The 57,671-nt window shown below is 36.6% G+C and carries 54 protein-coding genes (2 of these 54 cut by a window edge); 34 read left to right on the forward strand and 20 right to left on the reverse strand.

Translation table 11 applies throughout. The annotated features are described in order from the left end of the window. Together AR685_RS08180 and AR685_RS08185 are read left to right on the forward strand one after the other, a co-directional pair. Positions 1-1,231: the 3' portion of a glutamine synthetase III gene (locus AR685_RS08180; protein WP_059124265.1), read on the forward strand. The gene continues 965 nt to the left of window position 1, outside the view; 1,231 of the gene's 2,196 nt are visible here — the last part of the coding sequence; its start codon lies off the left edge, out of view; the stop codon is at positions 1,229-1,231. Positions 1,232-1,572: 341 nt separating this feature from the next. After that, positions 1,573-2,262 (forward strand): C40 family peptidase, encoded by a 690-nt coding sequence (locus AR685_RS08185; protein WP_047443203.1) that lies wholly within the window; start codon positions 1,573-1,575, stop codon positions 2,260-2,262. Between the two features lie 180 nt (positions 2,263-2,442). On the opposite strand, the gene AR685_RS08190 is transcribed toward AR685_RS08185, so the two are convergent. The 6 genes from AR685_RS08190 to AR685_RS08215 all read right to left on the reverse strand — a co-directional run bounded on the left by AR685_RS08190 (position 2,443) and on the right by AR685_RS08215 (position 8,813). Then, entirely contained in the window at positions 2,443-3,024 is a 582-nt protein-coding gene (locus tag AR685_RS08190) for a pentapeptide repeat-containing protein (RefSeq protein WP_059124266.1), read from the reverse strand. 133 nt (positions 3,025-3,157) lie between these two features. Then, positions 3,158-4,387 carry a rod shape-determining protein RodA gene (gene rodA / locus AR685_RS08195; protein ID WP_047443205.1) on the reverse strand — a complete coding sequence of 410 codons (1,230 nt, stop codon included), beginning with the start codon at positions 4,385-4,387 and terminating at the stop codon, positions 3,158-3,160. Continuing rightward, a complete protein-coding gene (locus AR685_RS08200) occupies positions 4,384-6,411 on the reverse strand; it encodes a penicillin-binding transpeptidase domain-containing protein (protein WP_059124267.1) in 2,028 nt (675 codons plus the stop codon). Before AR685_RS08200 ends, rodA begins: the two co-directional genes overlap by 4 nt. Beyond that, the gene (locus AR685_RS08205) at positions 6,408-6,914 is read right to left on the reverse strand and encodes a hypothetical protein (RefSeq protein ID WP_047443207.1); all 507 of its coding nucleotides are present in this window, start codon (positions 6,912-6,914) and stop codon (positions 6,408-6,410) included. The genes AR685_RS08200 and AR685_RS08205 overlap by 4 nt, the downstream gene beginning before the upstream one ends. After that, positions 6,907-7,761 (reverse strand): rod shape-determining protein MreC, encoded by an 855-nt coding sequence (gene mreC, locus AR685_RS08210; RefSeq protein WP_047443208.1) that lies wholly within the window; start codon positions 7,759-7,761, stop codon positions 6,907-6,909. Before mreC ends, AR685_RS08205 begins: the two co-directional genes overlap by 8 nt. A 26-nt stretch (positions 7,762-7,787) precedes the next feature. Beyond that, positions 7,788-8,813 carry a rod shape-determining protein gene (locus AR685_RS08215; protein WP_047443209.1) on the reverse strand — a complete coding sequence of 342 codons (1,026 nt, stop codon included), beginning with the start codon at positions 8,811-8,813 and terminating at the stop codon, positions 7,788-7,790. 215 nt (positions 8,814-9,028) lie between these two features. On the opposite strand from AR685_RS08215, the gene hemA reads away from it, so the two are divergent. The 6 genes from hemA (at position 9,029) to hemE (ending at position 14,499) form a co-directional block, all read left to right on the forward strand. Continuing rightward, complete coding sequence (gene hemA, locus AR685_RS08220; RefSeq protein ID WP_047443210.1) at positions 9,029-10,303, forward strand: glutamyl-tRNA reductase; 1,275 nt, start codon at positions 9,029-9,031, stop codon at positions 10,301-10,303. Beyond that, positions 10,290-11,198: a hydroxymethylbilane synthase gene (hemC, locus tag AR685_RS08225; protein ID WP_059124268.1), complete on the forward strand. Its 909-nt coding sequence runs from the start codon at positions 10,290-10,292 to the stop codon at positions 11,196-11,198. The genes hemA and hemC overlap by 14 nt, the downstream gene beginning before the upstream one ends. A 225-nt stretch (positions 11,199-11,423) precedes the next feature. After that, positions 11,424-12,005: a DUF1287 domain-containing protein gene (locus tag AR685_RS08230; RefSeq protein ID WP_047443212.1), complete on the forward strand. Its 582-nt coding sequence runs from the start codon at positions 11,424-11,426 to the stop codon at positions 12,003-12,005. Positions 12,006-12,010: 5 nt separating this feature from the next. Continuing rightward, on the forward strand, positions 12,011-12,673 hold the full coding sequence (locus AR685_RS08235; RefSeq protein WP_047443700.1) for an N-acetylmuramoyl-L-alanine amidase: 663 nt from the start codon (positions 12,011-12,013) through the stop codon (positions 12,671-12,673). Positions 12,674-12,741: 68 nt separating this feature from the next. Continuing rightward, positions 12,742-13,422, forward strand: a complete 681-nt coding sequence (locus AR685_RS08240) for a uroporphyrinogen-III synthase (protein ID WP_059124269.1) — start codon at positions 12,742-12,744, stop codon at positions 13,420-13,422. A gap of 45 nt (positions 13,423-13,467) precedes the next feature. After that, positions 13,468-14,499, forward strand: a complete 1,032-nt coding sequence (gene hemE, locus AR685_RS08245) for a uroporphyrinogen decarboxylase (RefSeq protein ID WP_059124546.1) — start codon at positions 13,468-13,470, stop codon at positions 14,497-14,499. A gap of 117 nt (positions 14,500-14,616) precedes the next feature. Here the strand turns inward: hemE and AR685_RS08250 are convergent, their stop codons facing one another. The 5 genes from AR685_RS08250 to AR685_RS08270 all read right to left on the reverse strand — a co-directional run bounded on the left by AR685_RS08250 (position 14,617) and on the right by AR685_RS08270 (position 20,499). Continuing rightward, positions 14,617-15,837, reverse strand: a complete 1,221-nt coding sequence (locus tag AR685_RS08250) for a cysteine desulfurase (protein WP_047443214.1) — start codon at positions 15,835-15,837, stop codon at positions 14,617-14,619. Positions 15,838-16,000: 163 nt separating this feature from the next. Continuing rightward, positions 16,001-16,639 (reverse strand): 50S ribosomal protein L25/general stress protein Ctc, encoded by a 639-nt coding sequence (locus AR685_RS08255; RefSeq protein ID WP_059124270.1) that lies wholly within the window; start codon positions 16,637-16,639, stop codon positions 16,001-16,003. A 55-nt stretch (positions 16,640-16,694) separates the two neighbouring features. Beyond that, the gene (locus AR685_RS08260) at positions 16,695-17,633 is read right to left on the reverse strand and encodes a ribose-phosphate pyrophosphokinase (protein ID WP_047443216.1); all 939 of its coding nucleotides are present in this window, start codon (positions 17,631-17,633) and stop codon (positions 16,695-16,697) included. 85 nt (positions 17,634-17,718) lie between these two features. After that, positions 17,719-19,251 carry a G-D-S-L family lipolytic protein gene (locus AR685_RS08265; RefSeq protein ID WP_047443217.1) on the reverse strand — a complete coding sequence of 511 codons (1,533 nt, stop codon included), beginning with the start codon at positions 19,249-19,251 and terminating at the stop codon, positions 17,719-17,721. Between the two features lie 9 nt (positions 19,252-19,260). After that, positions 19,261-20,499, reverse strand: coding sequence for an OmpP1/FadL family transporter (locus AR685_RS08270; protein WP_047443218.1), 1,239 nt, complete (start codon positions 20,497-20,499; stop codon positions 19,261-19,263). A gap of 279 nt (positions 20,500-20,778) precedes the next feature. On the opposite strand from AR685_RS08270, the gene AR685_RS08275 reads away from it, so the two are divergent. From AR685_RS08275 to AR685_RS08295, 5 genes are all read left to right on the forward strand, one after another. Continuing rightward, on the forward strand, positions 20,779-22,227 hold the full coding sequence (locus AR685_RS08275) for a stage 0 sporulation family protein (protein ID WP_059124271.1): 1,449 nt from the start codon (positions 20,779-20,781) through the stop codon (positions 22,225-22,227). After that, complete coding sequence (locus tag AR685_RS08280) at positions 22,220-22,681, forward strand: gliding motility lipoprotein GldH (protein WP_047443220.1); 462 nt, start codon at positions 22,220-22,222, stop codon at positions 22,679-22,681. Before AR685_RS08275 ends, AR685_RS08280 begins: the two co-directional genes overlap by 8 nt. A 6-nt stretch (positions 22,682-22,687) precedes the next feature. After that, entirely contained in the window at positions 22,688-25,069 is a 2,382-nt protein-coding gene (locus AR685_RS08285; RefSeq protein ID WP_047443221.1) for a penicillin-binding protein 1A, read from the forward strand. 75 nt (positions 25,070-25,144) lie between these two features. After that, entirely contained in the window at positions 25,145-26,686 is a 1,542-nt protein-coding gene (locus AR685_RS08290) for a protein adenylyltransferase SelO (RefSeq protein WP_059124272.1), read from the forward strand. An 84-nt stretch (positions 26,687-26,770) separates the two neighbouring features. Further along, a complete protein-coding gene (locus tag AR685_RS08295) occupies positions 26,771-28,045 on the forward strand; it encodes a DUF6080 domain-containing protein (protein WP_117584632.1) in 1,275 nt (424 codons plus the stop codon). Between the two features lie 52 nt (positions 28,046-28,097). Here the strand turns inward: AR685_RS08295 and AR685_RS08300 are convergent, their stop codons facing one another. Then, positions 28,098-28,628: a hypothetical protein gene (locus AR685_RS08300; protein ID WP_059124273.1), complete on the reverse strand. Its 531-nt coding sequence runs from the start codon at positions 28,626-28,628 to the stop codon at positions 28,098-28,100. A gap of 183 nt (positions 28,629-28,811) precedes the next feature. Here AR685_RS08300 and AR685_RS08305 point away from each other — a divergent pair, with 183 nt between their 5' ends. The 11 genes from AR685_RS08305 to ribH all read left to right on the forward strand — a co-directional run bounded on the left by AR685_RS08305 (position 28,812) and on the right by ribH (position 41,629). Further along, on the forward strand, positions 28,812-30,167 hold the full coding sequence (locus tag AR685_RS08305; RefSeq protein WP_047443224.1) for a c-type cytochrome: 1,356 nt from the start codon (positions 28,812-28,814) through the stop codon (positions 30,165-30,167). A 23-nt stretch (positions 30,168-30,190) separates the two neighbouring features. After that, positions 30,191-33,235, forward strand: coding sequence for a TAT-variant-translocated molybdopterin oxidoreductase (locus AR685_RS08310; RefSeq protein ID WP_047443225.1), 3,045 nt, complete (start codon positions 30,191-30,193; stop codon positions 33,233-33,235). Positions 33,236-33,260: 25 nt separating this feature from the next. Continuing rightward, positions 33,261-34,658: an NrfD/PsrC family molybdoenzyme membrane anchor subunit gene (gene nrfD, locus AR685_RS08315; RefSeq protein ID WP_047443226.1), complete on the forward strand. Its 1,398-nt coding sequence runs from the start codon at positions 33,261-33,263 to the stop codon at positions 34,656-34,658. Beyond that, entirely contained in the window at positions 34,645-35,166 is a 522-nt protein-coding gene (locus tag AR685_RS08320) for a DUF3341 domain-containing protein (protein ID WP_047443227.1), read from the forward strand. Before nrfD ends, AR685_RS08320 begins: the two co-directional genes overlap by 14 nt. Further along, positions 35,159-35,848, forward strand: a complete 690-nt coding sequence (locus AR685_RS08325) for a c-type cytochrome (protein ID WP_047443228.1) — start codon at positions 35,159-35,161, stop codon at positions 35,846-35,848. The genes AR685_RS08320 and AR685_RS08325 overlap by 8 nt, the downstream gene beginning before the upstream one ends. A gap of 8 nt (positions 35,849-35,856) precedes the next feature. Then, a complete protein-coding gene (locus AR685_RS08330) occupies positions 35,857-37,188 on the forward strand; it encodes a hypothetical protein (protein ID WP_059124274.1) in 1,332 nt (443 codons plus the stop codon). Positions 37,189-37,311: 123 nt separating this feature from the next. Next, entirely contained in the window at positions 37,312-38,328 is a 1,017-nt protein-coding gene (locus tag AR685_RS08335) for a hypothetical protein (RefSeq protein WP_047443230.1), read from the forward strand. A 50-nt stretch (positions 38,329-38,378) separates the two neighbouring features. Next, positions 38,379-39,557 carry an NTF2-like N-terminal transpeptidase gene (locus tag AR685_RS08340; RefSeq protein WP_047443231.1) on the forward strand — a complete coding sequence of 393 codons (1,179 nt, stop codon included), beginning with the start codon at positions 38,379-38,381 and terminating at the stop codon, positions 39,555-39,557. 1 nt (position 39,558) lies between these two features. Further along, positions 39,559-40,095: an adenine phosphoribosyltransferase gene (locus tag AR685_RS08345; RefSeq protein WP_059124275.1), complete on the forward strand. Its 537-nt coding sequence runs from the start codon at positions 39,559-39,561 to the stop codon at positions 40,093-40,095. A gap of 302 nt (positions 40,096-40,397) precedes the next feature. Beyond that, positions 40,398-41,105 carry a hypothetical protein gene (locus tag AR685_RS08350; protein ID WP_059124276.1) on the forward strand — a complete coding sequence of 236 codons (708 nt, stop codon included), beginning with the start codon at positions 40,398-40,400 and terminating at the stop codon, positions 41,103-41,105. Positions 41,106-41,107: 2 nt separating this feature from the next. Next, on the forward strand, positions 41,108-41,629 hold the full coding sequence (ribH, locus tag AR685_RS08355; RefSeq protein ID WP_059124277.1) for a 6,7-dimethyl-8-ribityllumazine synthase: 522 nt from the start codon (positions 41,108-41,110) through the stop codon (positions 41,627-41,629). Positions 41,630-41,657: 28 nt separating this feature from the next. On the opposite strand, the gene AR685_RS08360 is transcribed toward ribH, so the two are convergent. The 3 genes from AR685_RS08360 to AR685_RS08370 are packed head-to-tail and all read right to left on the reverse strand — an operon-like array spanning position 41,658 to position 43,479. After that, positions 41,658-42,818, reverse strand: a complete 1,161-nt coding sequence (locus tag AR685_RS08360) for a glutathionylspermidine synthase family protein (RefSeq protein ID WP_117584633.1) — start codon at positions 42,816-42,818, stop codon at positions 41,658-41,660. A gap of 2 nt (positions 42,819-42,820) precedes the next feature. Continuing rightward, complete coding sequence (locus AR685_RS08365) at positions 42,821-43,153, reverse strand: hypothetical protein (RefSeq protein ID WP_047443236.1); 333 nt, start codon at positions 43,151-43,153, stop codon at positions 42,821-42,823. Further along, positions 43,153-43,479 carry a hypothetical protein gene (locus tag AR685_RS08370; RefSeq protein WP_047443237.1) on the reverse strand — a complete coding sequence of 109 codons (327 nt, stop codon included), beginning with the start codon at positions 43,477-43,479 and terminating at the stop codon, positions 43,153-43,155. Before AR685_RS08370 ends, AR685_RS08365 begins: the two co-directional genes overlap by 1 nt. A gap of 67 nt (positions 43,480-43,546) precedes the next feature. On the opposite strand from AR685_RS08370, the gene AR685_RS08375 reads away from it, so the two are divergent. Next, complete coding sequence (locus AR685_RS08375; protein WP_047443238.1) at positions 43,547-44,401, forward strand: neutral zinc metallopeptidase; 855 nt, start codon at positions 43,547-43,549, stop codon at positions 44,399-44,401. 37 nt (positions 44,402-44,438) lie between these two features. Here AR685_RS08375 and AR685_RS08380 read toward each other — a convergent pair whose 3' ends face one another. Continuing rightward, a complete protein-coding gene (locus AR685_RS08380) occupies positions 44,439-45,269 on the reverse strand; it encodes a GLPGLI family protein (RefSeq protein WP_047443239.1) in 831 nt (276 codons plus the stop codon). A 145-nt stretch (positions 45,270-45,414) separates the two neighbouring features. On the opposite strand from AR685_RS08380, the gene AR685_RS08385 reads away from it, so the two are divergent. The 4 genes from AR685_RS08385 to sufD all read left to right on the forward strand — a co-directional run bounded on the left by AR685_RS08385 (position 45,415) and on the right by sufD (position 49,491). Further along, positions 45,415-45,744 (forward strand): HesB/IscA family protein, encoded by a 330-nt coding sequence (locus AR685_RS08385; protein ID WP_047443240.1) that lies wholly within the window; start codon positions 45,415-45,417, stop codon positions 45,742-45,744. 66 nt (positions 45,745-45,810) lie between these two features. Beyond that, complete coding sequence (gene sufB / locus AR685_RS08390) at positions 45,811-47,259, forward strand: Fe-S cluster assembly protein SufB (protein ID WP_047443241.1); 1,449 nt, start codon at positions 45,811-45,813, stop codon at positions 47,257-47,259. Between the two features lie 66 nt (positions 47,260-47,325). Further along, positions 47,326-48,069: a Fe-S cluster assembly ATPase SufC gene (gene sufC / locus AR685_RS08395; RefSeq protein ID WP_047443242.1), complete on the forward strand. Its 744-nt coding sequence runs from the start codon at positions 47,326-47,328 to the stop codon at positions 48,067-48,069. A 114-nt stretch (positions 48,070-48,183) separates the two neighbouring features. After that, entirely contained in the window at positions 48,184-49,491 is a 1,308-nt protein-coding gene (gene sufD, locus AR685_RS08400; protein WP_047443243.1) for a Fe-S cluster assembly protein SufD, read from the forward strand. A gap of 72 nt (positions 49,492-49,563) precedes the next feature. Here the strand turns inward: sufD and AR685_RS08405 are convergent, their stop codons facing one another. Next, a complete protein-coding gene (locus AR685_RS08405; protein ID WP_047443244.1) occupies positions 49,564-50,496 on the reverse strand; it encodes a DUF3078 domain-containing protein in 933 nt (310 codons plus the stop codon). Positions 50,497-50,712: 216 nt separating this feature from the next. Here AR685_RS08405 and AR685_RS08410 point away from each other — a divergent pair, with 216 nt between their 5' ends. The 4 genes from AR685_RS08410 (at position 50,713) to AR685_RS08425 (ending at position 54,745) form a co-directional block, all read left to right on the forward strand. Continuing rightward, entirely contained in the window at positions 50,713-51,480 is a 768-nt protein-coding gene (locus tag AR685_RS08410) for a rhomboid family intramembrane serine protease (protein ID WP_047443245.1), read from the forward strand. Positions 51,481-51,516: 36 nt separating this feature from the next. Continuing rightward, positions 51,517-52,626: a DNA-processing protein DprA gene (gene dprA / locus AR685_RS08415; protein WP_047443246.1), complete on the forward strand. Its 1,110-nt coding sequence runs from the start codon at positions 51,517-51,519 to the stop codon at positions 52,624-52,626. Between the two features lie 191 nt (positions 52,627-52,817). Further along, a complete protein-coding gene (gene gdhA, locus AR685_RS08420; protein ID WP_047443247.1) occupies positions 52,818-54,176 on the forward strand; it encodes an NADP-specific glutamate dehydrogenase in 1,359 nt (452 codons plus the stop codon). A 200-nt stretch (positions 54,177-54,376) separates the two neighbouring features. Further along, a complete protein-coding gene (locus AR685_RS08425; protein ID WP_047443248.1) occupies positions 54,377-54,745 on the forward strand; it encodes an iron chaperone in 369 nt (122 codons plus the stop codon). Between the two features lie 163 nt (positions 54,746-54,908). On the opposite strand, the gene AR685_RS08430 is transcribed toward AR685_RS08425, so the two are convergent. Together AR685_RS08430 and AR685_RS08435 are read right to left on the reverse strand one after the other, a co-directional pair. Beyond that, positions 54,909-55,400: a YkgJ family cysteine cluster protein gene (locus AR685_RS08430; protein ID WP_410492913.1), complete on the reverse strand. Its 492-nt coding sequence runs from the start codon at positions 55,398-55,400 to the stop codon at positions 54,909-54,911. Next, the gene (locus tag AR685_RS08435) at positions 55,397-56,368 is read right to left on the reverse strand and encodes an ion channel (RefSeq protein ID WP_047443249.1); all 972 of its coding nucleotides are present in this window, start codon (positions 56,366-56,368) and stop codon (positions 55,397-55,399) included. The genes AR685_RS08430 and AR685_RS08435 overlap by 4 nt, the downstream gene beginning before the upstream one ends. A 134-nt stretch (positions 56,369-56,502) precedes the next feature. Here AR685_RS08435 and AR685_RS08440 point away from each other — a divergent pair, with 134 nt between their 5' ends. Then, positions 56,503-56,883 (forward strand): group III truncated hemoglobin, encoded by a 381-nt coding sequence (locus tag AR685_RS08440; RefSeq protein ID WP_047443250.1) that lies wholly within the window; start codon positions 56,503-56,505, stop codon positions 56,881-56,883. Between the two features lie 44 nt (positions 56,884-56,927). On the opposite strand, the gene AR685_RS08445 is transcribed toward AR685_RS08440, so the two are convergent. Further along, positions 56,928-57,671, reverse strand: partial view of a calcium:proton antiporter gene (locus AR685_RS08445; RefSeq protein WP_047443251.1) — the 3' portion only. It continues 327 nt past the right edge of the window; only the last 744 of its 1,071 coding nucleotides appear in the window; the start codon falls outside the window, past its right edge — the gene reads right to left on this strand; the stop codon is at positions 56,928-56,930.

The raw sequence follows: 57,671 nt of genomic DNA on the forward strand, positions 1-57,671 counted from the left end.
CAGACACCATTTCCACATTTTATTCCATGAAAAACCATTCGCAGGAGTAAACGGAAGCGGAAAGCACAACAACTGGTCTTTAGCAACCGATACAGGTGAAAACCTTTTGAGTCCGGGAAAAAACCCTAAGAAAAACTTACAGTTCTTAACATTCTTCGTAAATACCATCAAAGCTGTTCATGAATATGCTGATCTTTTAAGAGCAAGTATTGCTTCTGCAAGCAACGACCACAGATTGGGTGCAAACGAAGCTCCACCGGCAATTATCTCTGTATTTATCGGAAGTCAGTTGTTCAGAGTTTTGGAAGAGCTTGAAAAAGTAACGGAAGGAAAGCTTTCACCAGACGAGAAAACAGATTTAAAACTGAATGTTGTTGGAAAAATTCCTGAAATCTTGCTGGATAACACGGATAGAAACAGAACTTCTCCATTTGCATTTACAGGAAATAAATTTGAGATCAGGGCGGTAGGTTCTTCTGCAAACTGCGCAGAATCTATGACGGTAATGAATACGATTGCTGCAAAACAGTTGGGTGATTTCAAAAAAGAAGTAGACGCTTTAATTGAAACAGGTCTTAAAAAAGACGAAGCGATCTTCAATGTATTGAGAGAATACATCAAGCAGTGTAAAAACATCATGTTTGAAGGAGACGGATATTCTGATGACTGGGCTGTAGAAGCAGAAAAAAGAGGTCTAAACAACTGGAAAACTACTCCTGAAGCATTGAAGCAGGAAATGAACCAGAAGTTCCTTGATCTATATGAAGAAATCGGAATCTTCAACCACAGAGAAGTTGAAGCAAGAAACGAAATCAAATTAGAAAAATATTCAACTGTAATTGATATTGAGGCTAGAGTACTGAGTGACATCGCAAGAAACCACATCATTCCTTCCGCTTTAAATTACCAGAACCGACTCATTGAAAACGTAAGAGGTCTTAAGGATATATTTGAAGATAAAGAATTCAAAACTTTGGCAAAAGAGCAAATGAGCTTAATCACTCAGATTTCCGGAAACATTTCTAAAATTAAATTAGGTGTTGAAGATCTTATGAAAGCGAGAGAAGCAGCAAAAGCTACTTCTGAAAGCCAAAAGCAAGCAGAAATGTACTGCACAAGCGTAATCCCTTTATTTGAATCTATTAGAGAAGCTTCTGATGATCTCGAAATGATGGTAGACGACGAGCTATGGCCAATGACAAAATATAGAGAAATGTTATTTACAAGATAACATCTGTAAAGTTCCATATTAGTGAAGGTTCCCTGTGTTTCAGGGAACTTTTTTTATACATTTTTAACATCGTTATCCAGAAAGTTGGATTTTAAACAATCTCGATCATCAAAGGAAATCCAATATCTTATGTTAAAAAATCTTAATAAAAAAAAACGCTACATCACCAAAATAGGGACGTAGCGGTTTGTTTTCCTTTAACATTCTTATGCAGTATGTTAAAATGTGTTAAAACGAAGACATGACAATAATCATATCGAGGCTGTCTTGGCTGGAATATCTACTTTTGTAATGCTTTAGAGAAATAAATATTCCTTTTTAACACGGATAATAAAAAATATATGAAGAAAAGAGTTTTGTTTTATTTGGTTGCTTTCGTTTCTACAATATCACTACAATCATGCGTTACTAATTACGTAGTTTCAAAACCGGCAACTTACACTAAAGAATACAAAACAGATGCCAAACTTGCTGCAATAGATACTAGGATAGAGAATGATAAAAAGTTGTTAATCAACTCTTTTATCTCTGAGAAAGCAGTAGCCATCAACAACACTAAAAATTCTTTAAAAAATTCTGAAATCGCAAAAGCGATTAAACATAATAAGACAATTGATAACATCTTAACAGAAGCTTCAACATACTTAGGAACTCCATACAGATACGGAGGAACTACAAGAAACGGAATCGACTGTTCAGCATTTGTATTATCAGTATTCGGTGCAGCAGCCGGTCTTACTTTACCAAGAGTTGCAGCGTCTCAATCTCAGGAAGGAGAAGCAATTGATAAAGAAAACCTTCAGAAAGGAGATTTGATTTTCTTTTCTCACGGCAGAAGAATTTCTCACGTAGGAATTGTAGAAGATGTAACTGAAGAAGGAGAAGTAAAATTCATTCATGCAGCCACTTCAAAAGGAGTAATGATTTCTTCACTGAATGACTCTTACTGGGGACCAAAATTCAGGTTTGCCAAAAGAGTAATCAATGAAAACGGAGAAAGTTACCAAAACTTAGCATCTACTAATTTTTAGTCTTAAATAATTGATTTATATAAATGAAGCCATCAAATTTTGATGGCTTTAATTTTTTCTAAGACTAGATATATCACTAATAACTTTTCACTGCCAAGTCGGCAAAGTTGAGTTACAGGTCTCCATACTTTTCGTCCGCAATACCGATGATTATTTAGCAAATGCCATCAATACGTAAAATCAGCTGTTTTTATCTATTTCTATATCGAAACGACGTAAGAGTCCATGAATTTCTGAAAGTGAAAATTTAGTCTTCTTAAGCCTGTTTGATTCAGGATTGATCGTGTAATTGAAAGAAGTTCTGAGGTCAGCTTTTTCTAAATTGGTTCTTTCGAATATTGCTCCATTAAAATCACAGTTTGAAAAGACAGAATTAGTTAAATCACATTCAGCAAAATCAACCTCAATCAGTTTACAATTTTTAAATAAAGTTCTCTTAACGGTTGTTTTATAGAAAACAGAATTATTTAGAGCACATCCTTCAAATCCGAAAGACATCCCAAACTCATTGCAGTCATCGAAATGCATTCCAATCATTTTGCAGTCCTTGAAAATGACGTCACGAAAACCAGTCCCTGTCAATTTGGTCATGCTTAAATTACAGTCTGTGAATTCACAATCGGTAAATTTAAACTGAGAAAGATTGGCATATTCAAAATTGCAGTTGTTAAAAGTGCAATTTTCGTATTCACCCATTTGTAGCGGTGTGTCAGCAAAGTTTAACTGAGCATAACTATGATCCAACACGTAAGACTCATTCATCAACTGTTAAGATTTTATGTAAAAGGAAAATTAATTAAAATTTTATCTTGCTGATTGAACAGATTTCATAGGTTTAAATTTGAAAAATATTCAGAATGAAAGTCAACTTCCATCATCCTTCCGACTCCCAGCCCTAAACCAAACTGTTTTTATCTGCGTAATTGAGTTTAAAGAAAATAAAAGTCATCATCGAGAAAGCTAGCAACGAGCTTCCACCATAACTAAAGTATGGCAACGGAATACCAACCGTCGGAAATAAGCCCATAACCATTCCTAAATTGATCGAAAAGTGCATCAAAAGGATCGAAGCAAATGAGTATCCGAAAACTCTGTTAAACGTTGATTTTTGTTTTTCCGCTAGATAATAAATTCGCCCGATATAAACCATGTATGAAAGAATCAAAATAGTGCTTCCAAAAAAGCCCCATTCTTCTCCCACCGTACAGAAAATATAATCGGTTTCCTGCTCTGGGACAAATTTCCCCTGAGTAACTGAACCTTCACGATAACCTTTGCCCCACATTCCACCGGAACCGATAGCTGTTTTTGAATAGAGTAAGTTATAACCCGACGTATCTCTGAACGCTTTCTCACCTTTATACAAAACCTCAATTCTTTCTCTCTGGTGTTTTGGCATTTTTTCTAAAACGTATGGAGTTGCAAATGCCAATCCGCATAAAAGAATTATAGAACCTGCGATACTGGAGATCGTAATAATATCCCAGCTCATTTTATAGTAATTCAGAAATATAAGAACTGAAGCAATCAACACAATGCCAATTACTACATAAATAGGATTCACAGCCAACGAAATTAAAAATACTGATGCAAAAATAAATCCTATTCCAAAAAGCCATCCACTTAAACCTTCCCTATATAAAGCAATGAAAAATGCTGTAAAAACCAATAAAGATCCTACATCAGGAATTGAAAGTACAACAGCCGCAGGAATTCCGACAATTGCTAAAGTCGTTAAAAGAGATTTTCTGTTTTTTAAGTTATATTCCGGTCCCGAGACGTAATTGGCGAGCATCAGCGCTACTCCAATTTTTCCAAATTCCACAGGCTGCATGGTAAAACTTCCGAATTTGTACCAGTTTTTCTGTCCTAGAATTTCAGTACCGAACACATGAAGACCAAGGAGAAGTAAAACTCCGCCAATGTAAATGATACCGGACATATTTTCGAAAAATTTGCTCCGGCTGAAAAATATAATTATTCCGACAAACAAAGAAATTCCAAAAAAAATCAATTGCTTCTTACCCAAACCTTCATCTACACTGTAAATATTAGCAATTGCAAAAATACAGAGCAAAAGATACAATCCAAGACCCAATTTGTCTATTCCTTCTGTCCACTTCATGGTTTCACGGTTTTTTTGGATTCAACTTTCTTTTTGGCTTGTAATCTTTCTTTTGCTTTTTTTATAAGGTTTAAGCTATCTTGTGTTTTTTTAAGCTTTACTGAATCCGTTTCCGGTTCTTTGTACAATCCTTTTCTTTTCAGATCGGCAATCCATTGTCTTTTATATTCGGGCATAAAGCTGGATGTAATCATTTTTTTGTAAAGATGTTCCCTTTTAAGATCTCCGGTGATATACTTCTCAGCAATTACTGTACAAGCGGGGCCCGCCCACGTTGCACCAAATCCGGCATGTTCCATTACAGCGACGACCACGATTTTTGGTTTATCGGCAGGAGCAATCAAAACAAATATAGAATTATCTTTTCCTTGGGGAACCTGTGCTGTACCTGTTTTTGCCAACTGGGTAAAGTCGCTTGACTTTAAACCTCTCGCAGTACCGTTTAAAACCACGGCTCCCATTCCTTTTAACACAGGACCAAAATGTTTAGGATCAACTAATGTTTTATGCTTTACTTTAAATCTCGGATCAGGGTTGGGCTTTCCATCAATTGATTTTACAACATGTGGCGTATAATACCAACCTCTGTTGGCAATCGCAGAGACATAATTGGCTAACTGAAGTGGTGTAACCATAACATCACCCTGCCCCATTCCGTTATAAATGGCACCGGTTGACATTTCATCCCAGTTTTTATAATTCTGTTTAGTTGAACCATTGGCTTTAATGATTGCTTTAAATCTTCTTTCGTAAAAATCTCCGGAAGGAATTCTACCTTTTGCACCTACAGCAAAATCATTATTTAAAAACTCTCCAACACCAAAGCTGCTCATTATTTTTTTCCACTCGTCGACACCTTTGGAAGGGTTTCCGGGATATTTTTTAATAATGGCAATAAAGGCATACGTGAAAAAACAGTTACTGGAAACCTGAATAGCAGGGATTAAAGGATCTGCTCCACCGTGACCTTTAATTCTTTTTCCTTTGTAATAAAAACCACCACCACAAGGAAAAATTGTGTTTTCATCCATCACACCCATCTGCATCGCCGCCAAAGCAGTCAACAATTTAAATGTGGAACCAGGAGGATATCCTGCCTGTAAAGACCTGTCAAATGTAGGTTTGTTTTCGTAAATTGTATCTTTTGAAAGTGCGTATAAATTCTTAGATTTATTCGGTCCTGTAAATAGGTTGGGATCAATATCCGGCCCTGTTGCCGCAACTAAAACTTCACCGTTATTAGGATCAATAGCAACGATCGCTCCATGCTTGTTGACCATCATTTCCTCCGCCATTCTCTGCAGGTCATAATCAATCGTTAAAGTAATATCTTTTCCTGTAATCACAGCACGGTCTAACGTACCGTTTTTATAAGGGCCAACATTTCGGAGTTTAATATCTTTCTGAATGTATTTGATTCCTTTAACCCCGCGAAGTTCTTTCTCGTAAGACTTTTCAATTCCCGCTTTTCCGATAAGGTCACCTGGAAGATAATACGTCGAATCTTTTTTGATTTCCCTGTCGTTCACTTCGCTTGTATATCCTAAAAGATTCCCGGAAGTAGAAACTTCGTACTGTCTTTGCGGACGCTGAACAATACTGAAAGCTGGATATTTAAATATAATCTCCTGAACTCTGGCAATTTCTTCCCTGCTCAAATCCTTAATAAAAGTCATTGGAGTCAGTTTCGAGTAATATTTTTCGCTCTTAATAAGTTTTATTCTCTTAATAAAATCACTCTTTTCAATTTTCATTAGATTACAGAATGCCAATGTATCAAAATCAGGTTTCATCAGAGCCTGAGTGAAAGAAACTTCATAAGCTGGCTGATTTCCCACCATGATTTTTCCATTCCTGTCAAAAATTACACCTCGCTGAGGTATGATGTATTCTGTTTTAATTGAAGTATTGGCAGCATTTAAGGCATATCGGTCTGTAAACAACTGTAAATAAGAAAGCCTTGCCACAAAAATGATGGCAAGTATGATAAGAACAGATAAGATTTTTATATGGCGTGTGTTCAAACTTTCTGTTTGATTTTAAATATTAAGGCGTAAACTATGATAAAGATAAAAGAAATCGCACTAGTTACCAACACATTAACCAATATTTCAAAGATTCTGCTGAATTTGAAAAACTCGACATACTGCACCAAAAGCTGGTGTAAAAATATGCTTGAAGAGAGAAACAGTAGAAATTGACTCCACTGCAGTGACTGAAATGAGAAGAAATCTGTAGAAGTATCTGTAGAAGTTCTGAAAATCAAAGTTCTGAAATATGCAATGACCGTGGTTGCCAAAGCATTGATTCCCCAAGAGTAAAGGAAGGCATCAATCGACAAACCAATTAAAAAACTTAGCGCTAAAAACTGAAATTTATTCCTAAAAAAAGGATAGAACATCACAAAAACCGGATATAGTACCGGTGTATATTTTCCGAAAAGCGTAATTCTGTTCAATACAAAAATCTGTAATGCAACCAGAAAAATCATGATCAAAAGATCAGTAAATAAGGTCCTGCTAATCATTTTCTTTTTTTATTACAGCCTGCATGGTATCGCTTATTTTCTGAACCTCAGCTTTCTTAAGGTTTTTCACAACAAAAACTTTATTCAGCGCGCCCATCTTTTCACTTAATTCAACAGAAATATCCCAGAAACCCGTTTGGTTATCCACTGAATATCCGGCAACCGTTCCAATCATAACACCTTTAGGGAAAATAGCTGATTTTCCGTCTGTTATAATTGTATCTCCAATTTTCAGTGAAACATATTTAGGTACATCAGACAGATGCATGACGCGTGAGTTGTCTCCTCTCCAGGTTAAAGTACCAAAATAACCAGATTTCTTCAATGCAGCGTTGATTCTTATTTTGTTCACACTCAGTACAGATTGTACCAGTGCATAGCTGTCGGTAGAATTGATTACGATTCCGGCAATTCCCTTTGGAGCCATGACACCCATTTGAGGAAGTACACCATCTCGCTTACCGCGGTTGATTGTAAAATAATTATTTCTTCGGTTGATGCTATTGAAAACAATTTCGCCATCTACGAATGTATAAATTTGCCCACCACCTAAAGTATCATGTACTTTTCGGAATATTGGGTTTTTAGCGCCCTGTTTTCCGTACAACTCAACCATTAACGCTTTGTTTTGGGCTACAAGACCTTCATTGGTCTGTTTTAGTTTAAGGTAAGAAACTCCCTCGTCAATATATCCTGAAACCCAAGAGTTGAAAGCAGCAGTCTGCCCGGAAAGCCAGGATCTCTGCATTGCGTTTTTAGAGAATATCAGAACGAGAGCAATAATTTGCAGGAAAATGAAGAATACAAATAGAGCATTCTTAGAAAATAATCTCAGCAAAAATCCCATTCAGATAAAGTCGTAAAAAGTTAAAATTATTTGATTAAGAAATTGAATTTATCCATATTCTTAAGTGCGATACCTGTTCCCCTTACAACAGCTCTCAAAGGATCTTCTGCAACAAATACAGGAAGACCAGTCTTTTTATGCAATCTGTCTGCAAGACCTCTTAGCAAAGCTCCACCACCTGCAAGATAAATACCTGTTTTATAAATATCAGCTGCCAATTCCGGAGGAGTAAGAGAAAGTGTCTCCATTACAGAATCTTCAATTCTGATGATTGATTTATCTAAAGCACGAGCAATCTCCTTGTACCCAACCATAATTTCTTTTGGCTTACCTGTGATCAAGTCTCTACCTTGTACTGGGATATCTTCGATATCTACATCAAGATCTTCAACAGCTGAACCTACCTCGATTTTCACTCTTTCAGCAGTTCTTTCTCCGATATATAAATTGTGATGCGTTCTCAAGAAATAAGCGATATCATTGGTAAATACGTCACCTGCAATTTTCACAGATTTATCACAAACAATACCACCTAAAGCAACAACAGCAATCTCTGTGGTTCCACCACCTATATCGATAATCATGTTTCCTTCAGGTTTCTGAACGTCGATACCAACTCCTATTGCAGCAGCCATTGGCTCATAAATCAAACGCACTTCTTTTGCGTTCACTTTCTGAGCAGAATCTCTTACCGCTCTTTTTTCAACCTCAGTAATTCCTGATGGAATACAGATAACAATTCTTAAAGCCGGCTGAATAAATCTTCCTTTGATCCCTGGAATTTTTTTGATAAATTCTTTGATCATATGCTCAGAAGCATGGAAATCTGCGATAACTCCGTCTTTTAATGGACGGATCGTTTTTATATCTTCATGGGTTTTACCCTGCATATGTTTTGCCTGTTCACCAACAGCAATCGGCCTCCCTGTAGAACGCTCAATTGCAACAATTGAAGGCTGGTCTATAACAATTTTATTATTATGGATAATAAGCGTGTTGGCGGTTCCAAGGTCTATCGCAATCTCTTGCGTAAACATATCGAATAAACTCATAATTTTCTCCTTGATTAAGGTTACAAAGATATAAATTTAAGACTACTAATGAGTAGCATAGTGAATATAATTTGGTTAAAATTTTATTAAAATTTTAATCTTTCATTTATCTTTTCATCTACTGTCTTTTAAATAATTTATTGCTTTTTACGATAATAATCATATACATTATCAGAAAGGCTTTAATTAAAAATTCCTTAAATTTGCGACTGATTATGATACAGTATTCCAATATACATCAGACGTCAAATTTCGCTGTGCTTTCAGTGAGTTATGAGAAGGCAGATGTAGAAACTAGAGGGAAATTTGCATTTTTTGACGAAAACATTAAAAACTTTGTCTCCCAAATTCACGATGAAGATTTAGGAGACGCTTTTGTGGTTTCCACCTGCAACAGAACTGAAATTTACACCACTTCCAGCAACTATCTTCTGGTGGCGGAAGAGTACTGTAAAACGATCGGCGTCAACCTTTCTGACTTCTTACCGTTTGCCAATATTTTAACAAAAGAAGAAGCACTGAACCATCTGTTCAGAGTGGCAGCCGGTTTGGAAAGTCAAATTATCGGTGATTTTGAAATCATTGGACAGATAAAAAAGGCTTATGCAAGATTCAAGAGAGAAAGACAAAACTCAAATCCTTACCTCGAACGTTCGATTAACTCGGCGATTCAGATTTCAAAAAGGATCAAAAACGAAACGGGAATTTCCAACGGAGCTGCTTCAGTTTCGTATGCGGCAGTTCACTATATTCTAAACAAGCAGAAAAGACTTACCGAGAAAAATATTTTACTTTTGGGAGTCGGTGAAATTGGACAAAACACGGTTGAAAATTTAGTAAAACATGTTTACGAGCCCAAAATAAAGATCGCCAACCGTACTCAGGAAACTGCAGTGAAAATTTCTGAAAAATATAATATCCCGAATATTGATTATGCTGAATTTGATAAAGAGATAGAAAATACAGATATCCTGATTGTTGCAACCGGCGCAAAAAAACCTATTATCAACAAGTCTCATTTCCAAAACGGAAGAGAAACCTTAGTGATTGACCTTTCAATTCCGCATAATGTCGATAAAAATGTTTCCGAACTTGACCATGTCACTTTGGTTGACGTTGATGCACTTTCAAAACAAATTCAGGAAACCATTCAGCAGAGAGAGAAAGAAATTCCAAAAGCCGAAAAAATCATCAAAGAAATGACCAGAGACTTTCTTGAATGGGAAAAAAAGAGAAAGCTGGCTCCCAATATCCATCATTTCAAAGCGGTGTTAAAAAACATGGAGCGCAACGAGATGCATAATTTCTACAGAAAAAATAAGTACATCAATATCAATGACATGGAGCTTTCTGAGAAAATGATTCAGAAAATCACCAACCGTTTTGCAAAATATATCATTGATAACCCTCTCAAAGCCGAAGAAATTAGTAAATTAATGCACGAAATATTAGTTGAACAACCCAATAACGAATTCAATGAAAAGCATTAGGATAGGAACCAGAAATTCGGCACTTGCCCTTTGGCAGGCCAGAGAAGTTGCCAGGCACTTACAGAACAACAATTACCTTACAGAGATTACTCCGATTGTTTCTTCGGGAGACAAGAATCTTAATCAGCCGCTTTATTCTTTAGGAATTACAGGCGTTTTTACAAGAGATCTTGATGTCGCTCTATTAAATGACGAAATTGATATAGCCGTACACTCTTTGAAAGATGTACCTACCCAACTTCCTCACAATATCGAAATCATTGCCCACCTTGAAAGAGATTTTCCACAGGATGTTTTGATCAGAAGAGAATCTGCGAAGGATAAAGAATTTCATGAATTGAAACTGGCGACCAGCAGTTTAAGAAGAAGAGCATTTTGGTTAAAACACTATCCGGACACTCAGTTTTTTGATATCAGAGGAAATATTCAGACGAGATTACAAAAACTGGAAGAACAGGATTTTGATGCAACCATTTTGTCTTTGGCCGGAATCAAAAGAATGAAAATGGACATCAATTACGAGATGCTACCGGTAATGATTCCTGCAGCTTCACAAGGGGTGATTGCTATTGCAGGACATTCTGACAAGAAAGAAATCAACGAAATTCTACAGTCAATCAATCACAAACAAACCCAAATCTGTGTAGAAATGGAAAGAAATTTCCTGAGCACGCTTGAAGGTGGATGTACCGCTCCAATTGGTGCCTTTGCTGAAAAAATAGGAAATCAAATCCGTTTCAAAGGAGCGCTTTGTTCCCTTGACGGAAAAAACTACATCGGTATCGACGAAAGTTTCGAATACAACGAAGAAGAAAATTTCGGTGAAAAATTCGCCAACATTGTATTAGAGAACGGCGGACGAGAATTGATGGCAGAGATTAAAAGTCAGTTATAAGATTCAAAAGTAAATTTTAAGTTTAAACTGTGCTTTTTCATTCTTTTACGATTAAGTTACCTATGTTGTTGAGACATTAGTACGGAAGTATCTAAAGATTCATTACGAAGTGTGAAGAATTCAGATGAATCTGAATCTTAACATTTCTTTATGTCTAAAGATTCTTAATGTTTAAATTAAATTTTTGAACTTTACAAAACTGTTTTAATCCAAAGTTTTAACTCGATGAAAAAGTACTTTTCGATACTCATTGTTCTGCTTTTTGTTTTTACCGCAAATGCACAAAATCAGTTTGCGCAAAAACTTTCCGATGCAGCCTTGGGTCTAACAAGAGACCAAGTTACTTATGACCCTGCTTATTTTACCATCAAATATCCAAACGGAGATGTTCCGGCAGACAAAGGTGTTTGTACCGATGTTGTGATCAGAGCGTACAGAAAATTGGGGATTGATTTGCAGAAAGAAGTACATGAAGATATGACGAAAAATTTTTCTAAATATCCTAAAAACTGGGGTTTGAAAAGGCCAGACAAGAACATCGACCACAGAAGAGTTCCTAATCTAAGGGTTTTCTTTGCTAAATTTGGGAAATCGAAATCGATTGACAATAATCCTGCACTCTATGCTCCCGGAGACGTTGTCACATGGCTGTTACCCGGAAATCTAACGCACATCGGAATTGTTGTGAATAAAAAATCTGCTGATGGAAAACGATACTTAATCGTTCACAATATTGGTGGTGGACAAGTTATCGAAGACTGTCTGTTCAAATTTACAATTACCGGACATTATCAATATTCTAAATAATGGTCATGAAGCAGCTGGTTTGTACTCTATTTTTATTGATTTTAAATTTTTCTTCTGCACAGAAAAGTGAATTCAAGGTGATTGATAAACCGATTAATTATTCTGCGGAAAGAATTCAACTCAGCTTAGAATATTTAAAAGAACATCACGGACTGACGCAAAAAACGCCAACAATTGTTCCGAAAATGATTGTTCTGCATTATACAGCAGGTGGAACGGTGGAAAGCAATCATCAATACTTCAATAAAACCCATCTTGAAAGCGCAAGAAATACTTTAAAAAAACAAAGTACACTCAACGTTTCTTCCCAATACATTGTCGACCGAGACGGAACAATTTATCAGCTGATGGAACCGAATATGTTTGCCAGGCACACCATTGGATTGAATTACTGCGCCATAGGCATCGAAAATATAGGAAGCAAAAAACAGCCGCTCACAGAAAAACAGGTTGCGGCAAACGCACATCTAATAAGATATTTAACTCAAAAATATAAAATCGAGTATTTAATCGGTCATTCGGAGTACGGAGTTTTCAGAAATTCTAAACTTTGGAAGGAGTCTGACCTGAAATATTTCACCGGAAAAGAAGATCCCGGCAAAGATTTTATGAGCAAAGTGAGAATTCAGGTCGCTGATTTAAAATTAAAAAATCAACCAAGTAATTAATCTGTTTTTTAAAACTGCGTAAACTTCGCATTAAAAATTAATTCTTGTTTAAATGTAAGATTTAAAAAATGAACATTCTATTGACCAAAAATATAGATTCAGATTTGCTTTCCAACGAATTGGGAAATGATATTTCGACTGAATGTGTTGAGGTCATTACAATAGAAAATCTACAGGTAGAAGCATTTGATTTAAAAAATTATTCCCTGATTTTCACAAGTTTAAATGGTGTAAAATCTTTTTTCAATAATGGTTTTAAACCCAATGAAGATTTCACATCAAGAAACTACAACAAAATCTACTGTGTCGGTGAGAAAACCAAAAGAGAACTTCGGAAAAACGGTTTTGGAAGCTTTAAAGTTTTAAAAAACGCCGAAATGCTTTCAAAATTCATCATCGACAATTGTGTTCACGAAAAATTCATTCACTTCTGTGGAAATCTGGCGATTGATGTTTTAGATAAAGAACTTCCGCTTCAAAATATAAGCTACAAAAAAGTTACGGTTTACAACACAGAAGAGCTGAATCCTGTAATACCTGAAAAATATCATGCAATAGTTTTTTTTAGCCCAAGCGGAGTTCGTAGTTTTGCGAAAAATAATTCTTTGGAAAATTCACTTCTCTTTTCAATAGGAGAAACTACTTCAAAAGAGTTAAGAAAACATACAAAAGCTGAGATTTTCACAAGTAAAAAAAATACTTTATCAAACCTGCTGTTGGTAATCAAAGATACCTTAAAGAATAATTAATTCCAATGCTATCAAGTGAAAGCCAACAACGTTCAACTAAAAGATATGATTAAAAACGACCTATATTTAAAAGCGCTTCGTGGCGAAACTGTAGAAAGACCACCGGTTTGGATGATGAGACAAGCTGGAAGATATTTACCGGAATTCATTGCGCTGCGTGACAAATACGACTTTTTCACAAGATGCCAAACTCCGGAACTGGCTTCTGAAATCACCGTTCAGCCCATCAGAAGATATCCTTTGGATGCTGCGATTTTATTTTCAGACATTTTGGTGGTTCCTCAAGCGATGGGAATTGATTTTAAAATGAAAGAAAACGTCGGTCCGTGGCTGGATAATCCTATCAGAACGATGGAAGATGTGCAGAATGTAATCGTTCCGGATGTGAATGACACTTTGGGTTACGTTTTTGATGCAATCGAATTGACTTTAATTAAATTAGACAACGAAATTCCATTAATTGGTTTTGCAGGTTCGCCTTGGACGCTTCTTTGCTACTGCGTGGAAGGAAAAGGAAGTAAGGCTTTTGATATCGCGAAATCTTTCTGTTTCCAGCAGCCGGAAGCTGCGCATTTGTTGCTTCAAAAAATTACCGACACTACAATTGCTTATTTAAAAAGAAAAGTAGAAAAAGGTGTTTCTGCGGTTCAGGTTTTCGATTCTTGGGGTGGAATGCTTTCTCCACAAGATTATCAGGAATTCTCTTGGCAATACATTAGTCAGATTGTTGAAGCTTTGGCTCCGTTGACGCACGTTGTCGTGTTCGGAAAAGGATGCTGGTTTGCATTGGAAGATATGACGATGGCGCCGGTTTCTGCTTTGGGTGTAGACTGGACGATCAAGCCGGAATTGGCAAGAACATTAACGAATCATACCATGACTTTGCAAGGAAATTTTGATCCTGCAAGATTACACTCAACTCCTGAAACCATTAAAAAAATGGTGAACGAAATGATTAACCGTTTCGGGAAAGACCGATATATCGCGAATTTAGGTCACGGGATTCTACCAAATATTCCTTTGGAAAATGCGGAAGCGTTTATCAGGGCAGTGGTAGACTGGAAACCAAATAATTAATGTAATAAATCTCCCGCAGATTTCACAGAGTAACACAGATTTAGCTAAAAGCCATAAAAATAAATCCCTTTCAACAAACAGCTGAAAGGGATTTTTATTTTAATTTAATCTGAAGAATTACGCCAGCATTCTATGTGCTTTTTTTACACCTTCTACCAAGAGATCAATTTCCTCAAAAGTATTATACACTGCAAAACTTGCTCTTACGGTTCCTGCAATATCGAAGAAATCCATAATCGGTTGGGTACAGTGATGGCCGGTTCGTACGGCAACCCCCATTTTATCGAGAATCATTCCGACATCTGAAGAAATTCCCATTCCAATAAGATTAAACGAAACAACTCCGGTTCTATTGGCATTCTCACCATACACTTTCAAGCCTTCAATTTCCAACAGATTTTTTTGTGCATATTCAAGCAATGCATTTTCATGATTCTGAATATTTTCGTGGCCGACCTTATTGATGAAATCTACAGCTGCACCTAAAGCGATATTTCCGCCTACGTTTGGAGTTCCTGCTTCATATTTAAAAGGTAAGCCCGCATACGTAGTCTGATCAAAAGAACAAACTGCAATCATCTCTCCTCCTCCGTGGAATGGTGGTAAATCTTCTAAAACCTCTTGTTTTCCGTACAGAATACCGGTTCCCATTGGAGCGTACATTTTGTGCCCGGAAAAGACAAAGAAATCGCAATCTAAAGCCTGAACATCAATTTTAAAATGCGGCGCAGACTGCGCACCATCAATAACAATATAAGCATTAGAGCTGGCTCTTGTTTTTTTAATGATCTCTTCAATTGGATTAACAATTCCCAAAGCATTGGAAACTTGATTTACAGAAACTACTTTTGTTTTTTCACTTAGAAACTGATCTAAATAATCCAACTGCAGAATTCCGTTTTCATCGATTGGGATCACACGAAGTTTAGCTCCTGTTCTTTCGCAAAGCAGCTGCCACGGAACGATATTCGAGTGATGCTCCAGGTAAGAGATAATAATCTCATCGTCTTTCTTTAATTTTGAAGTTAAAATATAGGAGATCAGATTGATACCTTCTGTTGTTCCTTTTGTAAAGATCACTTCAAAATCATTTTTAGCATTAATGAATTTCTGAATTTTTCTTCTTGAAAGTTCCATTTCCTCAGTTGCTAACTGGCTTAAAGTATGAATTCCTCGATGCACATTCGCATTAAGCTCTGTATAATATTGATTCCAAACCTCAAGAACTGAGTTGGGCTTCTGAGATGTTGCTGCATTATCTAAGTAAACCAATGGTTTACCGTTCACCTGCTGGTTTAATATAGAAAACTGACTTCTTATTTCTTGAATGTCAAACATTTATTATATTTTTTATTATTAAACGTTCTTAATTTAGAACAGGTCAAATTTACGACATTTTATCCAAAAGTCTGCCAGATTAATAGAGTGATAGATTTCATCCTGAAACAAAAAAAACCTGCCAAAAAAATGACAGGTTAATGTATTTAGGATAAGAAAAATCTTACTCTGCTGCTGCTTCTTCAGTTGCAGGAGCTTCTCCTTCAGTTGTAACTTCTTCTTCATCGTCATCATCTGCCATAGCACCTCCTTTAGCTGCATTTCTAGACATTTTAACAGCTACTACCACTGCATTATCTGGATGCACGAAAGAATACCCTTCAGCTTTGATAGTTCCAACATAAAGTTTGTTACCAATTTTAAGAGAAGTAATATCAACTACGATCTCGTCTGGTAAGTTTGCAGGAATAGCTTTTACTCTCAATTTTCTGAAAGACTGACGTAAAACACCACCAGCTACAACACCTTTAGAACGACCTGTTAATCTTACAGGAACTTCCATAATTACCGGCTTATCGTCAGATAATCTGTAGAAATCTGCATGAATAATTTTGTCTGTGATTGGGTGGAACTGAATATCCTGAAGAACTGCAGGAATTACCTGTCCGTCAACTTCAATAGATACCGTGTGTGCTTCAGGAGTATACACTAAACCTTTGAACGCTTTCTCCAATGCAGAGAAGTTCAATGGCTCGCCACCTCCGTAAACAACACAAGGAACTAATTCAGCATCACGTAAAGCTTTTGTCGACTTTTTGCCCACGCTTTCTCTTTTTGTACCTTGAATTGTAATAGATTTCATTTATAAAAATTTAAAAAATTGTTTTGTTTTTAATTCGCAACCGTTTAATTATCAATTAGATAACAAACTTACTGCTAATTGATTGATGCTCGTGCACCATCTTCATAACATCAGCAAATAATGGGGCGCAAGATAGCACTTTTATTTTAGATGACAAATTAGTTTTCACAGGAATTGAGTCAGTTACAATCACTTCCAATAATTGAGAGTTCTCAATATTCTCATAAGCCTTTCCTGAAAGCACTCCGTGAGTCGCCATTGCTCTTACAGATTTTGCTCCTTTTTCCATTAAGATCCCGGCAGCTTTACAAAGTGTTCCGGCGGTATCAATCATATCATCAATAAGGATTACATTTTTACCTTCCACATCCCCGATCAGGAACATTTCTTCGATTACGTTTGCTTTTTTTCTTTCTTTGTAAGCAATTACCACGTCTGCTCCTAAGTGACCTGCGTAGTTTTTCGCTCTCTTAGCTCCACCCATATCCGGAGACGCGATGGTCAAATTATCAAGATTCATGTCTCTGATGTAATCTACAAATATGGTAGATGCATACAGGTGATCAACAGGAATTTCAAAGAATCCTTGAATTTGGTCTGCGTGCAGATCCATCGTCATGATTCTAGTTGCTCCGGCAGCAGTTAAAAGATTTGCGACCAATTTAGCTCCGATAGGTGCTCTTGGCTTGTCTTTTCTGTCTTGTCTTGCCAACCCGAAATATGGAAGTACTACAGTGATGCTCTTTGCAGAAGCTCTCTTTGCTGCATCAATCATTAAAAGAAGTTCTAAAAGATTGTCTGCCGGCGGAAATGTAGAAGCAATTAGGAAAACCCTTCCTCCTCGCACAGATTCGTCTAGCACAGGCTCAAATTCACCATCGCTGAATTCCTGAATGATGATTTTCCCTAATTCTTTCCCATAATGATGGGCAATTTTTTCTGCTAGCTCCTTACTAGTTCTTGTCGAAAATAGATAACTTTGTTGCTCGGCCATTTTTACTTTTTAAAAGATTTTGCAAATTTAAAAAAAAACCACAAGAATTACTCTTGTGGTTTCTATTTTTTATTTTTCTAAATAATTAAGGAAACTTAACTCCCGAATATTTATTGACATCTACCTGTGGTAAAGTTGATTTATATTTTAAATTAATCGCCTTAATAAATTCATTTGCGACAATTGCATATCCTCTTCCGGTAAGATGTACGCCATCTAAGGAGAATGTACCGCCTGTCACAAATTTAGCAGTATATTTTACTCCGTCAAATGAAATTCCTGACTGTCCGTTCAGATCAACCATTTTTTTATTTGCATCCACAAATGCCAAACCGTAAGTATCCGCCAGCGTTCTGATCGAAGCATTATAAGCATCAACCGCAGTTTTTACCGATGTAGCTTCTGTTTTAGTCAATACATGTTGATTTTGCAAAGGATATGAAATTCCATAAACATTGATTGCAGCTGGAGCTCCCGGAGCAGTAGTTCCTATAACACCTCTTGTCGTGAGAAGAATATAATCATCAACTGTCGTCTGTCTTGCCTGACCATAAATCTGTCCAAAAACAGTAGCTGTTGGAAGTCCTAAAGCCGGCGTAAGCGCTAGCGTTAACTGTGCACTAAGATCAGTAAGAGAAGCATCTTTAATTAAAACAGGATTCGGATTAGTAGCAGAAAGCAAATTAATTCTTGTTCCTGCACCTAAAGCTGTTAAAGCTTGCTTAAGCGGTCCGTACAAACTCGTATTTAAAGCTGTTAAATTCGTTCCTAAAGCTGCCGGTGTAAGTGGATTGTAAGGAACTGTTGTGAAATAAGGAATCGATGTAACATAAGGAATGTTTGCAATGACCCCCTTTGTAGCTCCTCCAGCTTTTAATTTATCAAGACCGGCTTTGATTGCCCCTGCAACTACATTCGGATCTGAAATATCATTAGCCCCATACGTAGCAGGATTAATATTCCCAGTTTGGTTTACTCCCATTCCACCACTTGTAGCATAACTTAGAACATCATTATTACCGATCCAGTAAGAAAAGAAAGTCGGTTTTTTTAACACGGCATCATCAACAACACTTGAAGTTGTACTTGTAGAAAATCTTACATAGTAAGGATTTGCCGTTCCTGCAAGAACTCCAGCTATATTACCATAACCCGGCGCAACCAAATGAAATGATTTAGCTCCGGGAACACCGAAGTTATTCAGAGCTCCTGTTACCTTATTAGCAATATTTGTTGTAGGTGCTCCTGCAACATTTGTGATGTTTGGAGAACCGTTTACAAAAGACTGAATGTACAATTTTGTTCCCTGAATAGGAGTTGTACCAAGAAGTAATCCTCCATTATTGTCGGCCATCATAGGTTGTACGAAACTTCCACCACCGGCTAGTCTCATTTGACCTGCGACAATATTTGGATAAGATTCATTTTGTCCGTCAATGTATAATGCATTATCTCTATACCCAGAAGTTAATGAATTCCCAAGAGAAACATAGTTTGAAAAATCTGCCTCACCTTTTGTTATGGCAATATCTTTAACGTCTGTATCAAAATCTGTTTCGCAGCTTGATGTAAAGAAAAGCGCAGAAACAGCAAGTGTAGATATTATTATTTTTTTCATAATTTCAAATTAAAAAGGGTTGTAAGATAAACCTAGACCAAAATAGAACGCTTTTGCCTTCGCCTGACCGTAGAAACCAAGATAATCGTTTTTCACGTCTCTGCTTTGCGGCATTACATATCCACCAGCAACATCAACTCCGAATTGTTTAAATTTAAATCCTAAACCACCGGTCAATACAAAAGAATCGAAAGAAGGCGTCTCAGGAATAAAGTTCTCGTCAGAATAAGGAGATTCATCATAGTATGCACCTAAACGCCCGAAAACCATACTGTTAAACATATATTGTGTTCCCAATCTAAATGTTTTTGAATTCTTAAAGTTTTTAGGAGAAACCAATATTGTTGGATCTGGCTGATTTCCGATAGGAGCATTGGCAAAGTCTAAAGTCAGTCTGCTGTATCTTTCCCAACCGTGATAATTAAAATCTGCTGAAATCAACCATTTTGGAGTGACCTTGTACGTCATACCAATTGTGTATTCTTCAACCAACGGTAAAGTTGCAGTAAAACCATCCTGTCCGGCACTGTTTAATCCCAACAATCCATTAACGGTATTTTGTGCAGGAACCGTGAATGTAGCAGTTCCCTTTTTTGCTTTCATATCAACAGGTGAACGGTAAGCAATACTCATGTCAAACTTTGGATCCGGTCTGAAATAGAAGCCGAAACCAAAACCATGACCGCTTGCTTTTTCATCTTTAATATTAACAGTTCCACCAAACTGAGTCACCGCTTTATCCCAGTTTACCTGTCCTTTAGCATAAATATAGCTTGCTCCGAACGACAACCAGTCTGCCATTTTTACAGAAACCATCGGCTGAAAGTAAAAACTTTTCAATTCAAGCTTCTGAACCATTTCTCTACCTTCCCAATCGTAAGGATATTGAATCGTACTTCCAAAAGGCGTTGTAAAACTAAAACCGATAGATAACTTATCGATTGGCTTGTACGCAATCGCAGCATAAATCGGGGTACCCATAGGATTATCCGTTTCTGTACTTTGCAAAGTATTTAAATTTTGAAAAGTAACTTTATTACTCGCTCCAAAACCTCCTGCAACAATACTTAGTTTAGAAGGAATGAATGACATACCTGCAGGATTAAAGAATGCAACACTCGCATCTTCAGCATGAGCACTGGTGTGCGCCATCGCTAATTGTTTTACCCCTTGCAGTGAAACTCTGAAGCCCCCAGCATAAGATAGAACCCCAGCCAATAAAGCAGTTGATACTAATATTTTTTTCATAGACATTTATTATATATTCCAAATATAAAATTATTTTGACTATGCTTGTTAAATAATCTTAATATTTTAAACAAAGTCGCAAAAGAAAATTATGTTTAAAATAATACTTTAACCAGACAAGCTACTAAGTACCTACATGTAAATGCGTTACAAGATGCATAATAACAGATTTCTTTTCATGTTTAAGATTAAACATTTTACCAAATAAAGATTTAGTATTTTTGGAATCGTGTAAAGATAAAAATCAATAAATTTGCAAGATTAAATAAATTATAATATATGAGTTGTGGATGCAAAACATCCGGCGATTCTGCACATTCTTGCGGAACGAAATCCGCGAATGGCTGTGAAAGTGTAAATACCTGTGGTAATAGTTATAAATTAAGTGTTTTCGATTGGTTATCTAACGTACAAAACCCCGCATCTAACCGATGTGATTTTGTGGAAGTTAGGTTTAAAAATGACAGAAAATCATTTTATAAAAATGTAAACAATATCCCTTTACATATAGGTAGCGTAGTAACAGTAGAATCTAGCCCCGGACACGATGTAGGAGTGGTAAGTCTCTCAGGAGAATTGGTAAAAATTCAGATGAAAAAGAAAAGATTTTCAACTGAAGACCCACTTAAAATATACAGACTGGCTAACCAAAAAGACATCGAAGTCTGGCAGGAAGCAAGAAAAAAAGAAGAAACCGTAAAGGTGGACGCCCGAAAAATATCTCACCGATTAGGTCTCGAAATGAAGATCACCGATGTGGAATACCAAGGCGACGGATCGAAAGTTACTTTCTATTATACGGCAGATAACCGTGTCGATTTTAGAATGCTGATTAAAGAGTTTGCTGGAACTTTCAGAACCAAAATCGACATGAAACAGATTGGTTTCAGACAGGAAGCCGCAAAAATCGGTGGAATTGGTTCTTGTGGTAGAGAACTGTGTTGCTCGACTTGGCTGACAGATTTCAGATCGGTCAACACCAACGTGGCAAGATATCAGCAGTTAAGTATCAATCCTCAAAAATTGGCCGGACAGTGCGGGAAGCTGAAATGTTGTTTAAATTACGAATTAGACAGTTATCTGGATGCTCTAAGCCACTTTCCGTCTTCATCTACGATGTTGGATACTGAAAAAGGAAGAGCTTTCTGCATAAAAATCGACGTTTTCAAAAAGAAAATGTGGTTTGCCTACGTTGACAGTTCAATGGCTTGGTACGATTTCGATATAGATTTGGTTAAAAAACTGATTGCCCAAAACAAAAAAGGCGAAAGAATACTTCCGCTTGACGAGTTAAAAGTACCTGATATTGCCTTACCAAGTGTGGATCTTATTCAGGAAAACAGTGTTGACAGATTTGAGAAGAAAAGCAGAGGTGGTTTCAACAAAAACAGAAATCAGAACCAAAATTCTAATCAGAACAGACCGAATAACAATCAAGGTCCAAGAAAAGACCGCCCTGAAAGGAATGACAGAAGTGACAGACCTCAAAAAGCGGAAAGACCTGCTTCGGAAAGGCCGGCAAATTCTGACAGACCGAGAAATACAAACCCAAACGCAAAACCTAATCAGAACCCAAACCAAAGACCGCCAAAGCCTCAACAGTCGCAGCAGCCAAAGGTTCAGTTAGAAAAAGCAGAGGTTAATGTAAATGCTGAACAGAAACCACAACAGCCTCCAAAAAAGAAATTTAAAAAGAAATTTCCGCCAAAAAAAGATAACAATGCATAAAGTTTTAGGGGTATTATTGCTTGTTTTTTTAGTAGGATGCAGCACTTCAGGCGAAGATGTCATCATGAATCCTATTGATAATAAATGGAGTAAGAAAACCGAACAGAAATTTAAACTCGAAATTACAGATCCGCAAAATCCTAAAAATATTATATTTGTAGTAAGGAATAATAACGAATATCCGTACAGCAACATTAGATTTATTGTTAATTTTAAAAACCCGAAAAGCAAAATCGCTCAGGTTGACACCTTGAATTATATTTTGGCAAAACCAAACGGCGAATGGCTGGGAACAGGATTTGGAGAAACAAAGGAGACTTTATTTCAGTACAGAACAAATTATAAATTTCCGGAAAAAGGAACCTATGATATTGGGATAACTCAAGCGATGAGAAATGACAACCTTCCGGGGATTGAAGACTTAGGTATAAAAGTAGAAACGGCTAAACCGTAATTATACATGGAAGAAAACAAACAAAATACAGGAAATAGAGGGAAAACCTTCCCTCTTCCTCCTAAAAAAAATGGTAAAAGTACTGCTTGGAAAAGGTGGGTCAAATTCATTTGGATTGGCTTTATTGCAGTAGTTTTAGGAATTTCAGGACTTTTCTTTGCAGTATCCCAGGGTTTTCTTGGAGACATGCCGGATGTAAAAGAACTAGAAAATCCGGATATTTATGCCGCATCTGAAATTATCTCTTCGGACGGAGTGGTTTTAGGTAAATTTGAAAAAGAAAAAACCAAACCCATCACATATCAAAACCTTCCTCCTCATCTTATTTATGCTCTTTACGCAAAAGAAGATGAGCGTTTTAAAGAACATTCTGGGGTAGATTTACAATCTGTTGCCAGAGCGGTAGTTTATGGTGGTTCTAGAGGTGGTGGTTCTACGATTACTCAGCAGCTTGCCAAGTTATTATTTACAGGAGGCGCATCTCAAAATAAAATCCAGAGAGCTTTCCAAAAACTTAAAGAGTGGGTCGTAGCGGTAAGTCTTGAAAAAAGATATACTAAGGAAGAAATTATTACGCTTTACTTTAATAAGTTCACATTCGGAAACAATGCCAGTGGAATTGAAATGGCATCCAAGATATATTTCAATAAGAGCACAGCAGAATTAACTTTACCAGAATCTGCAATGTTTGTAGCAATGCTTGAAGCGCCTACAGCAAATAATCCGTTAAGACATCCTGAGAGAGCAAAAGAAAGACGAAATGTTGTACTTGACCAAATGCTTAAAACCCAGTACATCGATCAGGCTACCTATGAAAAAGCTGCTGCATCTGAAATTAGATTAGATTATCATCCTATTAAAGATGTCACAGAAGGATATTCTGCCTATTTTAAATCATATTTGAAAAAAGAAATAGACAAATATCTTGAGGATTATGAAAAAGAAAAAGGGAAGCAACTTAACCTATATAAAGATGGGTTAAAAATTTACGTAACTCTTGATTCAAAAATGCAGCAGTATGCTGAAGAGTCTATCAAGGAACACTTGACAGACCTTCAGAAGAGATTTGATGCAGAGCAGAGAGGAAGAAAAAACAGACCTTTCTATTATCTTAATGACAAACAGGCTAATGCTGTGATGATGCAGGCCGTGAGAAGAACCGGCCGTTATAAGCAACTTACCGCAAATAACGTTCCTGAAGATTCTATTATGATGGAGTTTCATAAACCTATAAAAATGTCTCGCTTTACATGGTCTGGAGAAGAGGAGGTTGAAATGTCTCCTTGGGATTCTATCAGATGGCACAAGCAGATCGCACAGGCTGGATTAATGTCTGTAGCTCCTGGAACTGGCGAAATAAAAGCCTGGGTTGGTGGTATCGACTGGCAGCATTTCCAATATGATCACATCAAGCAGGGGAAAAGACAGGTAGGATCTACTTTTAAACCATTTGTTTACGCTACGGCAATTATGAAATTAGGCTTAACACCTTGTTCTACCATATCCAACGCAAGCTTCAACAAAGGAACTTATCATGTTCCGGGAAGAGGAGGAATGCTTACTTTGAAAGATGCATTGGCGCAATCACAAAACCCTGTGGCATTAAGACTTGCTGAAATGACAGGTACTCAAAGTGTTATTCAGACTGCTCGAGACTTAGGCGTTACACAGGAAATCTCTACGAGCTTACCAATGGCTTTGGGATCATCAGATATTACCATTTACGAAATGGTGGGTGCTTACAGTACATTTGCCAACTACGGAAACTACAATAAGCCGGAAATGATCTGGAGAATTGAAGATGCCAACGGTAGAGTAATAAAAGAAGTAAATGCAGAACCTAAAGAAGTAATGAACCCTAATTATGCATACACCATGATCGAATTGATGAAAGGTGTCGCACAGTTTGGTACAGCTTCCGGTGAATTGGGAAGAAAGGGAATTTCTAAAGATGTGGAGATTGCCGGTAAGACAGGTACAACTCAGAATAACTCAGACGGCTGGTTTATGGGAATCACTCCAAAACTAGCAACCGGAGCATGGGTTGGCTGGGAAGACAGAGCAACTCACTTCTTAGGAACCGGTGAAGGTCAGGGTGCCAGAATGGCTTTACCGATCTGGGCAATTTACATGAAAAAAGTCTGGGCAGATAAGTCGCTTAAGATTTCTACAGACGATAAATTTGTAAAACCAGGTGACTGGAAAGATGGCTGTAGCAATCTTCAAGGACTCGGAGGTGGTTATGGTGATGATGGTGGTTTACAGACCATCGATCAGATCAAAAACCCTAGACCTGCTGATCCTACACCCAAAAATAACGCAGGAAAAAAGGACGAAAACGTCAACGAAAACCTGAATACCGGTGAAGATATAGATTTTAACAAATAAAATTTTAATAATTATCATAAGACCTTTCAATCGCTGAAAGGTCTTTTTTTGTCCCTGTTTTAATATCTTTGGGTCATGAATCTTAAGAATATCAAACAACCTTTTTTGGAGATTTTTCCAGGAGATTTTTCCAAAAATCCAATTCAGAGAAATACCCCTAAAATTTTATTTTCAACCATAGACCCTGTAGGATTTGATGATCCGAAGCTGATTATTTTTAACCAAAAACTTTCAGAAGAAATAGGTCTTGGTAAGTACAATGATAATGATCTTGATTTTCTTGTCGGAAACCATTTACCTGAAAATATAAAAACCTACGCAACAGCTTACGCCGGACATCAGTTTGGAAACTGGGCAGGACAATTGGGTGACGGAAGAGCAATTATTGCCGGAGAAATACAAAATACCGAAGGACAGAAAACGGAGATTCAATGGAAAGGTGCAGGAGCAACACCCTATTCCAGACACGCAGATGGAAGAGCGGTTTTGAGATCTTCAGTAAGAGAATATCTGATGAGCGAAGCCATGTATTATCTAGGAATTCCAACAACCAGAGGTTTAAGCTTGAGTTTCACAGGTGAAAATGTAGTGCGTGACATCATGTACAGCGGAAATCCGGAGGTAGAAAAAGGAGCTGTTGTGGTAAGAACCGCTGAAAGCTTTTTACGTTTTGGGCATTTTGAACTGATGTCTGCACAAAAGGAAATTGATACTTTAAAGAAATTGGCAGATTATACTATTAAAAATTACTTCCCTGAAATTATATCCGAAGGCCAACAAAAATACAAAGACTTTTTTCAGTCGGTATGTACCAAAACTGCCGATCTCATGGTTGACTGGTTCAGAGTTGGTTTTGTACACGGTGTGATGAATACCGATAATATGTCAATTTTGGGTTTAACAATTGATTACGGCCCATTTTCTATGATGGACGGATATGATCTCAATTTCACTCCAAACACTACAGATTTGCCTGGAAGAAGATATGCTTTTGGCAAGCAGGGACAAATATCTCAGTGGAATCTTTGGCAACTTGCCAATGCCCTTTTTGCATTAATTAAAGATGAAAAATTTCTGGAAGACACTTTGAATTCTTACGGAACTTATTTTTGGAAAGCGCATGATGAGATGCTTTGCAGGAAATTCGGGTTTGATGAACTAAAAAATAATGACGAAGAGTTTTTCACCAATTGGCAGGGGCTGATGCAGGAACTTGAACTCGATTACACCTTATTTTTTAATTTGTTGGAAAAAATTGATTCTGTTTCTGATGTTAAAACAGAATTTCAAAAAATATCCTACACAATTTTAGAAGAAACCAAACTTAGAAAAACTGAAGACTTCCTCAAACAATACCAACTGCGTCTGAAAAACAATACATTTTCGAGGGAGGAATCTATATCTTTAATGAAGAAAACTAACCCCAAATTTCTTTTGAGGAACTACCTTTTATTTGAGTGCATTGAGGAAATTAACGAAGGGAAAACAGAAATGTTGAACAAATTAACCAAGGCTTTAGAAAATCCTTATGAAGAAATTTATCCTGAATTTTCAGTCAAGCGACCTTCAAATTACGATGACATTTCGGGCTGTTCAATGCTTTCCTGCAGTTCTTAAACCGGTAAGAAAATCATAGAATTAAATATAAAACTCATCTTAATTGGTGAGTTTTTTACTTTATTTTTGCACAAAATTAAAACGGTGTCTATCAAATCAAAATTTTTAAACTTTTTTAAAATTGTTTTCCCTGCCACGCTTGTAGAATTGGGAATTTTCATCTTCTTTTTATCTGCTTATGGAATTCTGGGTTCTTACATTGCAATCCACTACAGAATCATTTTCGACAGCAGAATTCCCTGGGATGCATACTTTAGTTTTGACAACAAAGCCATCGTGATGACCGGCGGAAGTTTTGAAAGACACCCGCTCTCCTACTACTTTTTCAACTGGATGCGCGATTCTGTTTTACTCTTCACTAATGGAAAAACAGATCAGAATTTCAGACTGATTCTCGCTTGGCTAAGCAATTTCACCATTAGTTTAAGTCTAATTCAAGTGTTCAAATATTTAAAAAACATCATCAGACTTCCACTGCTTATCAGTGTTCTGATTGTCTTCTTTTTTAGTTTATTTTCAACAAATATTCTTCTTTCGTTCACTCCAGAAACCTACACTTACACCTTGTTGCTTTTGGTTTTGTTTAATTATTACACAGCGATAAAGTTTCAAAAAGATGGCAAAATAGCTGGTTCTGCGTTGGTTCTTGCAGGAGTAACCATTGGTGGACTTACGGTGACGAATATTGTGAAAATTTTCATACCGGTAATTTTCGAAAAAGGGTTGTTTAAAAGCTGGAAAAAATTTGGAAATGCAGCATTTAGAGTGGTACTTGCTGTAGGAGTTTTTGTTCTTTTGTATCTCAACAGAATCAATTTCAAATATCAGAACATCCTTTCAAAATCTGGCGAACAGTACGAAAAGTTCTCTAATGTGAAGTCGACTCCGATCTGGGATATGATCTACTCATACTTTTTTGGTGGAAACATTCTTTTTCCGAGCTTTTTCATTCGTGAAAAACATAATATGAAAGGTTTTTATTTCAAAGCGATCTTTATGGAAACCTATTCTACAGCTTTTACCTATATTTTTATTGCGCTGACGCTAGGAATTCTTTTGTGGAGTTATGGTAAGAATTTCAAGAATAAATTGGTTCAGATCATCATGCTTTCTTTTCTGGTAGACATTGTCATTCACTGCATCTTCAGATTTGGCCTACATACCTCATACATCTATGGCGGGCACTTTATTTTTGTCTATCCTTTACTTTTGGGCTGGTTATTCTCTGCATATCATAATTCACCAAAAACACTTTCGTTTCTTACTACAACAACAGGTATTTTGACTGTCTATTTATTGCTCAACAATTACCATAGAATGATAGATTTTTTTGAATTTCTGAACAGATATTACGCATAAAAAAAGGGCTGAGAAAATTAATTTTCTCAGCCCTTTTTTTTATTTTTAAGTACTACTTGGCTTCTGCACAAAAAATTCTGTACTGTACAGCAACAGCAGATTTGAAATATTCTCGCACTCTCGAAAGATCAGACGCAGCACTCTGTTTTGTAAAATAGCTTCCCGCTAGTATTTTATAATTTGGTCTAAGTGAAGCATCTGTTTCCACTTTTAGATTAGGAAATCTTTTTCTGAAATAGGCTTTAATTTCGTTGGCCTCATCATTACTTTTTACCGTAGTGATCTGAATTTTAAACCCTAAGATTCTTGGATTCTTTCTGCAAACTTCTGCGTTCGTCAATTCTCTGCTTGGAACAAAAATCTTTGCAGGTCTTGCCGGAGTATCATCATAATCAACGGGACTACTCACTACAACCCGCGAACATTTCTCTTCCAAACCCTTCATTGCATCGTTCACACGCGAATCCATCGTCATCACCAGCTCTGTACCAGAAAGTGTATCCCTTTTTACAACCTGTTGGGCATCAACGGTATAAAAACCAAAGAAAGAGAGCACCGAAAATATTTTAATGAAATTTCCCATTTAAACTTGTTTCTGCAAATTTAGAATAATTTAAAAATACAGCAACCATAGTTATTTAGAATAATTACAAATTAAACGTTAATGACATTTTCCCTTTTGGTTATACCGTTAAATTCATGTTAAAAATATTATTTTTGCGGGATTGATTACAGTTTCAATATTTACTAACATAAGATAATTTAAATGATTAGTTGGAGAAAGCATTATAAAAAAGGGCTGATTGCGATAGGTTTATTGCTATCAACAAGTGCTTCAATTTACGGGCAAGACGGCGATCCTAAAAATGGTGAGAAACTTTTTAAAGCAAATTGTACAGCATGTCATGCTTTAGACAAACAGGTTGTAGGACCAGCGCTGAAAGGTGTGGTAGAAAGACTTAAGTCTGAGCAAGGATTGGATACAGCATGGCTTCATAAGTGGATTAAAGACAACAAAGCACTCAGAGCTTCTGGCGACAAGTATGCCAACGAAGTTTTTGAAAAATTCAATAAGACTGAAATGCAGGTCTTTCCTAATCTTGCAGATAAGGATATCGACGATATTTTAGCGTACACCACTAATCCTCCGGCACCAGAGCCGGAAAAAACTGCTGAAGCAGCACCTGGAACAGAAGCTACAGCTGCACCAGCTAACAACACTACTTCAAGCATTGTAATCATTTCACTTTTGGCAATTGCCGGTTTATTGGTTTGGATCTTAATCAAACTAAGACAGCTTGTGAAAATGGGTCAATCTGAGGATTTGGCTGGGCTTAACGAAAGCAGAGTAAAATCTTTCAGCGAAATCTATGAAAAATACCACTACATCGGTAAAGGTCTTTTAGCTGTTTTAGCTATTTTGGCAACTTACGGTGTATGGAACTGGATCATGTGGATTGGTGTTTACAAAGGATATAAGCCAGATCAACCCATCTATTTCTCTCACAAAATTCACGCAGGAGAAAACAAAATCGACTGTCAACTATGTCACTCAAGTGCTAAATACGGTAAGGTTTCTGAAATTCCTTCTATGAACGTTTGTATGAACTGTCACAGAACAATTTCTGAGTACAACGGTAAATATCTTGAGCCAGGAAAAGACAAAGCATTCTACGATGGCGAAATCAAAAAGATTTACGAACATACTGGTTGGGATTCTGAAAAACAACAGTACACAGGTAAAACATCTCCTGTAGAATGGACAAGAATTCACAACATGCCAGATTTCGTTTACTTCAACCACTCTCAACACGTTGTAGCAGGTGAACAAGCGATTATCAACTCATTCAACAAGAAAAATCCTGACAACAAGATTGATGTTGTATGTAAAGCATGTCACGGTAAAATTGATACAATGAATGTGGTACAAATGGCAAACGACTTCACTATGGGATGGTGTATCGAATGTCACAGAACGACTGAAATTGATATGAACAACGGTTATAATAAAGAATACTTCAAAAATCTACACGAAAAGCTTAAGAAGCAATACCCTCAAGATGGTGGTAAGATTACTGTAGATGCGATTGGAGGTCTTGAGTGTGGTAAATGTCATTATTAATAACTAAAAAATCAGAAGTATAAATGGCTTCAAACAAAATACAATTTAGAAGTATTCACGAACTTAAAGACCCAGCTTTAAATGGTAAGCTGGCTCTTAAAGAGTTCCAAGAAGAAATTCCGGTAGAAGATTTCTTAGCAGATGCAGAAAAAAGTGACGCTAGTACAACAAGAAGAGATTTCTTAAAGTTATTAGGATTCTCTACTGCAGCAGTTACTTTAGCAGCTTGTGAGGCACCGGTAATCAAAACAATTCCTTATGTGGTAAAACCACATGATATCATTCCTGGAGTTCCTAACTATTACGCTTCAACATATTTTGACGGTTTCGATTTCGCAAGTGTTTTAGTAAAAACCAGAGAAGGAAGACCTATCAAAATTGATCCGAACCCAGCAGCTGGTGATTTAGGTAAAACCAACGCAAGAGCTCAGGCAAGTGTACTTTCTCTTTATGATAACGATAAAGTAAAGCAGCCTAAGTTTGAAGGTAAAGACGAAACTTTTGATAAAGTAGATGATTATGTAATCAAAGGTTTAGAAGAAGCTAAAGCTTCAGGTAAAAGAATTGTTTTATTATCTCACTCTTTTGCTTCGCCTACTTTCAAAAAATTATTTGCTGAATTCAAAGCTAAATATCCTACCGCTGAACTGGTAACTTATGATGCAATTCCTTACGCTGCTTCTTTGGATGCTGCACAGGAAGTATTCGGACAGAGAGCTTTACCTGTTTATGACCTAAAAGGTTCTGAGTTGGTGGTTGCTTTTCAGGCAGATTTCTTAGGAGACTACAACGCATCAAGTTTAGAAACTTCTTACGCTGCAGCGAGAAAGCCAGGAGCAAACATGATGAGACACATCCAAGTGGAATCAAACATGTCATTGACTGGTGCTAATGCAGATTCAAGATACAGATTAAAGCCAAGTGCTGTAAACAAAACTTTGGTTGAAGTTTACAACGCAATCGTTGGAGGTGGCTCTTCAGATAAATTAGCTAACGAGATTGCTAAAGAATTGGCAGCAAAAGGCAGCAAAGCTGTAGTTTTCGCTGACGGTTCCAAAGGTGCTCAGGTTTTAGCTCACTTAATCAACCAAAAATTAGGATCTGTAGCTTTCACTGGTAAAGCGAACTTCCTAAAAGAATTTGATAAAGTAAGATTCCAGGAATTTTTAGGATGGGTAAACGGTGGACATGTTGGTGTTTTAATCACAAACAATGTAGACCCAATTTATTCTCACCACAAAGGACAGGATTTCAAAAAATCTTTGGCTAAAGTTCCTTATGTTATTGCTGTTGCAGAAAAGAAAAATGAAATGTATAAAGCAGCGAAAGCTGTAATTCCGGTAGCTAACTGGCTAGAATCTTGGGGTGATATTGAACCTCAGTCTGGAGTTTATTCATTGATGCAGCCTACAATCCAAAAAATCTATAAATCAAGACAGATTGAAGAATCTCTATTGGTTTGGAAAAACGGAAAGAACAACGCAGCTAACAATTATTATGATTACTTAAAAGCGAATTCAGCTTCTGTTTTAGGTGGAACTTCATTCAACAAAGCTTTGTATAACGGTATCGTAGCTTCTACTAATGCAACTACTTTATCTTACGCTGGCGGAAATGCTGCACAGGCTGTTGCTGAATTAGGAAACTTTAAAGCTTCAGATCTAGAATTAGTTTTATATACGAAGACTTCTATTGGAGACGGAACTCAGGCAAACAACCCTTGGTTGCAGGAATTACCAGATCCATTGACAAGAATGTCTTGGGATAACTACTTGACAATTTCTCCGAAAGACGCTCAAAGATTAGAAATAGAAAACGATCTGAATGCAAGAATGCAGTTAGACGGTTCTGTTGTAAATCTTACAGTAAACGGAGTAACTATAGAAAACGTTCCTGTATTTATTCAGCCAGGTCAGGCAGACGGATCAGTAGGTCTTGCGCTTGGTTACGGTAAAAAAGATTCAGGAGCAACTGCAGATACTGGGGTAAATGCTTATCCTTTATTTGATGGTTCTAACCTTACAATTTCTAATGTTAAAATAGAAAAGACAGGTGAAAGCCACGAATTTGCAGGTATTCAGCTTCAAAATACCCTAATGGGTCGTTATGATATTGCGAAAGAAGTTCCTTTAACGGAATACTTAAATGTTGCATTTGACGACGAACACCACGGATGGAATAAGCCATTGGAATACCACACTATCAGCGGTGCATTACCAGCAGGTAAAATTGACCTTTGGGATGCATTTGATGATACTGACGGTCCTCACTTTAACTTATCCGTTGACTTGAACTCTTGTACTGGTTGTGGAGCATGTATTATTGCTTGTCAGGCAGAAAACAACGTTCCTGTAGTAGGAAAAGAAGAGATCAGAATGTCTAGAGATATGTATTGGTTGAGAATTGACCGTTACTATTCTGCAAAAGAAAAAATCGAGACTAAAGAAGGTGTAGAAAGAGGCTTAAATGTTCCTCAGTTGTACGACATCTTGATTGAACCAAATGAAAGTCCGGATGTGATCTTCCAACCGGTAATGTGTCAGCACTGTAACCATGCTCCTTGTGAAACAGTATGTCCGGTAGCGGCTACTTCTCACGGTAAGCAAGGTCAAAACCATATGGCTTACAACAGATGTATCGGTACAAGATATTGTGCAAACAACTGTCCGTACAAAGTAAGACGTTTCAACTGGTTTACTTACAATATGAACGATCGTTTTGATTTCAATCAAAATAACGATTTAGGAAGAATGGTACTTAACCCGGATGTTGTTGTAAGAACAAGAGGGGTAATGGAAAAATGTTCATTATGTATCCAGCAGACTCAGGCAACCATCTTAAATGCTAAGAAGGAAAACAGAAAAGTAACAGACAATGAATTTAAAAATTCAGTTGCTTGTGCTTCGGCATGTTCTACAGGATCATTGACTTTTGGAGACATGAATGACAAAGAATCTGAAGTGAGAGAATTATATTCTAGCAACAGAAGATATCATTTACTTGAAGAGATCGGCACAAAACCAAACGTGTTCTATCACACTAAAGTAAGAAACAGAGTAGAAAATTAAAGTTTAAATAATAAATAGGTAAAAAATGTCAGGACATTACGAAGCTCCGATAAGGGAACCTCTGATTATTGGTCACAAAACTTATCACGATATCACAGAAGATATTGCACGACCTATAGAAGAAAGAGCAGGAAAATTATGGTGGGTATCACTATATGCAGCCTTAGTTCTATTCATCTACGGATTTGGCTGTATCGCCTACACTATCGGGACAGGTATTGGAGCATGGGGGCTTAACAGAACTATTAACTGGGGTTGGGATATTACCAACTTCGTATGGTGGGTAGGTATCGGTCACGCCGGAACCTTAATCTCAGCAGTATTATTATTATTTAGACAACGTTGGAGAATGTCTGTTAACCGTTCTGCGGAAGCGATGACGATCTTCGCAGTTGTACAGGCAGCAATCTTCCCGGTAATTCACATGGGTAGAGTTTGGGTTGGATATTGGGTATTCCCTCTTCCAAACCAGTTCGGTTCTCTTTGGGGGAACTTTAACTCTCCTCTACTTTGGGATGTATTTGCAATCTCAACCTATTTCTCAGTATCTACAGTATTCTGGTTTATGGGATTGATTCCTGACTTTGCAATGATCAGAGACAGAGCAAAAACTCCTTGGACAAGAAAAATTTATACATTCCTTGCCTTCGGCTGGGGTGGTAAAGCAAAACACTGGCAGAGATTCGAAGAATTATCTTTGGTTCTTGCAGGTTTGGCTACTCCACTTGTATTCTCGGTACACACGACGGTATCTTTTGACTTTGCTACGTCAGTAATTAAAGGATGGCACTCTACGATCTATCCTCCTTACTTCGTTGCTGGAGCAATCTTCTCAGGATTTGCAATGGTACAGACCCTATTGTTGATCGCAAGAAAAGTTTGTCACTTAGAAGATTACATCACTATGTATCATATCGAAATTATGAACATTGTAATTATCCTAACAGGTGGTATGGTAACAGTAGCTTATGCAACTGAATACTTCATCGGATGGTACTCTGGTTCTAGATATGAAGACTTTACTTATCTTTCTCCGGGTGCAGCAACAGGACCTTACTGGTGGGCATTCTGGGCCTTGATATCATGTAACTTAATTATTCCGGCAGCGTTCTGGTTTAAAAGAGTAAGAACAAATATCATTGCTACATTTATTATTGCATTGATCATCAACATCGGTATGTGGTTTGAGCGTTTTGACATTATCGTTATCAACCTTTCAAGAGACTACTTACCAGGATCTTGGACGATGTTTAAACCAACCATCATCGATGTAGGTGTATACTTAGGAACTATCGGATTCTTCTCTGTATTATTCTTATTATATGCAAGAACATTCCCTGTAATCGCACAGGCTGAATTAAAATCGATTTTGAAAATCTCAGGTGAAACTTATAAAGCAAAAGAAGGAGATGAGCACCACTAAAATTGTATACGGACTTTATGCTGATGACGACGATCTAATGAACGGAGTTAAAGCATTCAACGATAAAGGAATCGCAATAAATGAAGTTTATACTCCATTCCCGGTTCACGGGCTAGATAAAGCTTTAGGTTTAAAGAAAACAAGAATTTCTGATGCTGCATTTATCTACGCTTTATATGGTGTGAGTATTGGCGCAACAGTTACTTGGTACGTAATGAATCATGACTGGCCTCAGAATATTGGTGGTAAACCAGCTTTTGACTGGGCACACAACATGCCGGCATTCGTAGTTCCAATGTTTGAATTAATGGTATTCTGTGCAGCACACATGATGTCTTTAACTTTCTTGGTTAGAAACAAAATGTATCCTGGTGCTCCGGCTCAGAACCCAGATCCAAGAACTACAGATGATAAATTCATGATGGAATTTATTACTGAAGATGTAGAATCTATTAAGCAGCTGCTTGTTGATACGGGAGTTGAAGAAATAACTGTTAAAGATGCTTAAAATGAAAAAGAATGTACTAAAAATTACAGCAGTTTTAGGTTTAACATCAGTTTTACTTAATTCTTGTGGACCGAAAGAGAATACACCACTGGTATATTTCCCGGATATGTACTTTCCGGTAGCTTACGATCCATTAATGAAAGCTCAGGATGCATATTCAGATCATGAAAATGAAATTCCAGCATTTGCTAATAACAGCTTTGCTACGGGCCTTGCTCCGGTAGAAGGTTCTGTTGCTCAAAATAAAGACGGTGTTTTTGAAGAAAGTAAACTTCCGAAAAATCCGGACGAGTACAACGCAGGTTACGATGCTTCAAAAACATTAACTGCTTCTCCTTTGAATCCAGCTAACGCTGCGAAAGATATCGAAAGAGGTAAAATGTTATTTGACCGTACATGTTCAGCATGTCACGGAACTGGAGGTGATGGTCAGGGACCAATCGTTCAGAGTGGAGCCTACTCAGGTGTACCAAATTATGCAGACAGAGAAATCACTGTAGGTTCTGTTCATTATGTATTAACAAACGGTAGAAATGCAATGGGTTCTTATGCAGGACAGCTGAACGCTGGAGACAGATGGAGAGTTGCGATGTATGTGATCAACGCTTTCAAAAAAGGCGCACCGGCAGCAGCAGCTTCAGCTACAGCAGCAAAAACAGATTCTACCGCAACTAAAAAATAAGAAAAGAAATGTATAGTTTTTCACCAAAATTAAAATCAACTTCTATCATACTTCTTGTTGTAGGTTTAGTTTTATTCGGAATCGGTTATTTCATGAATCATGGATTGACTGCAGAAAAAATAGAACACATGATGGAGGCAGTTCACTCTTCAGGTCACGACGCACCTACTCACTCTAGTGAGATGATAGGACCTCAGGATCATGCTTCACATTTAGAACATGCTACAATGCAGGTGCATAATCAGCCTTTGGCAGCAGTACATTTTGTCGCTGTATTTTTCTTCGGAGTAAGTTGTGCAGTATTGTTTTTCTACTGTATTCAGCACGCTGCTCACGCAGGATGGCCAATTATTATTACAAGAGTAATGGAAGCTATTGCTTCTTATATCCCTTATGGTGGTGCAATCTTGGTAATCATCATGTTGTTAAACATTTTACACCAAGGTCACCTATTCCACTGGATGGATCCGGATTTAACAGATCCAAACTCTGCACACTTTGATGTGATCTTATTTGAAAAGAAAAGATTCTTAAATATTCCTTTCTATGCAATCAGAACTTTGATCTACGTAATCGGAGCATCATTCTTCGCATGGAAATTAAAAGCGCAGTCTAAAAAAGTAGATGATACAAAATCTTTGGTTGAGTATCAGTTCCTTTACAGATGGGCAGTAGGATATATCGCATTCTTCGGATTTGCTTCTGCAGCTTGGGCTTGGGACTGGTTGATGTCTATTGACCCTCACTGGTATTCTACAATGTACATCTGGTATTCTATGGTGAGCTGTCTTTCTAGTGGTATTGCAGTAATTATCTTATTAAGTGTTTACCTTAAGAAAAACGGATTCTTACCACAGTTCAATGACAATCACTTGCACGATTTAGGAGTTTTCCTTTTTGCTACAAGTATGCTTTGGACGTACACATGGTTTGCTCAGTTTATGCTATACTGGTATGCAAACGTACCGGAAGAGGTAAATTACTTCTTCGGAAGATTCCAACACTACGGAGTTACGTTCTTACCAATGTTGATCATCAACTTCTTATTACCATTATTGGTATTGGTAAGTTCAAGCATCAAGAGAAACTACAAAGTGGTTACGATCATGGCAGTAGTTGTAATCTTGGGACACCTTTTAGATTATTTCAACATGGTAATGCCGGGAACAGTTGGTCCTTACTGGAACACTCCTGAAGTACTATTACTGGTATTGGGTGCTGTATTATTTGTTGTAGGATTATTTATCTTCACAGTAATGTCTGCATTAGCTAAATTGAAATTGATCCCGACAGGAAACCCTTTCCTTCACGAATCTGAAATTTATGAGTATCCTTTCTAAGGACTTGTAACAAAATATAACTTTAAAAGACTGATTTATCACAAATCAGTCTTTTTTTTACCTTCAAGGCAACCATTTCTAAAACTCACTGTCTTAATATTAAATAACCCTTAATAATAAACCATGAAAAAAAATCAATTATTCTCACTTCTCTTTATGTTGTTGTTTAATGTCTTCAATGCGCAAACCACAACTTTCCTTTCAGAAAAAACAAACCAGCCCTTACCCAAAGTCTCCGTATTCGGAAAAGACGGAACCATTGTTGCCCATTCTGACATTGACGGAAAAATTGAGAGAAACACTTTAACTCCTTCTCAGGAAAAGTTTCAATTGGTATACGAAAATTTATCGCTGGGAACATTTTCTTATGCTGACTTAGATAAAGATGTGGTAAAATTAAATGACAGAGTAAAAGATATTGAAGCTGTTGTTATTAAAAACAATAAACCGGCAAAATATGTTTTGATAAAAGGAAACTTTAATGCCTATGTAACTCTAAATGGTTCTTTAAATTGCTATGTTGACGGAATAGCAACATATGTTTTCGATAATAAAAGTAAAAAACTGAAAAGTACAAATGTTGAACAGTACAGAATTTTCAGATTAGAAAAAGTATCAAACGAGGATAAGCAGACCAGCTCTTTCGATTACAACACTTTCTTAAATCTGCCTCTTTTGAAAGATGTTGGAAATATTGCTGAATACAAAAGTAGAAGAGCTACAATTAAGGAACTAAAAGGAAATACAAAAGATGAAATAGAAATTAGCGGCAGTGCTTTACAGGAAAAAGAATTGGCTTTGTTTGGATACAGATTTTTTGATATAAGAGGATTAATCAATCACTCTTATGACAAAGATTCAAAAAAAACCTTAAGAGATTTCCTGGAATCCAATGAAATCATGTACATGAGTTTAAAGCATAAAAGTGAACCGAATTATAATAAAATCATCGCTTATAGAAACTTTTATCCTACAGAATTAGATTTCAGCGATAAGAACGATGTGGAAAAAGTAAAGTTTGACAAAAACATTAGTCAGTACAAAACCAATTATTGGCAGGATGCATCATTCCCCAATATGCAGACTATTTTCAGTTCATTTTTCAAAGAAGATTTAAAGGAAAAAGAAAACAAAAAATAAAGAATCTGTATTCATAAAGGTTTTACTAAATTTGCATCAAACCATATAAAATGAAAAAGCTAACTTTTCTAATGCTATTTAGTTTGCTTCTTTTTACATCTTGTAAAAAAGACCATGTAGATGCAACGACAACTCAGACTTTGCAGTCGAGCATTAATGATATGGCTTCAAGCCTTACAACGATCAAGCAAATAAAATTTAATGAAGCTCTATATATTCTAAAAACTTTCGGAGTAGAAGCTGAGGGAGATGTGAATGAGCTTAAAGCTTTAGGTCAGCTTATCAATGGAAAAAAGGTTCCTGAAATTCTGTCAATGGCAGATCAGGTGGCACAGAAAAATGGAATAGAATGGGCAAGTACAGCTCCGCCTTCATTAGGAGAAATGAATATTTTCGGCGATGAAACGGCAAAAGAAAGTGATCCAAACGATGTGCGCGCAACCTCACTAAATATCGCCACCCAATTATCTGGAGATACCGGAAATGGCCCTACAGCAATGCAGATTATTCCTAGATTGGTTGATAATGCTGGTAATCCGGTTTCATTCAACGGGGCAGCTTTGGAAACAACATTAGAAGTTTTCAGCAATGGAGTGAAACTTTCTACCGCAAAAAACCTGATGCAGGATAATAATTTCAAAGGGTTTCATCTTAGATTCTCCTCTTTATTGGCATCTAAAATTATGGACAATAAAATTGACATCACAGTTTCGGTAAAAACAACAGCCAAAACTTTCAAAATGTCTAAAATTGGATTGGATGTAAATCCTTCTGCCCTGAAAGTTCCTGAAGTTCCAAAAACAGATTCTACATTGATTGTTCAGGATCCCAATGCAGTAATTGATCCCAATAATCCGACAGGAACATCTACTACAGATCCAAACACTTCTACTCAGCCCAAACAGCCTACAACTGATCCTAAAAATACAGTAAGCAAGTTTTTAAATAACGTAAGTTCACAAAACTTAAAGGCTGCATTTGATGCCTCAAGTAACCCGACCTGGGGAAGCTATGAATCTTTCTCAAACCCAACGTCTGGATTTGGTGCTGTAAAAAATGTTAGCGTTAAAAATATCACCACTAACGCTACAAACCCAACTGCTGCAAGTGTAAATGCGACGTACGACGTGACGGATAAAAACGGAAGAACAACTTCTCTTAAAGCTACTTTTGGCTTAAAAAGCGTCAATGGAGAATGGAAAATCTCAAGCTATAAAATAAATCCTTAAAATGGCATCAGCGGAACTGATACAAAAACTGAATAACACGATTGAAAATATCGCAGATTTTCCGATTCCTGGAATTCAGTTCAAAGATATTTCGCCGATTTTTCTAGATCCGAAACTTTATCAGGAAGTTATTGAAGATCTCGTGAAATTCAGCAAAGGAAAAGTAGATGCAGTTTGCGGAATTGAAAGTCGAGGATATCTTTTTGGGATTGCTATAGCAGTAGCTTTGGATGTTCCCTTTATTTTAATAAGAAAGAGCGGTAAACTTCCGCCACCGATTATTTCAGAAAAATATGATTTGGAATATGGAAGTGCAGAAATTGAAACTCGAGAAGGCCAAATCAAAAAAGGTCAGAAAATTTTAATTCATGATGATCTCCTGGCAACTGGCGGAACTACCGAAGCGGCAGCAAAATTGGTTGAGAAGCAAGGAGGCAAAGTGGTTCAGTTTAGTTTTTTGATTGGTTTAAAAGATTTGAAAGGTGAAGAAAAGCTCAGGAAATTTGATTCGGAAATATATCATACTTTAGAATATTAACATTTCAATTCATTAATTTTTTGTTTAAAATATTTTAAGTATCAATCCGTAGAATGGAAGAGACTTTGTATTCTTAGCTGAGTGAAATCAATAAATTCGACGAAGTCAAACGCCTTTACAAACCTTAAAATAAAACAGCTAGTCGTAAAAAATCTTTGCGAACTTTGCATTAAAATTCAGCGATGTGCAAGCAAAAATTAATAAGAAAATAAAGAAATTACAATTCATCTAATAATACCTGCAAAGTATTTTGTAAATCACTCAGAAACAATTAAATTTGCAGTTCAATTTTTTAAGAATTTATGGCAAAATTGGGAAAAAATGCTCCAAATGAGCAAGAAGGTAAAGAAACAGTAGAATTTTTTAAAGACCTTGACAGAGAGGCTTTAAACACAGAAAGATTCTTAGAAAAATATCAGAAACCGCTAAGTGCGGCTTTTATCGGTTTAGTAGTAGGAGTTTTAGCTTATTTCGGATACCAGCAGTTTATGGTAGCTCCAAAGAATGCAGAAGCAGTAAAAACATATTTGGCTGCACAAAAAAATCTTACAGAAGGTAAAGATAAAGAAGCTTTAGGTGGAAAATCTGCTGCTAATCCTGGCTATCTGGGAACGTACAACGAATATTCTTCAACTAAAATCGGTAAACTTTCTGCTTACAATGCAGGGTTATTGAAATTTAAAGAAGGAAAATTCCAGGAGGCTTTTGATCTATTAGATAAATTTTCTTCTGATAACAAAACATTGATGGCAATGAAGTATGGTGCAATGGCAGATGCTAAATCTGGACTTAATAAAAACGACGAAGCGTTATCTTTATTAGACCAAGCAGCTTCAGCTTCAGATGATCCTTACACTTCTTACTTCTTCACAAGAAAAGCGGGAATCGTAGCTTTAGGAATGAAGAAAAATGCAGAAGCTAAAAAATATTTCGCAACTATTGACGAAAAATATCAGGACTACGACAACGGAATGTCTGATTCTTATATTGAAATGACTAAATATTACTAAACATGGCAACAGTTAATCTATCAGATTACAAGCCACTTCATATAAATAATGCCGAGGATTTTTCTATCGGCATTGTTTTTTCTGAGTGGAATGACTTTGTAACATATAATCTACGTGATGCGGCTTTAGAAATTCTTGAAAAAGAAGGTGTAAAGTCTGAAAACATCAAATTATTTTCGGTTCCCGGAGCTTTTGAATTGAATTATGCAAGCATGCAGCTTTGTAAAGAGCGAACGTTTGATGCGGTAATCGCTATAGGATGCGTCATCAGAGGTGAAACTCCACATTTTGATTTTGTATGTGATGCAGTGGCACAGGGAATTAAAGACTGCAATATCTTAACCGATACTCCGACTATTTTCTGCGTTCTGACAGATGACACCAAAGAGCAATCAATCGCAAGAAGCGGCGGAGATCTTGGAAACAAAGGTGTAGAAGCAGCAGTAACAGCTTTAAGCATGATCCAATTTAAAAGAAATCTTTCTGATAAAAAAGGAAATATCGGTTTTGGAAATAAACCGTAATCGATTCAAATAAAAAAGGAGCTGATTTTTACAGCTCCTTTTCTTTTATGTAAATTTTGTTTGAATCTATCAGATGAGGCATAAACCGGCTTTGATTATTGGTAATTAAATGAACGCTTTCTCTAATTCCAATTCCGGCAGCTTCCTGACCAATCACCCAACTCCCGATTACAGGATAGTTTCCGTCAAAATTTGGAAGTTCAAATAACTCTTGATAAATAAAACCTTCTTTGCCGTAATCACCATCATTTTCTTCAATCGCAACATTATTTTTAAATAAACTCACGTTGGCTCCTTCTCTTGAATAAATTGGTTTTTTAACGAAATTTTTTAAATGTTTGGGTTCAAAATAACATTCCAGTAAATAAGGATGATTGGGAAACAATTCCCAGAGAATCGGCAAAATAGCTTTTGAGGAAAGAAGAATTTTCCAAGCAGGCTCCATCCATTGAGATCTGAAATTATTGCTGACTAATTTTTCACCAAAACCATCCTGCAGAATCCATTCGTAAGGATATAGTTTAAAAATATATTCCATAATGTTCCGGTCTCCGGCAATGAATTCTTTTATATCTTCTGCCCATCCGATATCCTGGATCGGAATAAATTCTGTTTCGAAGCCCGCCTGCGTTGCACAGTCCCGCAAATATTCCACATTCGTAACATCTTCAATATTCGTTAACGATGCAAAATAAATATAATGCGGATTCATGTAATTTTTAAGATACTTCCAGTAATCCACCAGCTTTTCATGAATTGAATTAAACTGATCTTTGTACGGAAACATCTCCTGCAGCCAGTACCATTGTATCACCGAAGATTCATACAGAGAGGTCGGTGTATCTGCATTGAATTCAAGCAATTTTAAATTTTCGCCATCAAAACCAAAATCAAATCTCCCGTAAATTGACGGATGATCTTCTTCCCAGCTTGTAATAATATAATTTCTAAACCATTCTGGAATATTGAATTTGTCCCACAGATTTTTTTCAATAATATGATCAACAGCTTGAAGACACATTTGCCACAATTCGACAGTTGCGTTTTCAATTTTGTCGACTTCTTCTGATGAAAAGTCGTAATAATGACTTTCATCCCAATAAAGCCCTTCCAAAGAATGATAACCAAAACCTAAGTTGTCGAGCTTATGTTCCCAGTTTTTCCGGAATTGTGATTCTACTCTTTTCATATTTATGATGATGCTCTGAAACCACTTCTACCCAATCCTCCTCTCACAACATTCCCTTTGTAAGAGCTTCTGCCTATATTAGATTTTGAGCTGATGGCATCACTGAAATATCCCGCTCTCTGATAAGCCCCATTACTGTAAGCTCCATATGGACGGAATGCATGATATAACAAAAAACCAGTCATAAAACCATGGGATCTTGAGTAAGATGCCGTAGTATCTGATCTCATGTAAACTTTTTTTTCACTTCCCCATTCTGCTTTTGGTTTTTCCTGAGAGCAGGCTGCAAGAATTCCTGTGACGAAAAGCAATTTTATAGAATTAGACTTTTTCATTACTGAACAGTTATATAAAATTCATAATCTTTTTTCACCTTAGCCTGATGTTCATCACCTGCTTCATCTTCTACAATCTGCAAGGTATCACCCAAACTCGGAATAGTATCTGTTTTTACAATTTCCTTAAAGAGCTTATTGTTCTTCCAGATTTTATGTTTTGTTATTAAAACATCTGCAGTATCAATGTGTTTCACAGAAAGCTCGGTTTCAATCGCAGATTTTTTATCCACACTTTCCACTTCATCTTGATTGGATTCACTCTCATTGCAAGCCGTCAGGCTCATCAACCCTAAAAACATAAGAGTAATTTGAATTTTTTTCACTTTAGTTATAATTTTTGACAAAAATATTATTTAATATTTTAAATTTACATATAAAAATAGCAAACAAATGAAATGGACAGACGACAGAAGTGGCAATGTTGATGACAGAAGAGGATCCGGAGGTGGCGGAGGCGCAATTGTAGGTGGAGGACTAGGTACCATCATCATTGCAGCAATTGTATTCTTTCTTGGTGGAGATCCCTCGGCAATACTTTCTTCAGGAGGAAGTTCATCTCCACGAACTGAGCAAAGAGAGCTGAGTCAAGGAGAACTGCAAGTTGGAGAATTCGTTAAAATGATTACCGCTGAAAACGAAGAAACCTGGACTAAAATTTTTGCCGAAAACGGCATGCAATACAAACCGGCCAGAGTAGTATTGTTTGAAGATGGTACAGATTCGGGCTGTGGACAGGCGCAATCTGCGATGGGACCATTTTATTGCCCCGCTGATCAATCTGTGTATATGGATATGAAATTCTTTGATGAACTTCAGTCGAAATTCGGAGCCAAGGTGACTGAGTTTACTATTGCTTATGTAATGGCTCACGAAATGGGACATCATGTGCAAAATCTTTTAGGAACTTTAGATAAAACCGATCAATTGAGAAGAAGCGGAAGATATTCTGAAGCAGAACTTAATCAGGTTTCTGTAGCGACCGAACTTCAGGCTGATTTCTACGCCGGTCTCTGGGCAAGATATTCTAATGAAAGAGAAAAATTCCTTGAGCCTGGAGATTTAGAATCTGCAGTTGAAGCAGCTGAAGCTGTAGGTGACGATAATATTCAAAAAAGATCGCAAGGCTATGTAAATCAGGAAAGTTTCACGCACGGTTCTTCGGCACAACGAAAAGAATGGTTTATGAAAGGTTATAATTCCGGAGACATCAAACAAGGAGATACTTTTAATCAACTTTTAAGATAAAAAAAGGCCTGAAGAAATTTCTTCAGGCCTTTTTATTTTATTTCAGCTCAATTGGGTTGCTGTTTCTTTTTGCTTCCTCTTTGGCTCTTTCTTCCATCCGCCTTCTCATGTCTGCAGGGTTTTGGTTTCCGCCGCCTCCAATTCTCATAGGAGAAGCTATTCCGCCACGCTGACTATTCATGAAAGAAGATGGGTCGCTTTTATATTTTTCCTGTTGCTTTACATAATCGGTTCTTTTAACTTTGATTACATTTCCAAAAGTGGTCATTTCTGGAAAATCTGAAATTTTATAGTTCTTCATCAAATCAAAAGAATAATCACCGGAAGCATCTTCTGCTTTCACAACCAAACCTGGAAGTCCGCTGAATTTGTAGGGACCATCCTGATAAGGTAAATCTGTGGTGAACCATGCTGTCCATTTTCTGCCCCCAAATTCAGTTTCTGCTTTCTGTACTTTATATTCCCCAATTTTTGTAGTTTCGGAAAGAATTTTCCATTCTAAAGGTCGGTCTTCTTCGTAAGAGTATTGATCTCTTCCCAAACGGTCTTTATATAAAGTCTTTTGGTTTTTCTTATCTTTCTCAATAGAGTAATTGATATTCGTTCTTAAGCCTTCCATCTGTTCTCTGTTAAAACCTCTCGCTCCCCCACTTTGAAAATTCGCTTTCATTACAGAATCTCTTTTGATTCTGTTTTCAGAGTAGAACATCGATTTTTCTGCTGAGATATCCAGATATGCATTTTCAGTTTTAATGTCACTTTTATTACTGATGTCCGGCTTTGAAGTTACCTGATAAACGAATCTGTTGGTTTGTGCAAAAGTAGCCTGTGCAAACACGACTACAGCAAGAATGCCTAATTTTTTCATTACTTTCCTGATTTATAGTTTTGATTTGAAATCTACACCAAAGTTAAACCATCGATGATAAAAATCGATAAAATAAAAACGTCGATTTTTATATACTGATTATTGTTCGTATTTTTGCACCATTAAATCATTCTAAATAAATACAATGATAAAAGTTTCAGATCATGCTAAGGAAAAAGCCATTCAACTGATGACAGAAGATGGTTTTAATCCGGCAGAAGATTATATAAGAGTTGGGGTTAAAAGTGGAGGTTGTTCTGGTTTGGAATATGTTTTGGGTTTTGACAACAAAAAAACAGATACCGATCAGGTTTTCGAAGACAATGACATCAAAATTGTAGTAGAAAAAAAATCGATACTTTATTTAGCCGGTACCGTCCTGGAATATTCAGGAGGATTGAATGGAAAAGGGTTTGTTTTTAACAATCCTAATGCAGCCAGAACGTGTGGTTGTGGTGAGAGTTTTAGCTTATAATTAGACATTGGAAGTATTGATTTAGTATACTCTAAATCTTAAATCTAATTTCTAAAATCTATTAAAATGAGTAAATATACTGAAGACGACCTACGCGTCGATTTAGAAAATAAAAAATACGAATTCGGCTGGGAAACGATACTCGATTACGAAGACTTCCCAACAGGTTTGAACGAAGACATCGTCCGTGCTATTTCTGCTAAAAAAGAAGAGCCTGAATGGATGACAGAATGGCGTTTGGAATCTTTCAAGATTTGGCTGAAAATGACTGAACCTGAATGGGCAAACATCAAATATCAAAAACCGGATTTTCAGGCAATTAAATATTACGCTGCACCGAAAGCTAAACCAGAATTGGCAAGCTTAGACGAAGTGGATCCTGAACTATTGGCAACATTTGCCAAATTGGGAATCAACATCGAAGAGCAGAAAAGACTTTCAAATGTTGCAGTTGATATTGTCATAGATTCAGTTTCTGTAAAAACAACATTTCAGGATACTTTAGCAGAAAAAGGAATTATTTTCTGTTCAATTTCCGAAGCGATCAAAAATCATCCGGATTTAGTGAAAAAATATCTTGGAAAAGTAGTTCCTAGAGGTGATAACTTCTACGCAGCATTAAACTCCGCAGTATTTTCTGACGGAAGCTTCTGCTATATTCCAAAAGGAGTAAGATGCCCAATGGAATTATCCACTTATTTCCGTATCAATCAGTCTGGAACAGGTCAGTTTGAAAGAACGCTTGTAATTGCAGATGAAGGAAGTTATGTTTCTTATCTTGAAGGGTGTACAGCACCATCAAGAGATGAAAACCAGCTTCACGCTGCAGTTGTTGAATTGATTGCTTTGGATAACGCTGAAATTAAATATTCAACGGTTCAAAACTGGTATCCAGGAAATGAAGAAGGAAAAGGTGGTGTTTTCAACTTTGTAACTAAAAGAGGGCTTTGCGAAACCAAAGCAAAAATCTCATGGACTCAGGTTGAAACGGGTTCTGCGGTAACATGGAAATATCCTTCGTGTATTCTAAAAGGTGACGGTTCGATCGGCGAGTTCTACTCGATCGCAGTAACCAACAATCATCAGTATGCCGACACCGGTACAAAGATGATTCACATCGGTAAGAATACAAAATCCACGATTATCTCTAAAGGAATTTCCGCAGGAAAATCTCAAAACTCATACAGAGGATTGGTAAAAGTAATGCCTTCTGCAAAAGGAGCCAGAAACTTCTCACAGTGCGACTCATTATTAATGGGTAACGAATGTGGAGCACATACATTCCCTTATATTGAAATTAAAGATCCTACTGCGCAGTTGGAACATGAAGCAACCACTTCAAAAATCGGGGAAGACCAGATTTTCTACTGTAACCAGAGAGGTATCGATACAGAAAGAGCAATCGCCTTGATCGTAAATGGTTTCAGTAAAGAAGTTTTAAATAAACTACCAATGGAATTTGCCATTGAAGCTCAGAAATTATTGGAGATTTCTTTGGAAGGTTCTGTAGGATAAAATTATAAAAATAAAGAGGTAATGAGGATTGTAAACTTCAATACCTAATTATCATATTAAAAAACTATGTTAAACATTAAAAACTTACACGCCAGAATTGAAGATGGCGCACAAATATTAAAAGGTATCAATCTTGAAATCAAGCCAGGTGAGGTTCATGCAATCATGGGACCGAACGGAGCTGGAAAATCTACGCTTTCTTCTGTAATTGCAGGAAAAGAAGATTACGAAGTGACGGAAGGAGAGATCCTTTTTCAAGGTGAAAACATTATTGAAGATGCTCCTGAAGAAAGAGCTCACAAAGGAATTTTCCTTTCATTTCAGTATCCGGTAGAAATCCCTGGAGTTTCTGTAACGAACTTTATTAAAGCTGCTTTGAACGAAAACAGAAAAGCAAACGGATTTGAAGATATGCCTGCAAAAGAAATGTTGGCAATGATTCGTGAGAAATCTGAGAAATTAGGAATTAAAAAAGATTTCCTTTCAAGATCATTAAACGAAGGATTTTCGGGAGGTGAAAAGAAAAGAAACGAAATTTTCCAGATGATGATGCTGAATCCTAAATTGGCTATTCTTGATGAAACTGATTCAGGATTAGACATTGATGCTTTGAGAATCGTAGCAGATGGTGTGAACCAGTTTAAAAATGAAGGAAATGCAGTTCTTTTGATTACCCATTATCAGAGATTGCTGAATTATATTGAGCCTGATTATGTACACGTTTTAGCGAACGGAAAAATCATTAAGACAGGTGACAAATCTTTAGCTTTAGAATTGGAAAGCAAAGGGTACGACTGGTTGCTTAACTAAGAGAATATTTTTGGGTAAGTTTTTTATCAATCCTTAGTCAAAAAGGCAGTGAAAAACTGCGATATTGATACAAATTAAATTTATAATAAAGGTGTGATGGCCGAAATATCAGTAATGGCTTTATACGATCAAATAATAGAAAATCACAGCGAATTTTTGGAGAGTCTGCGTCATAGATTTCTAGATGACGACAGAAAAACGGCGCTTCAGAAGTTTGCAGTAAAAGGTTTCCCTACCAAGAAAGACGAAGAATATAAATATACCAACCTCAAAGAAATCACGGAGAAAGATTACAATTTTTTTCCGAAAGAAAGTCATAATATCACCAAAGAACAGCTTGATGAGCTACATTTGGGAGAAGAAAATTTCGACTGGATTGTCTTTGTAAACGGCAAACTTCACAAAGAGCTTTCAAACATCTCTATCGAAAATGCAGAATTTTTGTCATTCAATTATGCTTTGAATGATGAGAATCATAAAGACGTTTTTGATAAATATTTCAACACAATTGCCTCGAAAGATTTAGCGTTTACAAACTTAAATCAGGCATACTGCAAATACGGATTTTTCCTGAAAGTTCCGAAGAATGTAATTATTGAAAAACCTATTCACGTTTTTTATCTTTCTCAAAACCAGGAAGAAAATACGTTCTACAATACCAGAAATTTATTAATTGTAGAAGAAGGGGCAAAAGTTGAAATCATCGAAAGTCACCATAATTTTGACAGCAGTTTTGTGTTTACCAATTCGGTAACTGAAATTTTCACGTATCAGAATGCAAAAGCAGACTGGCACAAGATTCAGAATGACAATGATACTTCTTATTTGGTAGACCACACTTTTGCAAAACAGGAAAGAGACAGCTTAACGACTGTAAATACGTTTACATTCGGCGGGAAAATTATCAGAAATAATCTTGATTTTATTCATAACGGAGAAAACATCAACTCTTTCATGAACGGAATTACGATTATCGGGAAAGATCAGTTGGTTGATCACCACACGGCAGTTCACCACAACACGCCGAACTGTCAAAGTTATCAGAACTATAAAGGTATTTACAAAGATAAATCTCACGGAGTTTTTAACGGGAAGGTGTTTGTAAATAAGATAGCTCAGAAAACCAACGCTTATCAGCAAAACAACAACGTTTTACTAAGTGAAGGAGCTACGATCGACACTAAGCCTCAACTGGAGATTTTCGCAGACGATGTGAAGTGTTCTCACGGTTGTACAGTAGGTCAGTTGAATAAAGATGCTCTATTCTACTTAAGAGCGAGAGGAATTTCTAAAAAAGAAGCGCAAGCTTTATTGCTTTACGCTTTTGCTAATGACGCAATGCAAAACATTGACATTGAACCATTAAAAGTGAAAATTGAACAACTTTTAGCTGAGAAACTTGAAGTTACAATGGAATTTTAAAATTCCTTTTGAATACATATAAGAAAAGCACTTCTATTGAAGTGCTTTTCTTGTTTTATAGAGATTTTAAATCTATTTCTTTAGCCACCACTGGCTGTCTTTACGGTCAGAACGTTTCACACCATTATCGATATTGTAAGCAAAACCTATTCCTAAAGTCTGTTTCATCTGGGTCTTTTGAATTTGATTGTGATCGTACATCAAATCTAAAGTAACAATTGAAGAAATAAATCTATTGATTTTCATATTCAAAAGCATATTATATGACAACACCATGTGATCTGGGTTTTCAAGATAATTGGAGAATATAGATGCGGTGTTGGTCATCTCAATATTTTCCATCAGTTTCACCTTATAAATTGCAGAACCCAGGAAACCAATCTGCATCAGGAAAAAATCTCCGTCAGTCTTTAAACCGTAATTTCCTGCAAGTTGTAATTCTTTATCTAAAACAAAAGTAAATCTACCGTTGGCAGGTCTTAACGTAACCGTAAGATTTTCACTCGGTCTGTAAGTGATTCCTAAACCGGCATTCACATATCCAGGGGCCATAAAGTTAGAAATTTTCTTAGCTTCAGGATTATTGCCGTCTTCAAAACCACCCGAGAATTGCGAAAGTACACTGGCTCCTGTGGAAACGTACCAGCTTTTTGAAAACTGTCGCCCGTAATTGGTGGAAACATTGAGAACATCCTGCGTTTTTCTTGTTCCAACACCTTTTGTGGTATTCTGTCCGTAATTCAGAATAATAATGTTTTCCCAAAGATGCCGTCCATTTTCGTAAACGAGGTTATAATTTGCACTTGCCAGCCAACCGACATTATTTGCTCCACCGCCTACCCAATTCGAGAATGCCGCTTGATTAAACATGACACTGTTTTTTGCAATGACAGACCAATGTCTTGGTTTTTTGATTGTATCAACCGCAGCAGAATCGCTGATTACTACCTGAGCAAAACAATTTACACTCAGATACATTAAAAGTAAAACAAAAATCTTTTTCATAAATCTCAATTTTTCCAACTGCAAAAATAAGAATATATCGTTAAATGCACACTTCACACGTTTTGAGAGCCTTACAAAAAAAACAGGTTGCGTCATAATTTGGAACATCAAAAACATAAAAACATTACCTTTTGTCTGAAATATTCAAGTAAAAATAAAATCATCGACAAATTTTCCGAAATTTATCATTGGCTTTTGATTTGACTGTTTTCAGGTATGTTTAAAAATGTAATTTACAAAAACGCTATCATCAATCCTCTGCTCATGCTGGGTGCCATGTGGTTGGGATACTTTTTACAGATGCAGGGCTTTTTTGCAAGTTGCTTCGGAGCTATTATTCCTTTACTACCTGAAGGTTTGCTCGGAATTATCACCTCTCCTCTACTTCACGGTAGTCTGGATCATATTATTGGAAACTCAATTCCCATTGCGGTACTAATGGGGCTTCTGTACCAATTTTATCCTTTAGTAGCCAGCAAGGTTTTTATTTTAGGTTGGCTTGCAACTGGGCTTTTACTTTGGATGTTGCCACCGATTGACATCCTAACTGGTGAATATATGTACACCTGCACTATTGGAGCAAGTGGCGTTGTTTATGTTTTAGCATTCTTTTTATTTTTCAGCGGAGTTTTTAAATGGAATATGACATTGTTGACCATTTCGCTTTTAGTAGTCTTGTACTATGGAAGTTTAATTTGGGGTATGTTTCCCGAAGAACTTTTCTACAATATGCCAGAACCAAGCAAAATATCGTGGCAAGCTCACTTATCAGGTGCAGTGGTGGGAAGTATTTTAGCATTTGTATTTAAAAATGTAGGCGACAAAAAGAAGCGATTTATATGGGAATTTCCGAATTATTACAGTGAAAAAGATGATAAACTCTGGCAGGAATACAAAGAAAATCATCCTGAAGATTTCCTTGAATTACCTTACAAAAAAAATGAAGATCTTTGGGATCATTTAGAGGAAATTAGGAAAAAATAAATCCTAATTTATTACATTTGAATAAAATAAACACAAATGTATTCTGAAGAACATCTCTACTCTATCGCTCTCCGGCAGTGTAATTTTATAGGTGACATTAATTTTTCTAAACTTGTAAACAGTTTCGGCAGTGCAAAAAGCGTCTGGGAAACCTCAAAAAAAGTCCTAAGCAAAACTGACGGAGTCGGAACCAAAACAGTTTCAGACATTGGAAATTCCGAACATTTAAAATTTGCAGAAAAAGAACTTTTGTTTTGCGAAAAAAACTCCATAAAAATCAATCTGCGACATCAGAATGAGCTACCATATTTACTTAAAGAATGCGATGATGCACCCGCAATTCTGTATCAAAAAGGAAATTTTGAAAACAATTCCAATCCAGTAAGTCTAGTTGGAACCCGGAATATCACTTCGTACGGCAAAAAATTCATTGAAGACTTTTTTGAAGAAGCAAAATCTTATCCTTTTATTTCAGTGAGCGGTTTGGCTTTAGGAGTCGACAGAGAAGTTCACGAGCAATCTCTTACTCATCACATTCCTACGATTGGAGTTTTGGCGCATGGTTTTCATACGCTGTACCCTTCAAAAAACAGAAAACTCTCAGAGAAAATTCTTGAAGAAAACGGAGGACTACTTACAGAGTTCAACTCTTCCAGAAAACCTGACAGGGAAAATTTTATTCAGAGAAACAGAATTGTCGCTGGAATATCTCCCGCTACAATTGTTGTAGAAACTGCTTTCGGCGGAGGCTCCATCAGTACTGCAACATTTGCTAACACTTACAATCGCGATGTTTTTTCGCTTCCCGGAAAAATTACAGATAAATTCAGTCAGGGTTGCAACCATCTTATTTTCCAGAATAAAGCAACCGCAATTTCTACAATAAAAGACCTGCTCGATTTGCTAGGATTCAACAATTCCAAACATCAAATTGAAGAGCTATTTCCGCACGTGGAGATCTCAATTCAATTATCTGAAAATCAAGAATTAATCTACAAAAAGATTGTGGAAAACCCTCATATTTCGTTGGATGACCTAGCAGAGAAAATTTCATTGCCTTCACATAAAATACTGCCTGTGATTTTAGAACTTGAGCTTTTAGCGAAAGTAAAATCGTTTTCCGGGAGACAATTTACAGCGATTTGAAAATTAATGATTTCTTAATATTTCATTATTTCATATATAACATTTAATTTTTAACAAAATTTAAATCATAATTATCAATTTAATAATATTCTGTAGCATTATTATTGAGTTTTCAGCAAATATTAAATAAGCTATTGTGAATCTTGAAAAAAAAATTAAATTTGTTGACATAATATTCAACCCTATCTAATATGGAACAATATAATATTGACCAGAAAATCCAGGAATTTATCGCTAAGATTGAGGCGAAAAACCCTAACGAACCGGAATTCTTACAGGCAGTTAAAGAAGTTGCCGTAACTGTAATTCCGTTTATCTTGACCAGAAAAGAATATACCGGCATGAAGCTTCTTGAGAGAATGGCTGAAGCTGAGAGAATTATTATTTTCAGAGTTCCATGGGTTGATGATAAAGGAGAAATTCAGGTAAACAGAGGTTTCAGAATTCAGATGAACTCTGCAATCGGACCATACAAAGGAGGAATCCGTTTCCATCCTACAGTAAACCTTTCTGTACTTAAATTTTTAGCATTCGAGCAGGTTTTCAAAAACTCATTGACTACTCTTCCAATGGGAGGTGGAAAAGGAGGTTCTGACTTTGATCCGCAAGGAAAAACTGATATGGAAGTAATGCGTTTCTGCCAGGCTTTCATGACAGAATTATGTAAACACATTGGACCTGAAACTGATGTTCCTGCGGGAGATATCGGTGTTGGAGCGAGAGAAATCGGATATTTATTCGGACAGTACAAGAAAATCAGAAACGAATTCACAGGAGTTCTTACCGGAAAAGGTCTTGCTTACGGTGGTTCCTTAATCCGTCCTGAAGCGACTGGTTACGGTGTTGTATACTTCGCTGAGCAGATGCTGAAGACTATCGGACAAACTTTTAAAGATAAAACGGTAACGGTTTCAGGTTTCGGTAACGTAGCTTGGGGAGTGATCAAAAAAGTACACGAACTGGGTGGAAAAGTGGTTACACTTTCTGGTCCTGACGGTTATGTTTATGATAAAGACGGTATCGACGGCGAGAAAATTGATTACTTATTAGAATTGAGATCTTCAGGAAACAACAGAGCTGAGGATTATGCTAAAAAATATCCATCTGCTGTATTCCATGCAGGAAAACGTCCTTGGGAAGTAAAATGTGATGTAGCCATCCCTTCTGCGACTCAGAATGAATTAGATTTGGAAGACGCAAGATTGTTGGTAGAAAATGGTTGCGTCTGTGTAACTGAAGCTGCTAATATGCCTTCTACACTAGATGCAATCAACTATTTCCTAGAGAACAAAGTGTTATTTTCTCCAGGAAAAGCTTCTAACGCTGGTGGTGTTGCCACTTCAGGTTTAGAAATGACTCAGAACTCAATCAGATTGAACTGGACTTCTGAAGAAGTTGATGCAAGACTGAAAGAAATCATGATCGGAATCCACAAAGCTTGTAGAGACTACGGTAAAGAGGAAGACGGCTATGTGAACTACGTAAAAGGTGCTAATATCGCCGGATTCGTAAAAGTAGCAGAAGCAATGTTGGCTCAAGGAGTCGTATAAAAATATTAAGGTCGGGAATTTTTCCCGACCTTTTTTCTGAAAACCTGTCCCGGGACTATAAATGGGAAAAAAGTAATAGTGAAAGTGAAAGCATTGAATGTCCAGTTCAATGCTTTTTTTTGCATATGACTTTTGGCAACCGATTATTTACTTTGTATTGTATTTTAATGTTTAGTAATTTTATAATCATAAAAGAACTCATGAAAAACACATTTAAAAATTTTGAAGAATACTTCGTTTTGTTTCCGGAAGAAACTCAGCAAAAACTCGAGCAATTTCGGGAGTTTATTCATTCTCTACAATCTGATTTAGACGAATATATAGGTTATCAAATGCCCGCTTTTAAGTACAATGATAAACCTTTGGTATATTTTGCTGCTTATAAAAATCATATTGGATTCTATCCGCTTCCAGAGGTGATTATTCAGTTTGAAAAAGCTTTTAAAGAAAGAAAATATAATTTTTCAAAGGGAGCGGTTCAGTTTCCACTTAATGAAGATCTGCCGTTGGATTTGATTCAAAAAATAGTTCAATTTAGAATCATGGAAATTGATCAGAAAAAATCCTGAAACGTTACATTTCAGGATTCCATTTTACTTTATAAAAAACTACTTCTATTTAAAACCAATTGGGGATTGATTTGTTTGTAAAACGCTATCGTTTAAATAAAATTATGGTAAATGGCGGTTTTAACTAAACTTTATAAGATTTTAGAATCATTTAAGACTGTCGTTACTTATTCAGATTTTTCATCATACCTTCCACAAATTCAAAAGCAGCCGGGCAGATTACTGTATTTTTCATCATTAAATCATTGATCTGGTAAATCTTTTTACGGTCTGTATGCGGATATTCTCGACAAGCTTTAGGGCGAACGTCATATATTGAGCAGGTATTATCACTGTTTAGAAAAAAGCATGGAAGGTTCTGCAAAACTTTATCATTGTCTTCATCTACACGCAGAAATTTAGATTCAAAATCTGCCTGTTTCATTTTTAAATGTTTTGAAATACGCTCAATGTCCTTTTCAGTATAAAGAGGCCCTGTAGTCTTGCAACAATTGGCGCACTGCAGACAGTCTATCTTTTCAAAAACCTCTTCATGTGTTTCCTGAACAGTATAATCAAGATTCTTAGGTGGCTTTTTTTTCAAACCGTCTAAGAATTTCTTATGTTCTTTCTGCTTCTGTAAAGCTTGTTTTTTATATGATTCTAAATTTATCATGTTCTTTCTGTATCAAAAACAGGAAGTTCTGCTTTCTGATATTCATTAATTTTATCAAGATCCAGCACCGTTGAATCTTTTTCTTTATCGGGATAGTACATAGGCTGAAATTTCGCTCCGTAAATAATTTCCCTTGACACATAGGATGCTCTCTGAACAACAGTATTTGAAAATACTTCATCAAAAGCTCTTACATGAACGATGATTTCAATGTTTGTGTTTTTAAAATCATCTTCTGAGAAACCGTAGAAAGGAGAATTTTCATCAATTTTATGCACGATCGTCCAGTTCAGAGATAAAGTATTGATTTTACTTAACTGGGTATCCAATCTGTAAAAATTACTTTTGGTTGTGCCTTCTTCGCTGACTTCTATCGCTGTCGAAAGAGTAACATCAGCATCTGTCAAAGCATTATTTTTATAAGGCGCCAACCTGAACATCAACGCTGTAACACCCTGAAAAGGAGCAATTACTGCAATATCAGAAAATCTTAAATATGCTCTCGGCCTTGAAAATCTTCCGTAAAATAAACCTGTTGCAATTGCAAAGGTAAGCAATCCCAGAAATGCTTCAAAAGTGGCCACTAAACTTGCCATAAATCCTACAGGTGCAATTCTTCCGTAACCGACCGTTGTAAAGGTTTGTGAACTGAAGAAAAACACGTCGATAAACTCATCCGTCGGATTACTCTTGTTGATTCCCGTAAGATGCTCTACGCCAATCAAATAATAAATAAGCGCAAAAACTACATTGATCAAAATATACATTACCACCAAATAGGTAATGAACCGAAATGATGATAAATTCAGCATCGTGTGATACCAGCTCAACCTGTTGAAAACGTTAACTCCTCTCCTTCTTACATTCGGAAGACCGTCTTTATTAATGAATCTTCCCGAAGCGCGACTCCCAAAGCCACTGTTTTCAGTGTTTTCCTGACTGATTCTTTTTCTGAAACCTTTTGCCATATTTAGAACATCAATGGTATATTTTATTTTACTTCAAAAAAGCGTAGTAATCTACAAAGATAAAATATTGTTTTTATGAAATTTATCAATTTTACAATTGAATTTCGCACTCAATTTTAAGCTAAATTTGAAGTATGAAAAAGCTTGAATCAAGAGAAGACATTGAACTTCTGGTCAATAGTTTTTACACAAAAGTAGTTAAAGATGAAACGATTGGTTTTTTCTTTAAAGATATTGTGAAAGTGGATTGGGACAAACATCTTCCAAAAATGTATTCTTTTTGGGAAACTATTTTGTTCGGACAGATGAGCTATAAAGGAAATCCGATGCAGATGCATTTTCCTATTAACGAAATCCAGGCAATGGAAAAGCAACATTTCGCTAAATGGTTAGCACTATGGAAGCAGACTATTGAAGAAAATTTTATTGGAGAAAATGCTTCTATGGCAATTACAAAGTCTGAAAACATCGCAAATTTAATGGCTTACAAAATGGAAATGGCGAGAAAGTCTTAAGATTTCGGAGCTTGAGTCTGGCGTTTCTTATTTTAAGGTATAGATTAAGGTACGATCACGGTGAAAATATATGCTGCTAAGTTGACCAGCAAAACTGTTCCGTACAGCACATTGGTCTTCCCCCTGCTTAAAGATAGCATCACAATAAATACAGATAATGTAAGTAAAATGATATCTTTCTTATCCAACCCCAGCACCAATGGAATATCGTACATAATGCTCACTGCAGAAATCGCAGGAATACTTAAACCGATACTTGCTAAAGCTGATCCTAAAGCTAAATTTAAACTCGACTGAATTTGATTATTTCTCGCTGCACGAATGGCCGCAACACCTTCCGGAAGCAGCACAACTGCAGCAATAATAACTCCTACCAAGGATTTTGGTGCTCCCATGCTGTGTACCATGTCTTCGATAGTTTTTGAAAGGCCTTTTGCCATCAAAACAACAATCACCAAACAGACAATCAAAAAGAAAAAACTAATAATCGCTTGCATTCTGCTTGGAATAAAGTACTCTTCAGAGTTTCCGTCTGCAGGTACAAAGTAACTTCTGTGCCTTACCGTCTGTACCATCAGAAATACACCGTAAATAACTAAACAGGCAATTGAAACAAAGATTAACTGAGCATTATTATAATATGGCCCATGCACGCTGGAAGTAAAATTGGGAAGCACTAAAGTAATCACAAGAATGGAAACAATGCTGACAAGATAGGTAGTTGCCGAAGTACGTGCAAAAAACTGCTCGAAATACTTCACACCACCTACTAATATACAGATTCCTAT

The organism is Chryseobacterium sp. JAH, from assembly GCF_001507335.1.
Classification (GTDB): domain Bacteria; phylum Bacteroidota; class Bacteroidia; order Flavobacteriales; family Weeksellaceae; genus Chryseobacterium.

Bases quoted from the DNA above. Each gene is read 5' to 3' on its own strand.
- AR685_RS08185 (WP_047443203.1), top strand. From the start codon at position 1,573: ATGAAGAAAAGAGTTTTGTTTTATTTGGTTGCTTTCGTTTCTACAATA.
- AR685_RS08190 (WP_059124266.1), bottom strand. From the start codon at position 3,024: ATGAATGAGTCTTACGTGTTGGATCATAGTTATGCTCAGTTAAACTTT.
- rodA (WP_047443205.1), bottom strand. From the start codon at position 4,387: ATGAAGTGGACAGAAGGAATAGACAAATTGGGTCTTGGATTGTATCTT.
- AR685_RS08205 (WP_047443207.1), bottom strand. From the start codon at position 6,914: ATGATTAGCAGGACCTTATTTACTGATCTTTTGATCATGATTTTTCTG.
- mreC (WP_047443208.1), bottom strand. From the start codon at position 7,761: ATGGGATTTTTGCTGAGATTATTTTCTAAGAATGCTCTATTTGTATTC.
- AR685_RS08215 (WP_047443209.1), bottom strand. From the start codon at position 8,813: ATGAGTTTATTCGATATGTTTACGCAAGAGATTGCGATAGACCTTGGA.
- hemA (WP_047443210.1), top strand. From the start codon at position 9,029: ATGATACAGTATTCCAATATACATCAGACGTCAAATTTCGCTGTGCTT.
- hemC (WP_059124268.1), top strand. From the start codon at position 10,290: ATGAAAAGCATTAGGATAGGAACCAGAAATTCGGCACTTGCCCTTTGG.
- AR685_RS08230 (WP_047443212.1), top strand. From the start codon at position 11,424: ATGAAAAAGTACTTTTCGATACTCATTGTTCTGCTTTTTGTTTTTACC.
- AR685_RS08235 (WP_047443700.1), top strand. From the start codon at position 12,011: ATGAAGCAGCTGGTTTGTACTCTATTTTTATTGATTTTAAATTTTTCT.
- AR685_RS08240 (WP_059124269.1), top strand. From the start codon at position 12,742: ATGAACATTCTATTGACCAAAAATATAGATTCAGATTTGCTTTCCAAC.
- hemE (WP_059124546.1), top strand. From the start codon at position 13,468: ATGATTAAAAACGACCTATATTTAAAAGCGCTTCGTGGCGAAACTGTA.
- AR685_RS08250 (WP_047443214.1), bottom strand. From the start codon at position 15,837: ATGTTTGACATTCAAGAAATAAGAAGTCAGTTTTCTATATTAAACCAG.
- AR685_RS08255 (WP_059124270.1), bottom strand. From the start codon at position 16,639: ATGAAATCTATTACAATTCAAGGTACAAAAAGAGAAAGCGTGGGCAAA.
- AR685_RS08260 (WP_047443216.1), bottom strand. From the start codon at position 17,633: ATGGCCGAGCAACAAAGTTATCTATTTTCGACAAGAACTAGTAAGGAG.
- AR685_RS08265 (WP_047443217.1), bottom strand. From the start codon at position 19,251: ATGAAAAAAATAATAATATCTACACTTGCTGTTTCTGCGCTTTTCTTT.
- AR685_RS08270 (WP_047443218.1), bottom strand. From the start codon at position 20,499: ATGAAAAAAATATTAGTATCAACTGCTTTATTGGCTGGGGTTCTATCT.
- AR685_RS08275 (WP_059124271.1), top strand. From the start codon at position 20,779: ATGAGTTGTGGATGCAAAACATCCGGCGATTCTGCACATTCTTGCGGA.
- AR685_RS08280 (WP_047443220.1), top strand. From the start codon at position 22,220: ATGCATAAAGTTTTAGGGGTATTATTGCTTGTTTTTTTAGTAGGATGC.
- AR685_RS08285 (WP_047443221.1), top strand. From the start codon at position 22,688: ATGGAAGAAAACAAACAAAATACAGGAAATAGAGGGAAAACCTTCCCT.
- AR685_RS08290 (WP_059124272.1), top strand. From the start codon at position 25,145: ATGAATCTTAAGAATATCAAACAACCTTTTTTGGAGATTTTTCCAGGA.
- AR685_RS08300 (WP_059124273.1), bottom strand. From the start codon at position 28,628: ATGGGAAATTTCATTAAAATATTTTCGGTGCTCTCTTTCTTTGGTTTT.
- AR685_RS08305 (WP_047443224.1), top strand. From the start codon at position 28,812: ATGATTAGTTGGAGAAAGCATTATAAAAAAGGGCTGATTGCGATAGGT.
- AR685_RS08310 (WP_047443225.1), top strand. From the start codon at position 30,191: ATGGCTTCAAACAAAATACAATTTAGAAGTATTCACGAACTTAAAGAC.
- nrfD (WP_047443226.1), top strand. From the start codon at position 33,261: ATGTCAGGACATTACGAAGCTCCGATAAGGGAACCTCTGATTATTGGT.
- AR685_RS08320 (WP_047443227.1), top strand. From the start codon at position 34,645: ATGAGCACCACTAAAATTGTATACGGACTTTATGCTGATGACGACGAT.
- AR685_RS08325 (WP_047443228.1), top strand. From the start codon at position 35,159: ATGCTTAAAATGAAAAAGAATGTACTAAAAATTACAGCAGTTTTAGGT.
- AR685_RS08330 (WP_059124274.1), top strand. From the start codon at position 35,857: ATGTATAGTTTTTCACCAAAATTAAAATCAACTTCTATCATACTTCTT.
- AR685_RS08335 (WP_047443230.1), top strand. From the start codon at position 37,312: ATGAAAAAAAATCAATTATTCTCACTTCTCTTTATGTTGTTGTTTAAT.
- AR685_RS08340 (WP_047443231.1), top strand. From the start codon at position 38,379: ATGAAAAAGCTAACTTTTCTAATGCTATTTAGTTTGCTTCTTTTTACA.
- AR685_RS08345 (WP_059124275.1), top strand. From the start codon at position 39,559: ATGGCATCAGCGGAACTGATACAAAAACTGAATAACACGATTGAAAAT.
- AR685_RS08350 (WP_059124276.1), top strand. From the start codon at position 40,398: ATGGCAAAATTGGGAAAAAATGCTCCAAATGAGCAAGAAGGTAAAGAA.
- ribH (WP_059124277.1), top strand. From the start codon at position 41,108: ATGGCAACAGTTAATCTATCAGATTACAAGCCACTTCATATAAATAAT.
- AR685_RS08360 (WP_117584633.1), bottom strand. From the start codon at position 42,818: ATGAAAAGAGTAGAATCACAATTCCGGAAAAACTGGGAACATAAGCTC.
- AR685_RS08365 (WP_047443236.1), bottom strand. From the start codon at position 43,153: ATGAAAAAGTCTAATTCTATAAAATTGCTTTTCGTCACAGGAATTCTT.
- AR685_RS08375 (WP_047443238.1), top strand. From the start codon at position 43,547: ATGAAATGGACAGACGACAGAAGTGGCAATGTTGATGACAGAAGAGGA.
- AR685_RS08380 (WP_047443239.1), bottom strand. From the start codon at position 45,269: ATGAAAAAATTAGGCATTCTTGCTGTAGTCGTGTTTGCACAGGCTACT.
- AR685_RS08385 (WP_047443240.1), top strand. From the start codon at position 45,415: ATGATAAAAGTTTCAGATCATGCTAAGGAAAAAGCCATTCAACTGATG.
- sufB (WP_047443241.1), top strand. From the start codon at position 45,811: ATGAGTAAATATACTGAAGACGACCTACGCGTCGATTTAGAAAATAAA.
- sufC (WP_047443242.1), top strand. From the start codon at position 47,326: ATGTTAAACATTAAAAACTTACACGCCAGAATTGAAGATGGCGCACAA.
- sufD (WP_047443243.1), top strand. From the start codon at position 48,184: ATGGCTTTATACGATCAAATAATAGAAAATCACAGCGAATTTTTGGAG.
- AR685_RS08405 (WP_047443244.1), bottom strand. From the start codon at position 50,496: ATGAAAAAGATTTTTGTTTTACTTTTAATGTATCTGAGTGTAAATTGT.
- AR685_RS08410 (WP_047443245.1), top strand. From the start codon at position 50,713: ATGTTTAAAAATGTAATTTACAAAAACGCTATCATCAATCCTCTGCTC.
- dprA (WP_047443246.1), top strand. From the start codon at position 51,517: ATGTATTCTGAAGAACATCTCTACTCTATCGCTCTCCGGCAGTGTAAT.
- gdhA (WP_047443247.1), top strand. From the start codon at position 52,818: ATGGAACAATATAATATTGACCAGAAAATCCAGGAATTTATCGCTAAG.
- AR685_RS08425 (WP_047443248.1), top strand. From the start codon at position 54,377: ATGAAAAACACATTTAAAAATTTTGAAGAATACTTCGTTTTGTTTCCG.
- AR685_RS08430 (WP_410492913.1), bottom strand. From the start codon at position 55,400: ATGATAAATTTAGAATCATATAAAAAACAAGCTTTACAGAAGCAGAAA.
- AR685_RS08435 (WP_047443249.1), bottom strand. From the start codon at position 56,368: ATGGCAAAAGGTTTCAGAAAAAGAATCAGTCAGGAAAACACTGAAAAC.
- AR685_RS08440 (WP_047443250.1), top strand. From the start codon at position 56,503: ATGAAAAAGCTTGAATCAAGAGAAGACATTGAACTTCTGGTCAATAGT.